The organism is Gordonia amicalis NBRC 100051 = JCM 11271 (assembly GCF_000332995.1).
GTDB lineage: Bacteria > Actinomycetota > Actinomycetes > Mycobacteriales > Mycobacteriaceae > Gordonia > Gordonia amicalis.
Window position 1 is genome coordinate 171,847 of the sequence record NZ_BANS01000007.1, and the last position, 57,298, is coordinate 229,144.

General features: G+C 67.1%; 53 protein-coding genes, 1 tRNA gene and 1 pseudogene (1 of these 55 cut by a window edge). 37 read left to right on the forward strand and 18 right to left on the reverse strand.

What is annotated here, in order from left to right; genetic code table 11:
- Positions 1 to 209 precede the first annotated feature (209 nt).
- Positions 210 to 1,469: a tRNA guanosine(34) transglycosylase Tgt gene (gene tgt, locus GOAMI_RS04345; RefSeq protein ID WP_006435177.1), complete on the reverse strand. Its 1,260-nt coding sequence runs from the start codon at positions 1,467 to 1,469 to the stop codon at positions 210 to 212.
- Positions 1,470 to 1,586: 117 nt separating this feature from the next.
- On the opposite strand from tgt, the gene GOAMI_RS04350 reads away from it, so the two are divergent.
- Entirely contained in the window at positions 1,587 to 2,096 is a 510-nt protein-coding gene (locus GOAMI_RS04350; RefSeq protein WP_006435178.1) for a hypothetical protein, read from the forward strand.
- 60 nt (positions 2,097 to 2,156) lie between these two features.
- Complete coding sequence (locus GOAMI_RS04355) at positions 2,157 to 2,954, forward strand: MerR family transcriptional regulator (RefSeq protein ID WP_006435179.1); 798 nt, start codon at positions 2,157 to 2,159, stop codon at positions 2,952 to 2,954.
- 25 nt (positions 2,955 to 2,979) lie between these two features.
- On the opposite strand, the gene GOAMI_RS04360 is transcribed toward GOAMI_RS04355, so the two are convergent.
- Positions 2,980 to 3,795 carry a tyrosine-protein phosphatase gene (locus GOAMI_RS04360; RefSeq protein WP_006435180.1) on the reverse strand — a complete coding sequence of 272 codons (816 nt, stop codon included), beginning with the start codon at positions 3,793 to 3,795 and terminating at the stop codon, positions 2,980 to 2,982.
- A gap of 366 nt (positions 3,796 to 4,161) precedes the next feature.
- On the opposite strand from GOAMI_RS04360, the gene GOAMI_RS22990 reads away from it, so the two are divergent.
- The 6 genes from GOAMI_RS22990 to GOAMI_RS04385 all read left to right on the forward strand — a co-directional run bounded on the left by GOAMI_RS22990 (position 4,162) and on the right by GOAMI_RS04385 (position 10,583).
- On the forward strand, positions 4,162 to 4,368 hold the full coding sequence (locus tag GOAMI_RS22990; RefSeq protein WP_006435181.1) for a hypothetical protein: 207 nt from the start codon (positions 4,162 to 4,164) through the stop codon (positions 4,366 to 4,368).
- 108 nt (positions 4,369 to 4,476) lie between these two features.
- A complete protein-coding gene (locus GOAMI_RS04365) occupies positions 4,477 to 5,208 on the forward strand; it encodes an ATP-binding cassette domain-containing protein (RefSeq protein ID WP_006435182.1) in 732 nt (243 codons plus the stop codon).
- A 5-nt stretch (positions 5,209 to 5,213) separates the two neighbouring features.
- Positions 5,214 to 7,178, forward strand: coding sequence for a YhgE/Pip domain-containing protein (locus GOAMI_RS04370; protein WP_006435183.1), 1,965 nt, complete (start codon positions 5,214 to 5,216; stop codon positions 7,176 to 7,178).
- Positions 7,179 to 7,289: 111 nt separating this feature from the next.
- Entirely contained in the window at positions 7,290 to 8,699 is a 1,410-nt protein-coding gene (gene gad / locus GOAMI_RS04375; protein WP_006435184.1) for a glutamate decarboxylase, read from the forward strand.
- A 95-nt stretch (positions 8,700 to 8,794) separates the two neighbouring features.
- On the forward strand, positions 8,795 to 9,469 hold the full coding sequence (locus GOAMI_RS04380; protein ID WP_006435185.1) for a hypothetical protein: 675 nt from the start codon (positions 8,795 to 8,797) through the stop codon (positions 9,467 to 9,469).
- Between the two features lie 67 nt (positions 9,470 to 9,536).
- A complete protein-coding gene (locus GOAMI_RS04385; protein WP_006435186.1) occupies positions 9,537 to 10,583 on the forward strand; it encodes a helix-turn-helix domain-containing protein in 1,047 nt (348 codons plus the stop codon).
- Positions 10,584 to 10,602: 19 nt separating this feature from the next.
- On the opposite strand, the gene GOAMI_RS04390 is transcribed toward GOAMI_RS04385, so the two are convergent.
- A complete protein-coding gene (locus GOAMI_RS04390) occupies positions 10,603 to 11,916 on the reverse strand; it encodes a UDP-N-acetylmuramoyl-tripeptide--D-alanyl-D-alanine ligase (protein ID WP_040004554.1) in 1,314 nt (437 codons plus the stop codon).
- A 251-nt stretch (positions 11,917 to 12,167) separates the two neighbouring features.
- Here GOAMI_RS04390 and GOAMI_RS04395 point away from each other — a divergent pair, with 251 nt between their 5' ends.
- The 18 genes from GOAMI_RS04395 (at position 12,168) to GOAMI_RS04480 (ending at position 33,665) form a co-directional block, all read left to right on the forward strand.
- The gene (locus GOAMI_RS04395; protein ID WP_006435188.1) at positions 12,168 to 13,244 is read left to right on the forward strand and encodes a D-alanine--D-alanine ligase family protein; all 1,077 of its coding nucleotides are present in this window, start codon (positions 12,168 to 12,170) and stop codon (positions 13,242 to 13,244) included.
- Between the two features lie 104 nt (positions 13,245 to 13,348).
- Positions 13,349 to 13,759, forward strand: coding sequence for a hypothetical protein (locus GOAMI_RS04400; RefSeq protein ID WP_006435189.1), 411 nt, complete (start codon positions 13,349 to 13,351; stop codon positions 13,757 to 13,759).
- Between the two features lie 159 nt (positions 13,760 to 13,918).
- Positions 13,919 to 14,326: an NADH-quinone oxidoreductase subunit A gene (locus tag GOAMI_RS04405; protein ID WP_006435190.1), complete on the forward strand. Its 408-nt coding sequence runs from the start codon at positions 13,919 to 13,921 to the stop codon at positions 14,324 to 14,326.
- Positions 14,327 to 14,366: 40 nt separating this feature from the next.
- Positions 14,367 to 14,921, forward strand: coding sequence for a NuoB/complex I 20 kDa subunit family protein (locus GOAMI_RS04410; RefSeq protein ID WP_006358935.1), 555 nt, complete (start codon positions 14,367 to 14,369; stop codon positions 14,919 to 14,921).
- Positions 14,918 to 15,622, forward strand: coding sequence for an NADH-quinone oxidoreductase subunit C (locus tag GOAMI_RS04415; protein WP_006435191.1), 705 nt, complete (start codon positions 14,918 to 14,920; stop codon positions 15,620 to 15,622). Before GOAMI_RS04410 ends, GOAMI_RS04415 begins: the two co-directional genes overlap by 4 nt.
- The gene (gene nuoD / locus GOAMI_RS04420) at positions 15,622 to 16,983 is read left to right on the forward strand and encodes an NADH dehydrogenase (quinone) subunit D (RefSeq protein WP_006435192.1); all 1,362 of its coding nucleotides are present in this window, start codon (positions 15,622 to 15,624) and stop codon (positions 16,981 to 16,983) included. Before GOAMI_RS04415 ends, nuoD begins: the two co-directional genes overlap by 1 nt.
- Positions 16,980 to 19,100: an NADH-quinone oxidoreductase subunit NuoF gene (gene nuoF, locus GOAMI_RS22480; protein WP_006435193.1), complete on the forward strand. Its 2,121-nt coding sequence runs from the start codon at positions 16,980 to 16,982 to the stop codon at positions 19,098 to 19,100. The genes nuoD and nuoF overlap by 4 nt, the downstream gene beginning before the upstream one ends.
- On the forward strand, positions 19,097 to 21,529 hold the full coding sequence (locus GOAMI_RS04430; RefSeq protein WP_006435194.1) for an NADH-quinone oxidoreductase subunit G: 2,433 nt from the start codon (positions 19,097 to 19,099) through the stop codon (positions 21,527 to 21,529). Before nuoF ends, GOAMI_RS04430 begins: the two co-directional genes overlap by 4 nt.
- Complete coding sequence (nuoH, locus tag GOAMI_RS04435; protein ID WP_006435195.1) at positions 21,526 to 22,866, forward strand: NADH-quinone oxidoreductase subunit NuoH; 1,341 nt, start codon at positions 21,526 to 21,528, stop codon at positions 22,864 to 22,866. Before GOAMI_RS04430 ends, nuoH begins: the two co-directional genes overlap by 4 nt.
- Positions 22,859 to 23,428 (forward strand): NADH-quinone oxidoreductase subunit NuoI, encoded by a 570-nt coding sequence (nuoI, locus tag GOAMI_RS04440; RefSeq protein WP_006435196.1) that lies wholly within the window; start codon positions 22,859 to 22,861, stop codon positions 23,426 to 23,428. Before nuoH ends, nuoI begins: the two co-directional genes overlap by 8 nt.
- A complete protein-coding gene (locus tag GOAMI_RS04445) occupies positions 23,425 to 24,240 on the forward strand; it encodes an NADH-quinone oxidoreductase subunit J (RefSeq protein ID WP_006435197.1) in 816 nt (271 codons plus the stop codon). Before nuoI ends, GOAMI_RS04445 begins: the two co-directional genes overlap by 4 nt.
- Entirely contained in the window at positions 24,237 to 24,536 is a 300-nt protein-coding gene (gene nuoK, locus GOAMI_RS04450) for an NADH-quinone oxidoreductase subunit NuoK (RefSeq protein ID WP_005200546.1), read from the forward strand. The genes GOAMI_RS04445 and nuoK overlap by 4 nt, the downstream gene beginning before the upstream one ends.
- Before the next feature lie 10 nt (positions 24,537 to 24,546).
- Complete coding sequence (gene nuoL / locus GOAMI_RS04455) at positions 24,547 to 26,460, forward strand: NADH-quinone oxidoreductase subunit L (RefSeq protein WP_006435198.1); 1,914 nt, start codon at positions 24,547 to 24,549, stop codon at positions 26,458 to 26,460.
- Entirely contained in the window at positions 26,457 to 28,106 is a 1,650-nt protein-coding gene (locus GOAMI_RS04460) for an NADH-quinone oxidoreductase subunit M (protein ID WP_006435199.1), read from the forward strand. Before nuoL ends, GOAMI_RS04460 begins: the two co-directional genes overlap by 4 nt.
- The gene (gene nuoN, locus GOAMI_RS04465) at positions 28,103 to 29,875 is read left to right on the forward strand and encodes an NADH-quinone oxidoreductase subunit NuoN (protein ID WP_006435200.1); all 1,773 of its coding nucleotides are present in this window, start codon (positions 28,103 to 28,105) and stop codon (positions 29,873 to 29,875) included. Before GOAMI_RS04460 ends, nuoN begins: the two co-directional genes overlap by 4 nt.
- Before the next feature lie 111 nt (positions 29,876 to 29,986).
- Complete coding sequence (locus tag GOAMI_RS04470; RefSeq protein WP_006435201.1) at positions 29,987 to 30,868, forward strand: LysR family transcriptional regulator; 882 nt, start codon at positions 29,987 to 29,989, stop codon at positions 30,866 to 30,868.
- Complete coding sequence (locus tag GOAMI_RS04475) at positions 30,865 to 31,794, forward strand: serine hydrolase (protein ID WP_006435202.1); 930 nt, start codon at positions 30,865 to 30,867, stop codon at positions 31,792 to 31,794. The genes GOAMI_RS04470 and GOAMI_RS04475 overlap by 4 nt, the downstream gene beginning before the upstream one ends.
- Positions 31,795 to 31,883: 89 nt before the next feature.
- Positions 31,884 to 33,665: a penicillin-binding transpeptidase domain-containing protein gene (locus tag GOAMI_RS04480; RefSeq protein WP_006435203.1), complete on the forward strand. Its 1,782-nt coding sequence runs from the start codon at positions 31,884 to 31,886 to the stop codon at positions 33,663 to 33,665.
- Here GOAMI_RS04480 and GOAMI_RS04485 read toward each other — a convergent pair.
- Together GOAMI_RS04485 and GOAMI_RS04490 are read right to left on the reverse strand one after the other, a co-directional pair.
- Positions 33,651 to 35,285 carry an alpha/beta hydrolase gene (locus GOAMI_RS04485; RefSeq protein WP_006435204.1) on the reverse strand — a complete coding sequence of 545 codons (1,635 nt, stop codon included), beginning with the start codon at positions 35,283 to 35,285 and terminating at the stop codon, positions 33,651 to 33,653. The two genes, GOAMI_RS04480 and GOAMI_RS04485, sit on opposite strands and share 15 nt — an antisense overlap.
- A gap of 52 nt (positions 35,286 to 35,337) precedes the next feature.
- Positions 35,338 to 35,889 carry an LppA family lipoprotein gene (locus GOAMI_RS04490; protein WP_232513049.1) on the reverse strand — a complete coding sequence of 184 codons (552 nt, stop codon included), beginning with the start codon at positions 35,887 to 35,889 and terminating at the stop codon, positions 35,338 to 35,340.
- 140 nt (positions 35,890 to 36,029) lie between these two features.
- Between GOAMI_RS04490 and GOAMI_RS04495 the strand changes: the two genes are divergently transcribed.
- The 4 genes from GOAMI_RS04495 (at position 36,030) to GOAMI_RS04510 (ending at position 39,390) form a co-directional block, all read left to right on the forward strand.
- Positions 36,030 to 36,356, forward strand: a complete 327-nt coding sequence (locus tag GOAMI_RS04495; protein ID WP_006435206.1) for a WXG100 family type VII secretion target — start codon at positions 36,030 to 36,032, stop codon at positions 36,354 to 36,356.
- Positions 36,357 to 36,395: 39 nt separating this feature from the next.
- On the forward strand, positions 36,396 to 36,620 hold the full coding sequence (locus GOAMI_RS04500; RefSeq protein WP_006435207.1) for an amphi-Trp domain-containing protein: 225 nt from the start codon (positions 36,396 to 36,398) through the stop codon (positions 36,618 to 36,620).
- A 347-nt stretch (positions 36,621 to 36,967) separates the two neighbouring features.
- Positions 36,968 to 38,572: an MFS transporter gene (locus GOAMI_RS04505; RefSeq protein WP_006435208.1), complete on the forward strand. Its 1,605-nt coding sequence runs from the start codon at positions 36,968 to 36,970 to the stop codon at positions 38,570 to 38,572.
- Entirely contained in the window at positions 38,569 to 39,390 is an 822-nt protein-coding gene (locus GOAMI_RS04510) for a universal stress protein (RefSeq protein ID WP_006435209.1), read from the forward strand. Before GOAMI_RS04505 ends, GOAMI_RS04510 begins: the two co-directional genes overlap by 4 nt.
- Before the next feature lie 92 nt (positions 39,391 to 39,482).
- On the opposite strand, the gene GOAMI_RS04515 is transcribed toward GOAMI_RS04510, so the two are convergent.
- Positions 39,483 to 40,190, reverse strand: a complete 708-nt coding sequence (locus GOAMI_RS04515) for a YoaK family protein (RefSeq protein WP_006435210.1) — start codon at positions 40,188 to 40,190, stop codon at positions 39,483 to 39,485.
- 213 nt (positions 40,191 to 40,403) lie between these two features.
- Here GOAMI_RS04515 and GOAMI_RS04520 point away from each other — a divergent pair, with 213 nt between their 5' ends.
- Entirely contained in the window at positions 40,404 to 41,102 is a 699-nt protein-coding gene (locus tag GOAMI_RS04520; protein ID WP_006435211.1) for a GNAT family N-acetyltransferase, read from the forward strand.
- Positions 41,103 to 41,149: 47 nt separating this feature from the next.
- On the opposite strand, the gene GOAMI_RS04525 is transcribed toward GOAMI_RS04520, so the two are convergent.
- Positions 41,150 to 42,109 carry a hypothetical protein gene (locus GOAMI_RS04525; protein WP_040004556.1) on the reverse strand — a complete coding sequence of 320 codons (960 nt, stop codon included), beginning with the start codon at positions 42,107 to 42,109 and terminating at the stop codon, positions 41,150 to 41,152.
- A gap of 137 nt (positions 42,110 to 42,246) precedes the next feature.
- Here GOAMI_RS04525 and GOAMI_RS04530 point away from each other — a divergent pair, with 137 nt between their 5' ends.
- Entirely contained in the window at positions 42,247 to 43,992 is a 1,746-nt protein-coding gene (locus GOAMI_RS04530) for a DUF3556 domain-containing protein (protein WP_006435213.1), read from the forward strand.
- Between the two features lie 33 nt (positions 43,993 to 44,025).
- Here the strand turns inward: GOAMI_RS04530 and GOAMI_RS04535 are convergent, their stop codons facing one another.
- A complete protein-coding gene (locus GOAMI_RS04535) occupies positions 44,026 to 45,168 on the reverse strand; it encodes an acyl-CoA dehydrogenase family protein (protein WP_006435214.1) in 1,143 nt (380 codons plus the stop codon).
- Positions 45,169 to 45,530: 362 nt separating this feature from the next.
- Between GOAMI_RS04535 and GOAMI_RS04540 the strand changes: the two genes are divergently transcribed.
- Positions 45,531 to 46,001, forward strand: a complete 471-nt coding sequence (locus tag GOAMI_RS04540) for a hypothetical protein (protein WP_006435215.1) — start codon at positions 45,531 to 45,533, stop codon at positions 45,999 to 46,001.
- Between the two features lie 19 nt (positions 46,002 to 46,020).
- Here the strand turns inward: GOAMI_RS04540 and GOAMI_RS04545 are convergent, their stop codons facing one another.
- On the reverse strand, positions 46,021 to 46,923 hold the full coding sequence (locus GOAMI_RS04545) for a helix-turn-helix transcriptional regulator (protein WP_006435216.1): 903 nt from the start codon (positions 46,921 to 46,923) through the stop codon (positions 46,021 to 46,023).
- Positions 46,924 to 47,099: 176 nt separating this feature from the next.
- Between GOAMI_RS04545 and GOAMI_RS04550 the strand changes: the two genes are divergently transcribed.
- Entirely contained in the window at positions 47,100 to 47,921 is an 822-nt protein-coding gene (locus tag GOAMI_RS04550) for an SDR family oxidoreductase (RefSeq protein WP_006435217.1), read from the forward strand.
- Between the two features lie 78 nt (positions 47,922 to 47,999).
- Here the strand turns inward: GOAMI_RS04550 and GOAMI_RS04555 are convergent.
- Positions 48,000 to 49,416 (reverse strand): annotated as a pseudogene (locus GOAMI_RS04555) (phytoene desaturase family protein).
- On the reverse strand, positions 49,413 to 50,585 hold the full coding sequence (locus GOAMI_RS04560; RefSeq protein WP_247603040.1) for an alpha/beta fold hydrolase: 1,173 nt from the start codon (positions 50,583 to 50,585) through the stop codon (positions 49,413 to 49,415). Before GOAMI_RS04560 ends, GOAMI_RS04555 begins: the two are co-directional and overlap by 4 nt.
- Between GOAMI_RS04560 and GOAMI_RS04565 the strand changes: the two genes are divergently transcribed.
- Complete coding sequence (locus GOAMI_RS04565; RefSeq protein ID WP_247603039.1) at positions 50,569 to 50,949, forward strand: MarR family winged helix-turn-helix transcriptional regulator; 381 nt, start codon at positions 50,569 to 50,571, stop codon at positions 50,947 to 50,949. The two genes, GOAMI_RS04560 and GOAMI_RS04565, sit on opposite strands and share 17 nt — an antisense overlap.
- A 55-nt stretch (positions 50,950 to 51,004) precedes the next feature.
- On the opposite strand, the gene GOAMI_RS04570 is transcribed toward GOAMI_RS04565, so the two are convergent.
- The 5 genes from GOAMI_RS04570 to GOAMI_RS04590 all read right to left on the reverse strand — a co-directional run bounded on the left by GOAMI_RS04570 (position 51,005) and on the right by GOAMI_RS04590 (position 52,972).
- A tRNA-Ser gene (locus tag GOAMI_RS04570) sits at positions 51,005 to 51,095 on the reverse strand.
- Between the two features lie 77 nt (positions 51,096 to 51,172).
- Positions 51,173 to 51,382 (reverse strand): CsbD family protein, encoded by a 210-nt coding sequence (locus GOAMI_RS04575; protein WP_006435223.1) that lies wholly within the window; start codon positions 51,380 to 51,382, stop codon positions 51,173 to 51,175.
- A gap of 172 nt (positions 51,383 to 51,554) precedes the next feature.
- Positions 51,555 to 51,824, reverse strand: coding sequence for a hypothetical protein (locus tag GOAMI_RS04580; protein ID WP_006435224.1), 270 nt, complete (start codon positions 51,822 to 51,824; stop codon positions 51,555 to 51,557).
- Positions 51,825 to 51,948: 124 nt separating this feature from the next.
- Positions 51,949 to 52,413 carry a nucleoside deaminase gene (locus GOAMI_RS04585; RefSeq protein WP_006435225.1) on the reverse strand — a complete coding sequence of 155 codons (465 nt, stop codon included), beginning with the start codon at positions 52,411 to 52,413 and terminating at the stop codon, positions 51,949 to 51,951.
- A gap of 16 nt (positions 52,414 to 52,429) precedes the next feature.
- On the reverse strand, positions 52,430 to 52,972 hold the full coding sequence (locus tag GOAMI_RS04590) for a tRNA adenosine deaminase-associated protein (RefSeq protein ID WP_006435226.1): 543 nt from the start codon (positions 52,970 to 52,972) through the stop codon (positions 52,430 to 52,432).
- Positions 52,973 to 53,051: 79 nt separating this feature from the next.
- Here GOAMI_RS04590 and GOAMI_RS04595 point away from each other — a divergent pair, with 79 nt between their 5' ends.
- Positions 53,052 to 54,026, forward strand: coding sequence for a prephenate dehydrogenase (locus GOAMI_RS04595; RefSeq protein WP_006435227.1), 975 nt, complete (start codon positions 53,052 to 53,054; stop codon positions 54,024 to 54,026).
- Between the two features lie 23 nt (positions 54,027 to 54,049).
- On the opposite strand, the gene GOAMI_RS04600 is transcribed toward GOAMI_RS04595, so the two are convergent.
- Together GOAMI_RS04600 and GOAMI_RS04605 are read right to left on the reverse strand one after the other, a co-directional pair.
- A complete protein-coding gene (locus tag GOAMI_RS04600) occupies positions 54,050 to 54,703 on the reverse strand; it encodes a putative glycolipid-binding domain-containing protein (RefSeq protein WP_006435228.1) in 654 nt (217 codons plus the stop codon).
- Positions 54,704 to 54,763: 60 nt separating this feature from the next.
- A complete protein-coding gene (locus GOAMI_RS04605) occupies positions 54,764 to 55,504 on the reverse strand; it encodes a hypothetical protein (RefSeq protein ID WP_006435229.1) in 741 nt (246 codons plus the stop codon).
- Positions 55,505 to 55,933: 429 nt separating this feature from the next.
- Between GOAMI_RS04605 and helR the strand changes: the two genes are divergently transcribed.
- Positions 55,934 to 57,298 carry the 5' portion of an RNA polymerase recycling motor ATPase HelR gene (helR, locus tag GOAMI_RS04610; protein WP_006435230.1) on the forward strand. Its footprint extends 807 nt past the window's final position, so the window shows 1,365 of its 2,172 coding nt (coding positions 1–1,365); the start codon lies at positions 55,934 to 55,936; its stop codon lies beyond the right edge, outside the window.

Below are 57,298 nucleotides of genomic sequence, written 5' to 3' on the forward strand. Positions count from 1 at the left end.
TTCCGAACTCGGTTCGGAACTGGGTGCGGACGGGTGTCGTCGGCGTTTTCGGCGCTTTGCGCGTCTCATCGTCTCTCTCGCTGGTACTCGAATACCCCTACAGGGTGCCGAGTCTTCGGGGTGGCTCGCAACTGCTTGCGATGGGAACACAACGAACGACTGTCACGCACGGTTCCCCGACGTGACCCACCGCGCTCCCGCGGACAGGGTCAATCTCGCATCGACCCGTAGTAGCGACGCAGGAATTCGTCCCGGTACTCGACGTAGGTGCCGTTCTCGATCGCCTGACGTGCACGGTCGACGAGTGTGACGATGAACGACACGTTGTGCAGGGTCGCGAGCGTCGGACCGAGCCCCTCCTTCGCCTTGAACAGGTGGTGGAGGTAGGCCCGGCTGTACTGCGAGGTGTAGTTGTCGATCTCGGGGTCGAGCTGCCGGAAGTCATTGCGATACTTGGCATTCGTCACGTTGTACCGGCCGTCGAGCGAGTAGATCGCGCCGTTTCGGGCGACGCGCGTGGGCGACACGCAGTCGAAGGTGTCGACGCCGTTCTCTATCGCGGTGAAGATGTCGTCGGGCTCGCTGATGCCCAGCAGATGCTTCGGCGCATCCTCCGGCAGTTCGTCGTTGACCCAGCCGACGATCGTGCCGAGGTTGTGCTTCTCGAGCGCGCCGCCGATGCCGTAGCCGCCGAATCCCTTTCCGCCCGCGTCACGATCGGCCTCACTCAGGGCGACGAGATCGCGTGAAGCCTTGCGCCGCAGGTCCTCGTACTGGGCTCCCTGGATCACGCCCCACAACGACTGCTGGGGACGGTGCGCGCGTTCGACGCTCAGGCGGTTGTGCTCGACCAGGCAGCGGAGGGCCCAGAGTCGGGTGCGCTCGAGCGAGCTCTCCTGGTACGCACGGGTGTTCATCAGGGTGGTGAGCTCATCGAAGGCGAAGATGATGTCTGCACCGAGCTGGTGCTGGATCTGCATCGACACCTCGGGAGTGAAGCGATGGGCCGAGCCGTCGAGGTGCGACTTGAACGTCACGCCGTCGTCATCGACGCGCGAGAGCCGTTCCTTGCCGTTGGCGGTGAGCTCGTCGTCGGGGTTGCTGACCTCCATGGCGATGACCTTCTTGAAGCCGGCGCCGAGCGACATGACCTGGAATCCGCCGCTGTCGGTGTAGGTCGGACCCCGCCAGTTCATGAAGGCACCGAGCCCGCCGGCCTGATCGATGATCTCGGGACCCGGCTGCAGGTAGAGGTGGTAGGCATTCGCGAGGACCGCCTGCGCGCCCAGCGCGGAGACCGACTCGGGCAGGACGGTCTTCACGGTCGCCTTGGTACCCACCGGGATGAAGGCGGGGGTCTGGATCTCGCCGTGCGCGGTGGCGATCACCCCGGTACGGCCCCGGGTGCCGGGGAGGGTGGTTCCGACGGTGTAGGCGGGGTCGGTGACTTCGGTTCCGGTACTGCTCACCGGTGCATCCTCCCAGGTCGGCGCCCTCCACCCAAACCGGCGGCGCGATCGTCGGGCCCGTCGGACGCCGCGAGGACGCCGCGGTTCGATGTTCCGCCGATTCGATACGGTGGGGCCATGTCGTGCAGAACGCGCCGCGCCATCTCCTCCGGGACCAGGCTCGCCACCACCGCTCTCGGCCTGTCATTGGCCCTGTTCACGCTGTCCGCGTGCGGCGAGGAGCAGGACGTCACCGACACGTCTGCGACCGCCGGGAACAGCGCGGCGCCCGCGGCGGAGCAACCAGCCGACGCTCCGTCGACCTCGGCCCCCGTGGTCGCCGGCCGCAAGCCCGCGTCGACCCGTGCCGAATCCGTCACACCGCGCGCCGACGCGGACGATTCCGCCCGGAGCGGCCCCGGCGCCACCTGCGGCACCATCCCCGGGCCGGACGGCGCACTACGTGTTCTGATCCTCGCCGGCGACGTCGATTGCGACCAGGCGAAGACGATCGGCGGCGAGTACGGCCCCAAGATCGTCAGCGGCACTCAGCAGTCGGTCTCCGGCTGGACATGCGGACCGTCGCAGTTGCAGGGCGTGCTCGCCGCCTGTCAGAAGGACACCACCGTCATCGGTTTCGCGCCCTGACCCGACCCGCTCGCCGGACGGCTTGACCCTCACGCGACGTCAGACCCCAAGGTTGCCCATGTGAGTGAAGAGAAGCGTCACCCGCAGCGCGATCATCCACCGGGCCTGACCGTGGGCGCCGTCGCGGGGATGGTCGGGGTCAGCGTGCGCACGCTGCACCACTACGACCAGATCGGGCTGGTGACACCGTCGCGCCGCACGACGGCCGGATACCGCGTCTACGACGACACCGACGTCGAACGGCTCTACCGTGTCCTGACCTACCGCGAACTGGGCTTCTCACTCGAGCGGATAGCGACCCTGCTCGACGATCCCGATGCGGACGAACTGCATCAGCTCCGGACGCAGCACGCGCTGCTCACCGACCGGATCGATCGCTTGCACCGGATGGTCGTAGCGGTGGAGGAGATGATGACCACGAAGAAACGCGGAATCCAACTGTCCGCGGCCGAGCAGCGAGAGATCTTCGGCGACGACTGGCGCGGCGAAGAGTACAGCGCGGAGGCCGAACAACGGTGGGGCGAGACCGATGCGTGGCAGGAGAGCCGGAAACGCGTCGCCCGGTTCTCGAAGGAGGACTGGCGCAACATCAAGGCCGAGACCGATGACCTCGAACGGCGCCTTGCCGACGCGATGCTCCAGGGACTGACACCCGGATCTGCCGAAGCCGACGCGCTCGCCGAGGAACACCGTGCCCAGATCGGGCGGTTCTACGACTGCTCGCACGAGATGCACGTCGGACTCGCCGACATGTACGTCGCCGACCCGCGCTTCACCGCGCACTACGACGAACAGGCACCCGGGCTGGCCGTCTATCTGCGTGAGGTCATCCGGACCAACGCCGCGAAACACATCTGATCGCGGCGCCGGCCCGGCATCGGTGTCACTGGTCCAGATAACGCGTCCGAAGTGTCTCCGGGACAGCGGGATCCAGGCCCAGCCCGTCGCGGAAGTAGCCCTCGACGTCGCCGTACTCGGCGGTCATCTCGTCGAACGCATCCTCGAGGTACTGCCGCCGGACGCCGAGAATCGCCGACAGGATGTCCGGATCACCGCCGGCCTTCTCGAATGACGCGAAGACCGGATGCAGTGCCGGGATCAGTTCGTCGTTGGTGAGCAGGTAGTCCTCGAACACCTCGTCGCGACCGACGCCGAGCACCGTGAGGAACGTCGCGGCGCCCCAGCCGGTGCGGTCCTTGCCGGTCGTGCAGTGGAACAGTGCCGCCCCGGGTCCGGCCGGCTCGGCCAGGGCCTCGAAGAACTTCCGGTAGGACGTACGGGCACTCGGTAGGTTCACGATCTGCCGATAGGTACCCGCCATCATCGCTTCGGCCTGCCCACCGCCGAGGGCTTTGTTGGCCTGGGCGACCATCGCCGGGTCGGCGAACACTTCGTTGAGACGGGCCGGCATGGCGGTCGACGAGTCGGCCAGGACGTCGAAGTGGGTGTCGGTGACGCCCGGCAGGTCCGGGTCGGGTGCAGCGTCCCGCTCTGCAGCGGTACGGAAGTCGTAGACGGCTGTGATCCCCAACTCGTCGAACTTCGCCAGGTCATCCCCGGCCAGACGGTGCAGCTCGGTGGACCGGAACACCAGGCCGGCGCGCACCCGGCGTCCGTCGGCAGCCGACCAACCACCGAGGTCCCGGAGATTCGGCACAGTGGCGAGCGCCACGGCATGCCCATGGGTGAGATCTGTCATGAAAAGAGATTCTGACAGCCCAATCCGATCGGCCTTCGGCGACGAATCTCCCGAGTGCTCAATATGTGCCATAAATATCCGTCCGATGATCCCATGAGGCACTCTGATGACGTTGAGTCGACGAGAAGTTGGCCGCCGGTTACCGATACCCGCGAGTAACATTAATATCGTGCCGTCTTGGGAGATGACTCACAGATGGCCTTTCTCTTCCCGGGGAAAGTGAGCAACAAAAGCGCAACCCATACGATTCCGGTCACATCATGAGGATTGCCCCCGATCACCCCAAACGTGCTGTTCGCAGGAGGTGGCGGGGCAGTGATATCCGAACCTCGGCGGCGTTACAGGGCGCCAGGTGAATTTCGTGCCATGATCCTCCACGACAGCCTGCGCAGTCGCATTGAAAATGCCGGATATCCCTGGGCTAAGTTCCCTTTCATGTCCAGCAAAGTGGCGGTTCACGGTCGCACAATCATCCGAAATGTGCGGGTATTCGACCGGCCGTCCGAAGGACTGATCAACGGCACGGACCCACTGACCGAGGGCGACGCCGAGCGGATCTTCAAGAACCTCTGATTCAACCCCTGCCTGTCGTACTGCCTTCCGGCGGTACGGCAGGCAAGTCGGTTGTACCGACCCCCAAGAGAAAGTTGGACGATGTGGTCTTCGGATCGGGCGGCAGCGATGCGTGACGCCCCGGAGCCTGGCGGCACCCCCTCGGACGCAACCCTGATCGAAGCCCGCGAACTCTCCGTGGATGCTTCCTGGGGCCACATCTGCGGTCCGGTCGACCTCCGGGTCCGCACCGGCGGAGTCACCGTCCTCGCCGGGCCGGAGGGCCGCGGCCGAACCGCACTGTTGCTCACGCTGGCGGGTCGCATGCGCCCGACGAAAGGCGAGTTGGTCGCCTTCGACCGCTCGAACGACGCCCACCATCTGTTCAAGAACGCTGCCGTGGCATGGATCGACGAGGTCGACGACATCGAACAGACCATTCGCGTCAGCGACGTCATCACCGAGCAGATCCGGTGGTCGGCACCTTGGTACAAGTGGGTCACGCCCGCGCTCGAGGAAGACCTCGAGCGCATCTGCCGACCCGTCTTCGGCCCGTACCCCCTGCCGGCGATGGAGTCGTTCGTCGAAGAACTCCCCGAACTGACCGCTGCCCTCTTCCGTATCGCGGTGGGCAACCTGCGACGTCCGCCGCTGCTGGTCGTCGGCGGGGTGGACAACCTGACGCGAAGCCAGAACCAGCTTCACCTGATGGACCGTCTCGTGGACCTGGGCCGCACCCAGACCGTGATCACCGCCGACATCAACGCCGTGTCCCCGGCCGGCGGTGTCCGTGACGTCATCGGTGTCCACAACCTCACAGATGGCCAGTTCGTCGGCCTCGAGCACGAAGATCGGACGTAGAGAACATGTTTGCCGCATTCTCGCCGGGCAGCGACATCAAGCGCTACTACCGGGGACGGATGCCCCGGCTGGCGCTCGTGGTCATCATGCTCATGCCGCTCCTGTACGGCGCGATGTACCTGTGGGCGTTCTGGAATCCGTTCGCCGCCGCCGACAAGATCCCGGTCGCCCTCGTGAACGAGGACACCGGCGCGGTCGTCGAGGGACAGAAGCTCGACGCCGGCGCCCAGGTCGCCGCGGGGCTGATCGAGTCCAAGCAGCTCGATCTGCACGAGGTGTCCGCTGCCGAGGCGGCCGACGGTGTCGCGCACGGCAAGTACTACTTCTCGATCACCCTGCCCGCCGACTTCAGTTCGGCGATCGCGTCACCCACGAGCGACAAGCCGCGCTCGGCGCCGCTGGTGTTCACCTACAACGACGCCAACAACTACCTGGCGACGATCATCGGCCAGGACGCCGCGCAGCAGGTCGTCAACAAGGTCAGTGCACAGGTCGGGGCCCAGACCTTCGACATCGTCCTCAACGACGTGGGAACCGTCGCGGGCAAGCTGACCACCGCGGCGGACGGCGCGAACGAACTGGCCGCCGGCCTGAAGACCGCCAACACGGGTGCTCAGGAGATCGCCACCAACCTGGTGACCGCGAAGAACGGCGCCGCCGAACTCGCCGGCGGTCTCGGCGAACTCGACTCCGCACTGCTCCGCGCGACCGACCCGCTGCTCGCGGCGATCGGCAACGGAGATCAGACCGGCCTCACCGCCGCGGAGGTGAACGCGGCCGCAGATCGCCTGGCCCGCAACGCCGGAGCCGCGTCGAACGAACTCACCACCGCGGCGAATCAGCAATCGCAGGCCAGCAAGGGACTGGAGTCGGTCATCGCTCGGCTCGGCGCCTCCTCGGACCCTGCGATGCGTGGGCTCGCCGAAGCCCTCAACCCGGCGCGGCAGTTCCTGCGCACCAACGGTCTCGGACCGGATGCGAACAACCAGCTCACCCAGCTGAACAGCGATGCCACTCTGCTCTCTCAGCAGCTCGGCAACCCGAACAGCCCCCTCCGACTCGGTCTCACCCTGGTCGAGGACGGCGGCTTGCGCAACGACATCATCGCCGCACGCGGCGCCGCCGACGAATTGAAGAGCGGTTCCGCCGAACTCAGCACCGGTCTCGGTGAGCTGAGCGCGGGCGCCGACCAACTCGCCGCCGGCACCGAGCAGTTGGCCGCGGGCTCGGCCGAACTGGCATCGGGTCTGGACGAGGGCGTCAAGGCCATCCCGTCCTGGAGCAGCGAGCAGAAGAAGGAGATCGCCTCGACGCTGGCGCAGCCCGTCGAGTTGCAGGAGGACTACACACACGAGGCACCGACCTTCGGAACGGGTTTCGCCCCCTTCTTCATGTCCCTGGCATTGTTCGTCGGCGGCATCATCACGTGGATGTTGTTGACGCCCTTGCAGTCCCGCCCGATCGTGCAGGGCTTCTCGTCTCTGCGCGTCGTATTGGCCTCGTACGCACCCGCGTTCGCCATCGGCTTCATCCAGGCGACCATCCTGTACTCGGTGGTCACCTTCGCCGTCGGACTGCGAGCCGAGTACCCGATATCCACATTCTTGTACCTGTTGCTCGTCGTCGCCACCTTCATGGCGATGATCCAGATGTTCAACGCCGTGTTCGACGTGGCAGTCGGACGTGTTGTGACACTGGCATTCCTGATGATCCAGCTGGTCTCCGCGGGCGGTATCTACCCTGTGCCGACCACGGCCACACCGTTCCAGTACATCCACTACGTGGACCCGATGACCTACACCGTGGAGGGCCTCCGACAACTCACGGTCGGCGGCATCGACTACCGATTGTGGCTCGCCATCGGCGTCCTCAGCGGTATCACGGTGGCCTGCCTGCTCATCTCGTCGTGGGCCGCCCGCCGAAACCGCCAGTACACGATGGACCGTCTGTATCCGCCGGTGGAAGTCTAGGGAGGTCGTGACAGGCAAGCCCCCGTGACTGTCGTCTACCTCGAGTAGATCGCTTCAACCGCCCCATTTCCGGTATTGAGCGCCTTAGCATCTGAACACCAGGAGGAATACATGACACGCAAATCGACTTCACATGCCCGCACGAACACGAACATCGGCGACAACCTCAATCTGCGTACCGTCTTCACCCGCCCGGGTGAGGCCACCGATCTGCCGAAGTTCTCACTGGCCGACGACATGCTGCTGCCGGAGACCGCCTACCAGATCGTCCACGACGAGGCGATGCTCGACGGCAACGCCCGCCTGAACCTCGCGACCTTCGTCTCGACCTGGATGGACGGCGAGGCGAAGAAGCTGTACTCCGAGACCGTCGACAAGAACATGATCGACAAGGACGAGTACCCGCAGACGGCGGCCATCGAGGACCGCTGCTGGAAGATCCTCGCCGACCTGTGGCACAACCCGGACGTCGACCAGGCCATCGGCACCTCGACCATCGGTTCGTCGGAGGCCTGCATGCTCGGCGGCCTGGCTCTCAAGCGCCACTGGCAGGCCCGCCGCAAGGCCGAGGGCAAGTCGATCGAGAAGCCGAACCTGGTGCTCTCCACCGCTGTCCAGGTGTGCTGGGAGAAGTTCTGCAACTACTTCGAGGTCGAGCCGCGCTGGGTGCCGATCAGCCCGGAGCACATGGTCCTCGACGGCCACGAGCTCGAGAAGTACGTCGACGAGAACACCATCGGTGTCGTCGCGATCATGGGTCAGACCTACACCGGCATGTACGAGCCGGTGAAGCAGATCGCCGCCAAGCTCGACCAGATCCAGGCCGACACCGGCCTGGACGTGAAGATCCACGTCGACGGCGCGTCGGGGGCGATGATCGCACCGTTCTGCCAGCCCGACCTCGAGTGGGACTTCCGCGTCGAGCGCGTCGTCTCGATCAACACCTCCGGCCACAAGTTCGGTCTCGTCTATCCCGGCGTCGGCTGGATCGTGTGGCGCGACACCGAGGCACTGCCGGAGAGCATGGTCTTCCACTGCAGCTACCTCGGTGGCGACATGCCCACCCTGGCGCTGAACTTCTCTCGTCCCGGCGCCCAGGTGCTGCTGCAGTACTACCAGTTCCTGCGTCTCGGCCGTGAGGGCTACCGCCAGGTGCAGCAGGGTTCGCTCGACGTCGCGCAGTGGCTGTCGTCGCAGATCGCCGAGATCGACGCCTTCGAACTCGTCAGCAAAGGTGACACCATCCCGGTGTTCGCGTGGCGCCTGAAGTCCGGTCACACCGACAACTGGAACCTGTACGACCTGTCGGATCGCCTGCGCATGAAGGGTTGGCTGGTCCCCGCCTACCCGATGGCCGACGATCTCGCCGACCTGACCGTCCAGCGCATCGTGGTCCGTGCCGGCCTCAGCCACGACCTCGCCCGCGCCCTGATCGCGGACATCCAGACCGAGGTCGAGTTCCTCGATCGTCTCGAGGGCCCGATGCCTGTCGAGGGCGATCGGTCGCACTTCCACCACTGATCGCCGAGCCCCTCGGCGATTCGGATCTCCTGTCCCCGGCCTGGCATCCCCTTCCAGGCCGGGGACGCATCGTCGCATACACAGACAGGTAGAAAATGAGCATTGCCGCGTCATCCCCCAGGCGCAGCGAGATCTTCATCCCGACACTGAACAAACAGTGCTGGGGCTTCATGATCGGTTCGGCGTTGTTCGCGCTGGGCTCCGCACCCGGTTTCGGCTCCTGGGCAGGGGCGGCGACCGTCAACGTCTGCTACTTCGTCGGTGCCTGGTTCTTCACCGCCGCAGGCCTCATGCAGCTCTTGCTGAGCGGCCCCGTGACCACGCGCGTCGACTACGGAAACGGCGTCATGGTGCGGGCCGACTGGCTCTCGGCGGCAACCCAATCGCTCGGCACGGTACTGTTCAACGTGAGCACCACCGCCGCCTTGACCGCACACGCCGTTGTGTCACAACGCGATCTGGTCTGGGCGCCCGATGCGGGCGGGTCCATCGCCTTCCTCCTCAGCGGCTTCCTCGCGGTCCGCGGATACCGGCATGCACACCGCTTCTTCGATCCCGGAGCTCGTTCCTGGTGGTCGGTCCAGATCAATCTCCTGGGCTGCATCGCGTTCAGGGTAGCGGCCGTCGGCTCCTACATCTCCGAGGCCGGCGTGACCGTCGACGCAATCCTGGCGAATGTCGGGACGTTCATCGGTGCGATCTGCTTCTTCCTGACGTCCTTGCTGGTCCTGCCGGCGTGGGACCGCAGCACTTCGGGTGGGTCGGTATGACCCGGACGCACACACACCGGCGATCGCCCCGTCCCGGCCAGGGCGATCCCGCACCGGGGAGCCGGCGATGACCGAGTTGTTCCGCGACAACGGCTCGCCTGCTCCACTGCCGCCGCAGATGATCGAAACGTGGGAGCGCCGAGTCGGCATCCACCGCAGCATCATCCAACCCGAACCGATCCGGCTCAGCGGCCCCGAGGGTATGCGCCACTACGGGCAGCACGTCGAGGTGCACACCGACGACCCCGACTCCTTCGACTCGCTGATGTACGTTCGTCAGCTGTCGATGATCGGCACATTCTGCAGCCTCCACACCCCGCTGCAGGTTTCTCGGAACCCGCGCCTCATCGACGAGCAGCCCTCCGAGGACCTCGTGATCGGGGTGCACACCCTGGAGGGCCGGCACATCATCCGGCAGGGGTCGCGCGACTTCGCGTACGGGCCTGGTCAACTGGCCTTCGTCAGCAACGCGTCGCCGTATCTCGAGCGGACCTTCGAGATCAATGACCCGGCCGGGCTGGTGATCCCGCTCGAACTCCTGGGGAACCAGCGCCGTATCGCCGAACGGGCACGCCGGCCGGTGGCCTCTCACACACTGTTGGCACGCGCCACCGCGTCGTTCATCCTGCAGTTCGCGTCGGACACCGCGGTCGGCGTCTCCGAGCCGGATCCGGACACCGAGATGGCCGCCATCGAACTGGTACGCGCTGCGCTCGGACAGCTCGACTACGACAATCGGCAGATCACCGACAACGCGCTCTTCGTGCGGGAAGCGGTCTCCGACCTCATCGAGCGTCATCACCGCGACCCGTCGTTCACGCCGAACACGATCGCCCGCTACCTGCACATCAGCCGTCGTCAGCTGTACCGGCACTACGAGGACACCGAGGACTCGCTGGCCGCGCGCATCGCCGACCGTAGGCTGAAGACCGCCTGCGAGCTCCTCCGAACACGTCCCGACTTGGCGGTTTCCGAGGTGGCGCGGATCTCCGGCTTCCCGTCGAGTCCCACTATGCGCAACCGCTTCCGAGCCGAACTCGGGCTCGGCCCGAGCGAGTATCGCGCCCGTGCCGCCGCCGAGAACGAGGCGTCGGGATCCTGGGACCACGTGTGAGCGACGGCTGAGGCGGCTCTCAGCGCAGCAGTGCTTGGGCCACCCGCTCCAGAGCGGCGACGCGACTCCCCTTGACCAGCACCGCATCTCCCCCGGCGAGGTCGCCGAGCGCGGCAACCGCCTCGTCGACGCCGGAGGTGTGGCGCGCGGTGTCGCCGTAGTTCGGTTCGTCGACCGCGATGACCTCGATGCCGAGCTCGCGTGCCTCCAGCGCGATCGCGAGGTGCTGCCCGGGCGAATCCGCACCGAGTTCGGCCATCGTGCCGAGGACCGCGACGCGTCGTCCCGCCGGTAGCGCGGCGAGCGACTTCAGCGCCGCCGACATCGACGTCGGGTTCGCGTTGTAGGCGTCGTTCAGCACCGTCGCGCCGTCCGAGGTCCTGGCGAGTTCCATTCGCAGACCGGACAATCCAGCTGCCGACAGACCACTCGCGATGTCCTCGATCGCCACTCCGAGGCCGCCCCCGGCGGTGGCCGCCGCGAGCGCATTGGGAACCTGGTGCTCACCCCGCGCCCCCAGTCGCACGTCGGTGGAACCCCACGGCGTGTGCAGACGGAAGGATGCCCGCAGCTCCTCGTCGACGACGATGTCCGAGGCGTATACGTCGGCATCGGACGACAGGCCGTACCGCAACACCCGGGCCGAGGTGCGGTCCGCCATCGCCGCCACATAACGGTGGTCGGCGTTCAGAACGGCGATCCCGTCGGCCGGAAGGGACTCGACCAGCTCGCCCTTCGCGCGGGCCACCGACTCGATGTCCCCGAAGAGTTCCAGATGCACGCCTTCCACGCGGGTGATGACGCCGACGGTCGGCCTCGCGATGGAGCACAGCAGGTCGATGTGGCCGATCCCGCGGGCACCCATCTCGAGGACGACGGCCTCGACGTCGTCGGCGGCGCCGACGAGCGTCAGCGGGAGTCCCAGCTCGTTGTTGAAGGATCTCTCACTCGCCGCGGTCCGATAGGTGGTCTGCAGCACGCCGGCGAGGAGGTCCTTGGTCGAGGTCTTGCCGACCGACCCGGTGATCCCGACGACGCGGTCGGGAATGCGGCGGCGGACCGCGCGACCGAGGTCGGCGAGCGCGAGCGCGGTGTCCGGGACCCTGATGGCGGTGCCGCGGGTGGCCTCGTCCTGCGAGGTGAAGTAGGCCGCCGCGCCGCTTTCGAGGGCCGCCGGGATGAAGTCGTGGCCGTCGCGTTCGGCGACGATCGGCACGAACAGCTGCCCCGGCCGGACGCTGCGCGAGTCGATGCTCGCCCCGTCGATCTGCACGTCGGCACCGATCAACTCGCCACCGACCGAAGCCGCGATCTCACTCGCCAAGAAATGCACGACCTCACGCTAGCCGACGGGCGGTGTCCGATTCCCCGAGCCGCCTCGGTGCTGACCTCGACACGCGGCGTCCTCGCTGCGCTCGGTCGTCGCGGCTCGGCCGGCAGAGGGGTTGAGCCGGCGACGAGCGGAGCAGGCGCGTACCTCCGCCGGTTGAGCCGGCACCGAGCGGAGCGAGGAGCCGTGTCGAAATCCACAACCGGCCACTCCACCCCGAGAACTCGGTGGCCCGGGGCCGTATCGTGACATGCATGTCTTCGCGGCTCCTGCGTCTGGTCGTCCTCTACGGCGGGGTCTCCGCCGAACACGATGTGTCACGGGTCACGGCCGCGCACGTGCTCGCCGCCGCCGACCGGGCGAAATACGACCTGGTCCCCATCGGCATCGCCAAGGACGGCACCTGGCTGCGGAACGACAAGGCGATCGCCGCGATCGCCGACGGCACCGAGCTCCCCGACGTCCTGGAGGTGGCGGGCACCGTCGTCGAGCCGCTGGCCGAACTCCGCGGCCACGCCGACGAGGCGATCACCGTCGTGCTGCCGCTGCTGCATGGTCCGCACGGCGAGGACGGCACCATCCAGGGGATGCTCGAGCTGTTCAAGCTGCCGTACGTCGGCGCCGGGGTGCTCTCGTCTGCGCTGTGCATGGACAAGGCGATGGCGAAGATCGTCGCTGCGCAGGCCGGCATCCCGCAGTGCCGCTGGGTCGAGTTCCGCGACGGCGTCGACGACCCGGACACCATCGTCTCGCGGGCCGTCGACGAGCTCGGACTCCCGGTGTTCGTGAAGCCTGCGAACCTCGGGTCGTCGGTCGGCATCACCAAGGCGCACGACGAGCGCGAGTTGGACTCCGCCATCAACCTGGCCCTTCGCTACGACGACGTGGTGATCATCGAGGAGAACATCACCGGTCGCGAGATCGAGGTCGCCGTCCTCGGCGACACGGCCCCCGAGACCTCGGTGCCCGGTGAGATCGAACCCGGCAGCGAGTTCTACGACTACGAGGACAAGTACGTCACCGGCGCCGCCCGGCTCGTCATCCCCGCGGTACTGCCGGACGACGCGATCGCCGAGGTCAGGGAGCTCGCCGCCCGGACGTTCACGGCGATGCGATGCACCGGCATGGCGCGGGTGGACTTCTTCTACGAGGCAGCCGGGCGAGGGTGGCTGCTCAACGAGGTCAACACCATCCCGGGGTTCACGCCCGGCTCGATGTACCCGAAGCTGTGGGAGGCCACCGGAGTGTCCTACCCCGACCTCATCGACCAGCTCGTCACCTTCGCGCTCGAGGTCCACCGGCGGCGCGTCGGGTTCTCGACCGAACACTGAGCTGCCCCTCCGGCCGTTCCGGACCCCCGCCCGCACGGCACCGACGGCCGACGCGCGGGCCAAGTCACCCGAACCCGGCGTCGAACGGCGGTAGCATCGCACGCGTGACCCCCACCCAGGCTGCCCGGTCGCTGCGCGTGCTGGTCTATTCCGACGATTGCGAGACCCGGGCCCAGGTCATCGGTGCACTCGGCACCCGGCCGTCCCAGAGCATCCCCGAACTCAGCTTCATCGAAGTCGCCACGGCTCCAATGGTGTTCGCCCAGCTCGACGCCGGCGTGGTCGACGCGGTGATCGCCGACGGCGAGGCTTCCCCGGCAGGCGGGATGGGGATCGCCAAGCAGATGAAGGACGAACTCGACCCGAGCCCTCCCGTCCTGGTGCTGCTCGGCCGCGCCGACGACCGCTGGCTCGCCGAATGGTCGCGGGCCGATGCCGTCGCGCCACTTCCGGTCGACCCTCTGGGGCTTCCACAGGCCTTCGTCCAGATGGTCGAGAAACGCCGAAACGTCTGAAACAGGTGACTCCCGCGGGACGAACACCTAGGCTTGTGGTGTAGCTCACAACCGCGTCCGGAGGTTCCGACCGAACCCCTGACACGGGCAGGACAATCGCCGAGCCGGAGCCGCCCACCAGGTGTTTCCGGCCGACCGGAGCGAGGAGGAGTCCACGCTTTGAACGCCTACGTCCCGATCATGATCCTCGGGGCAATCGGCGTGGCGTTTGCCGTTTTCAGCGTCTTCATCGGCGTCGCGATCGGTCCGAAACGGTACAACCGCGCCAAACTCGAGGCGTACGAGTGCGGCATCGAACCGGTGGGACAGAGTCTCTTGACTCCCGCCTCCCGTCGCGGAGGCGCCGGCCCCACCTTCACCGGCCCGATCCAGCGAGTGCCGGTCAAGTACTACCTCACCGCGATGCTGTTCATCATCTTCGACATCGAGATCGTCTTCCTCTACCCCTGGGCCGTCGCCTTCGACTCCTTCGGCTGGTTCGGCCTCGCGGCCATGCTCTTGTTCATCGTCAACGTCTCGGTCGCCTACGCCTATGAATGGCGCCGCGGCGGACTGAGCTGGGACTGAGGACTTTTCACCCGGTCAAGCGTCTGCAAGGAGGTCAGTCATGGGACTCGAGGAACGACTCCCCAGCGGTTTCCTGCTGAGCACCGTCGAGGATCTCGCCGGCTTCATGCGCAAGGGGTCGCTGTGGCCGGCCACCTTCGGGCTCGCCTGCTGCGCAATCGAGATGATGTCCACCACGTCGGGCCGGTACGACCTCGCACGGTTCGGCATGGAGGCCTTCCGCGCATCGCCGCGGCAGGCGGACCTGATGATCGTCGCCGGTCGCGTGAGTCAGAAGATGGCGCCGGTCCTCCGGCAGATCTACGACCAGATGGTCGAACCGAAATGGGTTCTGGCGATGGGGGTCTGTGCATCGTCCGGCGGGATGTTCAACAACTACGCGATCGTCCAGGGTGTCGACCACGTCGTACCCGTGGACATCTACCTCCCCGGTTGTCCGCCCCGTCCCGAGATGCTGCTGAACGCAATCCTCAAGCTGCACGAGAAGATCCAGGAGATGCCGCTCGGGGTGAACCGCGAGGAGGCCATCTGGGCCGCGGAACGTGCTGCGTTGCAGTCGACTCCGACCATCGAGATGAAGGGGTTGCTGCGATGACCGAACTCGGCATGCCCGACCCCCATCCCCGAGACCTCAAGCCACCCGACCCCGAGGTCATCGGCGTCCGCCATGGACTGTTCGGCGCACCCGGCACGGGCGACACCTCCGGATACGGAGGACTGATCGATCCGATCACCCTGCCGCCCAGTTCGACTCGCCCCTACGGCAGCTACTTCGACGAGATCGCCGACGTCCTGGCAGCCGAACTCGGCGACACCTACGACGCCGCCGTCGAGAAGGTGGTCGTCTTCCGCGACGAGATGACCGTCCACGTCGCGCGGGAACATCTGCCCTCGGTCGCACTCACCCTCCGCAACGCACCCGGGCTGCGGTTCGAGCTGTGCCTGGGGGTCAACGGAGTCCACTACCCCGGTGACACCGACCGTGAACTGCACGCCGTCTATCCCCTGGCCTCGCTGACCCACAACCGCCGCGTGCGTCTCGAGGTGTCGGCGCCCGACGCCGATCCACACATCCCGAGCCTCTGCGACATCTACCCCACCAACGACTGGCACGAACGCGAGACCTACGACTTCTTCGGCATCGTCTTCGACGGCCACCGATCGCTGACGCGCATCGAGATGCCCGATGACTGGGAGGGACATCCACAGCGCAAGGACTACCCGCTCGGCGGAGTACCCATCGAGTACAAGGGAACCCGCGTCGACCCACCAGACCGGAGGAGGTCGTACAGCTGATGCCCGACACAGCCACCGGATCGTCGAAACCCCGATCCTCCTCCGCACGCGGGGAGACACCGCCGCGCACCTACACCGTCTCGGGGCAGGACTGGGATTCCATCGTCTCCGACGTCCGCACCCGCGCCGAACAGCAACCCGGCGACGAACGCATCGTCGTCAACATGGGACCCCAGCACCCGTCGACGCACGGCGTCCTGCGCCTCATCCTGGAGATCGAGGGCGAGACGGTCACCGAGGCACGCTGCGGAATCGGGTACCTGCACACCGGGATCGAGAAGAATCTCGAGTACCGGAACTGGATGCAGGGCGTCACGTTCGTCACCCGGATGGACTACTTGTCGCCGTTCTTCAACGAGACCGCATACTGCCTCGGCGTCGAGAAGCTCCTCGGGATCACCGACGACATCCCGGAGCGTGCCACCGTCATCCGCGTCATGCTGATGGAATTGAACCGAATCAGCAGCCACCTCGTGGCACTGGCGACCGGGGGTATGGAACTCGGCGCCGTCACCGCCATGTTCCTCGGGTTCCGGGAGCGCGAACTGATCCTAGACCTCTTCGAACTCATCACCGGTCTGCGCATGAACCATGCCTACATCCGCCCCGGCGGGGTGGCCCAGGACCTGCCGCATGATGGACCCGAACAGGTCGCCAAGGTCCTCGCAGAACTTCCGGGACGCCTGGACGAGCTCGGAGATCTGCTGAACGACAACTACATCTGGAAGGCACGGACGCAGAACGTCGGATACCTGGATCTGACCGGCTGCATGGCGCTCGGCATCACCGGACCGGTCTTGCGGTCGACCGGCTATCCACACGATCTGCGAAGGTCGCAGCCGTACTGCGGCTACGAGACCTACGACTTCGACGTCATCACCGCCGACACGTGTGACTCGTACGGACGCTATCTCATCCGCGTCAAGGAGATGCGCGAGTCGATCCGCATCGTCGAGCAGTGTCTCGAGCGGCTCCGTCCCGGCCCGGTGATGGTCGCCGACCGGAAGTTGGCCTGGCCGGCGGATCTCGCGCTCGGCCCCGACGGTCTCGGCAACTCACCCGAGCACATCGCCCGGATCATGGGTACCTCGATGGAGGCGCTGATCCATCACTTCAAGTTGGTCACCGAGGGTATGCGGGTGCCGGCCGGGCAGTGCTACATCGCGGTCGAGTCCCCCCGCGGTGAACTCGGTGTCCACCTGGTCAGCGATGGCGGCACCCGACCCTATCGCGTCCACTTCCGCGATCCGTCGTTCACGAATCTGCAAGCGGTGGCGGCGATGTGCGAAGGCGGCATGGTCGCCGACGTGATCACCGCGGTGGCCAGTATCGACCCGGTGATGGGAGGCGTGGACCGATGACCGATCCCGTATTCGTGGACCTGTCCACCTCCCCGCCGACCGAGGACGCCGCGCCCGCACAGTGCACCCCGGCGACGACCATCACCTTCGGTGGCCCGTCGGCATACCCGACCGAGGTCGCCGAACGCCTCGCCGAGCAGGCGGCGCCGATCATCGCGCGCTACCCGCAGGCGAGGTCAGCGCTTCTCCCCCTGCTCCACCTGGTGCAGTCCGAGGACGGTCACATCACCCGGGCGGGCATCGAATTCTGTGCGGGTCAGCTCGATCTGACTGCGGCACAAGTCGCCTCGGTCGCGACCTTCTACTCGATGTACCGCCGTTCGCCGACCGGCGAATACCTCGTCGGCGTGTGCACCAACACGTTGTGCGCCACCCTCGGCGGCGACGAGATCCTCCGCGCGGTCTGCGACCACCTCGGTGTCCAGCCCGGGGACACCACCTCGGACGCCCGCATCACGGTCGAACACGTCGAATGCAACGCCGCCTGCGACTTCGCGCCCGTGGTGATGGTGAACTGGGAGTTCTTCGACAACCAGACACCGGAGTCGACGATCGAACTCGTCGAGGACCTCCGTGCCGGTGTCGGCGTCGAACCCGCCCGCGGCACCGGGAGGGTGCGCTCGTTCCGCCAGACCGAACTCGAGCTCGCCGGCGCCGGGCCCGCAACGCCACCCCCGCCGGTTGAGCCGGCACCGAGCGCAACGAAGCCACCCCCGCCGGTTGAGCCGGCACCGAGCGCAGCGAGGAGCCGCGTCGAAACCCCCGAACCACCCGAACCCGATCCGCCGGAAACCCCGGTCCTGTCCCGCCACTGGGACGAGCCCGAGTCCTGGTCCCTGGCGAATCATCTGCGCCACAACGGCTACCGCGGCCTGCGTACCGCGCTCGACACCCCGCCCGCCGACGTCATCGAGATGGTCAAGGCCTCCGGCCTCCGGGGACGCGGGGGTGCCGGATTCCCGGTCGGGATGAAGTGGTCGTTCATCCCCCAAGAAGAATCTCCCGACGCCGAACCGTCGATTCCGCACTACCTCGTGGTCAACGCCGACGAATCCGAACCCGGCACCTGCAAGGACATGCCGCTCATGCTCGCGACGCCGCACACCCTGATCGAGGGGGTGATCATCGCGGCGTATGCCATCCGCGCGCATCATGCGTTCATCTACGTCCGCGGGGAGGTCGCCTCGGTTCTGCGGCGGCTTCGCACCGCGGTCGACGAGGCATACGCCGCCGGCTATCTCGGCACCGACATCCTGGGATCGGGCTTCGACCTGGAGCTCGTCGTGCACGCCGGCGCCGGCGCCTACATCTGCGGTGAGGAGACGGCTCTCCTCGACTCGCTCGAAGGCCGTCGCGGCCAACCACGCCTGCGCCCGCCGTTCCCGGCGGTCGCCGGTCTGTACGCCAGTCCGACCGTGGTCAACAACGTGGAATCCATTGCGAGCGTGCCGTCCATCATGCGTAACGGCGTCGACTGGTTCCGCTCGATGGGTACCGAGAAGTCCCCCGGTTTCACCCTGTACTCGCTGTCCGGCCATGTCACGCATCCGGGCCAGTACGAGGCACCGCTCGGTATCACCCTGCGGCAGCTCCTCGAACGCGCCGGCGGCGTACGCGCCGGACACGAACTCAAGTTCTGGACCCCGGGCGGGTCGTCGACGCCGCTCCTCACGCCGGAGCACCTCGACGTCCCCCTCGACTACGAGGGAGTCGGTGCCGCGGGCTCCATGCTGGGCACCAAGGCTCTTCAGATCTTCGACGAGACGACATGTGTCGTCGGCGCGGTCCTGCGCTGGACCGAGTTCTACGCGCACGAGTCGTGCGGAAAGTGCACACCGTGCCGCGAGGGCACGTACTGGCTGGTGCAACTACTTCACCGGCTCGAGCACGAGGGCGGCACCACCGCCGATCTCGACACCCTCGCCGACGTCACCAACAGCGTCGTCGGAAAGTCGTTCTGCGCGCTCGGCGACGGCGCGGGCAGCCCGATCGTGTCCTCGCTGAAGTACTTCCGTGAGGAGTACCTCGCTCATCTCGACCACGGTTGTCCATTCGACCACTCGCTGTCGACCGTCTTCGACTCGCCGGGTGGCAACCCGACGGGAGGTGTCCGATGACCCTCACACACGGTAGCGATCCGACGACCGGGGCAGACCTCGTCGGGATCACCATCGACGGGCACGAGGTCCGGGTTCCGAAGGGCACCTTGCTGATCCGCGCCGCCGAACAGATCGGCATCACCATCCCCCGCTTCTGCGACCACCCGCTGCTCGACCCGGTCGGCGCCTGCCGCCAGTGCCTCGTCGAGGTCGAGGGTCAGCGAAAGCCGCTGGCGTCGTGCACGACAACGGCCACCGACGGGATGGTCGTCCGGACGCAGCTCAGTTCCCAGATCGCCGCCGATGCCCAGCGGGGCGTGATGGAACTGCTGCTGATCAACCATCCGCTCGACTGCCCGGTGTGCGACAAGGGCGGCGAGTGCCCACTGCAGAACCAGGCCATGTCGGCCGGCCGCAGCGAGTCCCGGTTCGACGGCGTCAAGCGCACGTTCACCAAGCCGGTCCCGCTGTCGTCCGAGGTCCTGCTCGACCGCGAACGATGTGTGCTGTGCGCCCGGTGCACGCGGTTCTCGACACAGATCGCGGGCGACCCGCTCATCGAGCTGTCGGATCGCGGTGCGCTGCAACAGGTCAGCATCTACGAGGACCAACCGTTCGACTCGTACTTCTCCGGCAACACCGTGCAGATCTGCCCGGTCGGCGCGCTGACCGGTGCGCAGTACCGGTTCCGTGCAAGGCCTTTCGACCTGGTCTCGACACCGAGCGTCTGCGAGCACTGTGCGAGCGGATGCGCCCAGCGCACCGATCACCGGCGCGGCCAGGTGCTCCGCCGCCTCGCCGGCGACGACCCCGAGGTCAATTCCGAGTGGAACTGCGACAAGGGGCGATGGGCGTTCGCGTATGCGACCGCGGCCGACCGTCTGACCTCTCCCCTGATCCGCGACCGGCACGGCGAACTTCGGGAGGCGTCGTGGGCCGACGCGATCCGTGTTGCTGCGGAGGGGCTCTCGGCGACCATCGGAAACGTGGGTGTCCTGACCGGCGGACGTCTCACCGTCGAGGACGCCTACGCCTACTCACGTTTCGCCCGCACGGTCCTGAAGTCCGACGACATCGACTTCCGTGCACGCGTCCACAGCACCGAGGAGGCGTCCTTCCTCGCGAGCCAGGTCGCGGGGCGCGGGCTCGAGACCACCTACGACGACCTGTCCGCCGCCCCGGCGGTACTCCTCGTCGGTGTCGAACCCGAGGAGGAATCCCCGATCGTCTTCCTCCGGCTGCGCCGGGCGGTGCGGACCGACCGGCTGCGGGTGGCCACCGTGGCGCCGTACGCGAGCCGCGGAGCACAGAAGCTCGACGCGCGACTGTTCGCTACGAAGCCCGGTGCCGAGGCGGAGATCCTCACCTCGGCCGAGGTCGCCGACCATCTCCGCGAGCCCGGATCGGTGATCGTCGCCGGTGAGCGGCTCGCCGCCGCTCCGGGTGGGTTGCGGGCGGCTGCCGATCTCGCGGACCGCACCGGCGCCCGCATCGCCTGGATTCCCCGACGGGCCGGCGAACGCGGTGCACTCGAGGTCGGCGCCATGGCCGGGCTGCTGCCGGGCGGTCGACCGATCACGGACCGCAGTGCACGCGAATCGGTGTCGGCTGTCTGGGGGCCCGGCATCCCGACGCGACCCGGTCGGGACACCACCGGCATCCTCGACGCGGCCCGGTATCACGGACTGTCACTGGTCGTGGCCGGTGTCGACCTCGAGGATCTCCCCGACCCGGCGGCCGCGAACGAAGCCCTCACCGCCGCACCGTTCGTCGTGAGTCTCGAACAGCGACTTTCGACGGTGACGCCGCACGCCGATGTGGTGTTCCCGGTCGCGGCGGTGGCCGAGAAGGAAGGTACCTTCGTCGACTGGGAAGACAGGCCGCGCAGCTTCACCGCCGCGCTCACCGAGTCGGGGCACATCCCCGACCACCGGGTCCTGGACGCCCTGGCCCGGCGTCTCGGCGTCGAACTGCGCTGCGACGGGCCTCAGACCATCCACCTGGACCTGCGCCGGATCGGGGCGTGGTCGGGTGACCGCTCGCCCGTCGTCGCTCATGAACGTCCGCTGCGCGCACCCGAATCCGGTCAGGCCGTGCTGGCGACCTGGCACATGCTGCTCGATCTCGGTCGTCTGCAGGACGGTGAACCGCACCTCGCCGGGACCGCGCGTCGACCGGTCGCGCGCATGTCGGCGAGGACCGCCGCCGAAGCCGGTGTCGCGGTCGGCGGGCGGGTCCGGGTCAGCACCGCCGACGGGGAGATCGCGCTGCCCGTCGAATACGCCGACATGCCCGACCGGGTGGTCTGGGTCCCGCTCAACTCGCCCGGATCGCGTGTCCATGCGGACCTGCGGGCACAGGCGGGCGATCTCGTCGCCTTGTCGCCTGCCTCGGCGGCCGACGTCGCCGGAGGCGTCCCGATGAACACAGCCGGAGGCGTCCGATGAACACGCTCACGCTCGCCATCGACTACCCCGACCTCACCGATTTCGGCCACGACCCCATCTGGCTCATCGTCGTCAAGGCCGTCGCCGTGTTCGCCTTCCTGGTCGTCAACCCGCTGGTCGCGATCCTGCTCGAACGCAAGATCATGGCGCGCATGCAAACCCGGATCGGACCCAACCGCGTCGGACCCCGCGGGATTCTCCAGAGCCTGGCCGACGGCGTGAAACTCGCGCTGAAGGAGGGCATCATCCCGACCGGCGTGGACAAGGTGATCTACCTCCTCGCACCGATCATCGCGGTCGTACCGGCGGTCATGGCGTTCGCGGTGATCCCGTTCGGACCGATGGTCTCGGTGTTCGGCCACGAAACCCCCTTGCAGCTCACCGATCTGCCCGTCGGGGTGCTCTATGTCCTCGCCGTCACATCGGTCGGCGTCTACGGCATCGTGCTAGCCGGCTGGTCGTCGGGCTCCACCTATCCACTGCTCGGCGGGCTGCGGTCCACCGCCCAGGTGATCTCCTACGAGATCGCGATGGGACTCACGTTCGCGGCGGTGTTCCTCGACGCCGGGACGATGTCGACGTCCGGGATCGTCGCGGCGCAGGAACACCACTGGTACTTCCTGCTGCTGCTCCCGTCCTTCGTGATCTACGCGATCTCGATGGTCGGCGAGACCAACCGCGCCCCGTTCGACCTGCCCGAGGCCGAGGGCGAGCTGGTGGGCGGCTTCCACACCGAGTACTCGTCGCTGAAGTTCGCCATGTTCATGCTTGCCGAGTACATCAACATGGTGACGGTCTCGGCCCTCGCCACCACGATGTTCCTGGGCGGCTGGCAGGCCCCGTGGCCGCTGAGTGCCTTCGACTGGGCGAACTCCGGATGGTGGCCCGTCCTCTGGTTCACCATCAAGGTCTGGGCGTTCCTGTTCGTGTTCATCTGGCTCCGAACCAGCCTGCCGCGGTTGCGGTACGACCAGTTCATGAACCTGGGCTGGAAGGTGCTCATCCCGATCTCGCTCGCCTGGGTGATGGTCGTGGCGATCATCCGCGCCTTCGTCGGCGGCGACAACGCCGAACTCATCCGGGCCCTCATCTCGGCGGGCGCCGGTCTCGTGGTGACCGGCCTCATCGCCTATGCGATCTGGCGGATGATGCGGGTACCGGAGGTGCCGGAGACGGCCGCCGAACCCGAACGTCCGGCAGCATTCGACGCCATGGCCGGCGGGTTCCCGATCCCGCCGATGCCCGCACCGGACTCGAGATCGCAGCCGGTCCGCACCGATCCCGATCTGCCCCTTCCCGCCGATCAGACGCCGAGCAGGGAGACCACCGATGCCTGATTTCCTCAAGCCCGTCAGTGGATTACGCGTCACCTTCGGTGGCATGTTCCAGCCGAGCATCACCGAACAGTATCCCGAGGAGAAACGACCGACCGCACCTCGCTATCACGGTCGGCACCAACTCAATCGGCACCCCGACGGACTGGAGAAGTGCATCGGGTGTGAGTTGTGCGCCTGGGCGTGTCCGGCCGACGCCATCTATGTCGAGGGGGCCGACAACACACCAGACGAGCGGTATTCGCCCGGTGAGCGATACGGGCGGGTCTACCAGATCAACTATCTGCGGTGTATCGGCTGCGGACTCTGCATCGAGGCGTGTCCGACGCGTGCGCTCACGATGACCAACGACTACGAACTCGCCGACGACAACCGCGCCGACCTCATCTACGAGAAGGACCGGCTGCTGGCGCCGCTGCAACCGGGCGTCGAACCGCCGCCGCACGCCATGGCACCGGGATCGACCGAGGAGAACTACTACCGGGGTGAGATCACCTCCGACGGCCGGCTGACCCCGTTGCCGACTCCGACTGTGCGCGAGGGTGCACGGGAGCCGCGGCCATGACGCCCGGATCGATGACGACGCTTCTCGCCGACGAACTGGTCCGCACCTCGACCGCGGAGGCCGTGCAGTTCTGGGTACTCGGCGTCGTCGCGGTGGTCGGCGCACTGGGTGTCGTGTTCGCCACCAAGGCCGTGTATTCGGCGATCTTCCTGGCCACCACGATGATCGTTCTCGCGGTCTTCTACGTGGCCCAGGGCGCACTGTTGCTCGGGGTCGTGCAGGTGGTCGTCTACACCGGCGCGGTGATGATGCTGTTCCTGTTCGTGCTCATGCTCATCGGCGTCGATTCATCGGACTCACTCAAAGAGACCCTGCGAGGGCAGCGCGTGGCCGCGTCCCTCGTCGGACTCGGCTTCGGTGTGCTCCTGATCGCGGGGATCGGCAACGCAACCATCGCGGTCACCACCGGCGCGACCGCGCCCGGCGCACTTGATACTGACAGCAACTACGGCATCGAGGCGATCGCCGAACTGATCTTCGTCCGTTATCTGTGGGCCTTCGAACTGACCGGCGCCCTGCTCATCGCCGCCACCCTCGGCGCGATGGTCTTGGCCCACCGGGAGCGGTTCGGTCCGCGCCTGACCCAGAAAGAGCTGTCGCAGGCCCGGTTCCGTAGCGGCGTCAACCTCACGCCCCTGCCGAGTCCCGGTGTCTACGCCCGCCACAACGCGGTCGACGTCCCGGCGCGACTCCCCGACGGGAGTCCCTCCGACCTCTCGGTGAACGCCATCCTGGCCGCACGCACGTTGCGGCAGAAGAACTCGAAGGGTCCGAAGAATCCCGAGGGCCAGAATCCCCGGGGGCGCGCATGAACCCGGAGAACTACCTCTACCTCTCGGCACTGCTGTTCACCATCGGCGCTGCCGGGGTCCTGCTGCGACGCAACGCGATCGTCGTGTTCATGTGCATCGAGCTGATGCTCAACGCCGCCAATCTCGCCTTCGTCACGTTCGCTCGGATGAACCAGTCCTTCGACGGGCAGGTGATCGCCTTCTTCACGATGGTGGTCGCCGCAGCCGAGGTGGTCGTCGGGCTCGCCATCATCATGACCATCTTCCGATCGCGCCGCTCGGCGTCGGTCGACGACGCGGATCTGCTCAAGCGGTAGAGGAGGATTGGTGAACGCCGAACTGACCGCGTCACTGCTCTGGTTGGTCCCCGCGCTCCCGCTCGCCGGTGCGGTGATCCTTCTCCTCGGCGGTCGTGCCACCGATCGCTGGGGTCATCTGCTCGGTACCGCCGCGGCGATCGCGTCGTTCGTGGTCGGACTGGTGATGTTCGCCGGGATGGTGTCCCGCCCGGCCGACGACCGCGGGGTGACCGACACACTGTTCCGCTGGGTGCCGGTCGGAGACTTACAGGTGGACTTCGGTTTCCGCCTCGATCAGCTGTCCATGTGCTTCGTCCTCCTGATCACCGGTGTCGGGTCGCTGATCCACGTCTACTCGATCGGCTACATGTCCGACGACCCCGACCGCCGACGATTCTTCGGCTACCTCAACCTGTTTCTCGCGGCGATGCTCGTCCTCGTCCTCGCCGACAACTATCTCGGCCTGTATCTCGGCTGGGAGGGTGTGGGCCTGGCGTCGTATCTGCTGATCGGCTTCTGGCAGTACAAGCCGACCGCGGCGACCGCGGCGAAGAAGGCCTTCGTGGTCAACCGCGTCGGCGACATCGGACTCGCCGTCGCACTGATGATCATGTTCGCCACCTTCGGATCGGTCGCGTTCACCGCGGTCTTCGACGGCGCTCCCCAGGCCGGCGAAGGAACCCTCACCGCACTGGGTTTCGTGCTCCTGCTCGCGGCGTGCGGCAAGTCTGCTCAGGTACCGCTGCAGTCGTGGCTCGGCGACGCGATGGAAGGTCCGACCCCGGTGTCCGCGCTGATCCACGCGGCGACGATGGTGACCGCCGGCGTGTATCTGATCGTGCGCTCGGGTCCGATCTTCGACCTGGCACCCGTCGCACAGGTCGGTGTCGTGGTGGTCGGATCGGTGACGCTGTTGTTCGGTGCGATCATCGGCTGCGCCAAGGACGACATCAAGAAGGCGCTCGCGGCGTCGACGATGAGCCAGATCGGGTACATGGTCCTGGCCGCCGGACTCGGTCCGGCCGGCTATGCGTTCGCCATCCTGCACCTTCTCACGCACGGCTTCTTCAAGGCCGGCCTGTTCCTCGGTGCCGGATCGGTGATGCACGGGATGAACGACGAGACCGACATGCGACGCTACGGCGGACTCCGCAAGCTCATGCCGATCACCTTCGTCACCTTCGGCGTCGGCTATCTCGCGATCATCGGAGTCCCGCCGTTCGCGGGCTTCTACTCCAAGGACCACATCATCGAGGCCGCGTTCGGGGAAGGCGGCGCGAAGGGGCTGATCCTCGGTGGTGCAGCGCTTCTCGGGGCGGGTATCACCGCGTTCTACATGACCCGCGTGATGCTCCTGACGTTCTTCGGGGAGAAGCGGTGGCACGACGGCACGGATGCCGCTGTCCCGCATCCGCACGAGTCGCCCAGGGTGATGACCGGACCGATGGTTCTGATCGCACTGGGTTCGGTGGCCTCCGGCGGGCTGCTCGCGATCGGCGGGTCGCTCGAGCACTGGCTGGAACCGGTCGTCGGCGAACACACGGCCCATCATCTGATCCCGGTGTGGGCGATGACCGCGATCATCCTCGTCGTCGTCGCGGTCGGCGTCGCGATCGCCTACCGGCAGTACGCCACCCGGCCGGTGCTCGTCCTCGCACCCGAGGACGTGTCGGTGCTGACGGTCGCGGCACGGCATGATCTGTACGGCGACACGATCAACGAAGAGCTGCTGATGCGTCCCGGACAGCGCGTCACCGCCGGCCTGGTCGCCGTGGAGTCCGACGGCGTCGACGGTCTGACGAGTGGCGTCGGCGTTGCCGTGACCCGCACGTCGCGTCGAATACGCAGGTGGCAGAACGGTTATGTGCGGTCCTACGCGCTGTCGATGTTCGCCGGGACGACCCTGATCGTCGCGCTCGTGATGGCGGTGAACGTGCTGTGAACATCCCCTGGCTGACGATCCTCTGGTTCGCACCCGCGGTGGGCGCGGCCCTCGTTCTCGCGATACCCGCTAGCCGTCCCGCGGCGGCTCGATGGTTCGCCTTCGCCATCACGCTCGGAGTCCTCGTCGTGGCCGTCGGCCTCGCGATCGGATTCGATCCGGCCGGTGAGCGATACCAGTTCACCGAAGACGTGAGCTGGATTCCGGCGCTGGGAACCCGATACGCGTTGGGGCTCGACGGGATCGGCCTGGTCCTGATCCTGTTGACGGCCGCACTCCTGCCCCTGCTCCTGCTCGCCGGCTGGCACGACGCCGAATCCGCCGGGTCGCTGGACCATTCGGGCGGACGCGCCCAGAAGGGTCCGCACATCTACCTCGCACTGTTCCTCGCCACCGAGGCGATGGTGCTGATGAGCTTTGTCGCGCTGGACATCCTGCTCTTCTACATCTTCTTCGAGGCCATGCTCATCCCGATGTACTTCCTCATCGGCGGCTTCGGCACCGGACCCAACCGCTCCGACGCGGCGGTGAAGTTCCTGTTGTACAACCTGTTCGGCGGTCTGCTCCTGCTCGCCGCCGTGATCGGCGTGTACGTCGTCTCCGCACAGAACAGCGTCGGGGCTGATGGCGGCGGGACTTTCGCGCTCGGCGACATCGTGGCCGCGGTGTCGAGCGGCCAGATCGACGACACCACCGGCCTCGCGAAGTTGCTGTTCCTCGGTTTCATGTTCGCGTTCGCGGTGAAGGCCCCGCTGTGGCCTCTGCATTCGTGGCTTCCCGATGCTGCGGTCGCGGCCACCCCGACGTCGGCGGTGCTCATGATGGCCGTCATCGACAAGGTCGGGACCTTCGCGATGCTGCGGTTCTGCCTGCAACTGTTCCCGGATGCGAGCCGGTACTTCGCGCCGCTGATCTGCGGACTCGCGGTCGTCAGCATCGTCTACGGTGCGATCCTGGCCATCGGCCAGACCGACGTCATGCGCCTGATCGCCTACACCTCCATCTCGCACTTCGGTTTCATCATCCTGGGCATCTTCGTGATGACCGATCAGGGACAGACCGGTTCGGCGCTGTACATGGTCAACCACGGACTCTCCACCGCCGCCCTGTTCCTCATCGCCGGGTTCCTGGTGTCGCGCCGCGGCAGTCGGCTGATCGCCGACTACGGCGGGGTCCAGAAGGTCGCCCCCGTCCTCGCCGGCACCTTCCTCGTCGCGGGCCTGGCAACCCTGTCGCTACCCGGCCTCGCCCCGTTCATCAGCGAGTTCCTGGTCCTCATCGGCACATTCACGCGCTACCCGGTGGCGGCGGTCCTCGCATCATCCGCGCTGGTGCTCTCCGCGATCTACATCCTGTGGACCTATCAGCGCATGATGGGCGGCCCCCCGAAGCCCGACGACGTGCGGGTGTCGTCGATACGCGACCTCGCCGGCCGCGAGCTGGCCGTCGTCGTACCGCTCCTCGCGCTGCTCATCGCCCTGGGGGTCTATCCCAAGCCGATGATCGACCTGATCGATCCCGCGGTGCAGAGCACGCTCACCACGGTCGGGGTCACCGATCCCGCACCCGCGGTGGCGGACCCGGTCCCGATCCCGGCCCACGACCGGCCTGAGGGCCCCACCACCGATGCGGAGGCCCACCGATGAGTCCGTCCGTCGTTGCGCTGAGTTCGACGCCGCTGGCCGCGATCGAGACCCCGAGCGTCGAGTACGCGGCCCTGTCGCCCATGTTGATCGTGTTCGGCGCAGGTGTCATCGGGGTCCTGGTAGAGGCCTTCGCTCCGCGCAGGCTGAGGTACCCACTGCAACTCGGGCTTTCGCTGGGCGGACTCGTCGTCGCGCTCGCTGCGCTCGCCACCGTGACGGCCGCACAGACAGCGGACGGCTCGAACGGACAGTTCGCGATGTCGGGGGCCGTCGTTCTGGACCGCCCGACCCTGTATCTGCAGGGACTCCTGCTGATCATCGCGATCATCGCGGTCGGGTTCATCGCCGAACGTCGGCTCGAGCGGGTCGTCGCGCCGGTCACCATGCGTACCCTGGCCGGCGCCGCGGTCACCGACGATCAGTCCGGCAGAGCAGGATTCAACGGCGGGGGCGTCGACGCGGACATGTTCACCCCGTCCGGCGCCTCGGTCCCGAACACCGACGCCGAGTTCGAGGCGACTCGTGCCGGGGCGGTGACGACCGAGGTGTTCCCGCTGGCACTGCTGGCGGTCGGCGGCATGATGCTGTTCCCGGCGTGCGGTGATCTGCTCACCATGTTCATCGCGCTGGAGGTCTTCTCGCTGCCGCTCTACCTGTTGTGCGGGCTGGCTCGGCGTCGTCGGCTGATCTCGCAGGAAGCATCTCTGAAGTACTTCCTGCTGGGCGCCTTCTCGTCGGCCTTCTTCCTGTTCGGTGCAGCATTCGTCTACGGGGCGACCGGCTCGTTGAACCTGTCGACGATCGGTGCGTCGATCACCGACGTCGCCGGTACCGGTGGCGACACGACGCTGGCGCTGATCGGTCTGGCGATGCTCGCGGTCGGGTTGTTGTTCAAAGTCGGTGCGGTGCCGTTCCATTCGTGGATTCCAGATGTGTATCAGGGAGCCCCGACCCCGGTCACCGCATTCATGGCATCGGCCACCAAGGTCGCCGCGTTCGGTGCGCTCCTCCGTGTCTTCTACGTCGGTTTCGGGGCGCTACGCGATCAGTGGGAGCCCGCACTGTGGGCGGTGGCGATCGCGTCGATGGTCATCGCCTCGGTGATGGCCGTGACCCAGAACGACATCAAGCGGATGCTCGCCTACTCGTCGATCGCACACACCGGGTTCATCTTGCTCGGCCTGATCGCCTTCGACGATGCCGGGCTCGGCGCGACGCTCTTCTATCTGGCCGCCTACGCCTTCACGACCCTCGGCGCCTTCGCGACCGTGGCGGTGATCCGCGAACCCGACGCGGACACGAGCACGTCGGCGCGCACGGCCGCGGTCCACGGCACCGCCGCGACCGTCCGCAATCCTCATCTGTCCGGGCGTGAGGCGACCGATCTCACCCAGTGGTCGGGTCTGGGCCGACGGTATCCCTTGGTCGGCGCCATGTTCGCGGTCTACCTGCTGTCCTTCGCCGGCATCCCGCTGACGAGCGGCTTCATCGCCAAGTTCGACGTCTTCGCCGCGGCCGCCGGCAGCGGTAGCGGCGTTCTGGTGGTGATCGGTGTGATCAGCAGCGCGATCGCCGCCTACGTCTACATCCGCATCATCGTCGCCATGTTCTTCGACGACGTCCCCGCCGGCGAGGCACCGCACGTCGTGAAGCCCAGCATCCTCACCACCACAGGCATCGCGGTCTGCACGCTGGCCACCGTCGTGCTCGGCATCTTCCCGCAACCGCTGCTCGACCTCGCCGACACGGCCGCGACGTTCCTGCGCTGACCCGCAAACCCACCCCTTTTCAGCATTTCCACCCCCCTGCGAGGGGGTGGAAATCTCCATCCGTGGTGGGTTTGTGGAGCAGGTCGACGATGCCGTGCCATCCTGGAAGCCGTGGATCTCGTCAGGCACCTGCGGTTCTTCGTCGCCGTCGCCGAGGAGGGCCACTTCGGGGACGCGGCCGCCCGGTTGGAGATGACGCAGCCACCGGTGTCGCAGGGGCTGCGCCGCCTGGAGAGGGAACTCGGGGTTCAGCTCATCCGGCGCACCTCCCGCGGTGCGGAACTCACCGACGCCGGTCGCGACCTGTTACCCCGGGCACGACTCCTCATCGACGACGCGGCGCGGTTCCTGGGCGAAGCCCGACGCCTTCACGAGGGTTCTGAGGTACTGCGTTGGGGTGCAGTACCTCTCGCGGGGAGCGCGGCCGTCGCCGCTGTCGCACAACGCCTCGGCGACGTGTCGTCCGGTCAGGAGATGGTGAGTGCCGCGGCGGTGAGTCTGATCGAGCAGGTGTCGGCGGGCACGCTCGACCTGGCCATCGTCGACGCGCCCTGCGTCACCGGCACTCTCACCACCGGCCCGGTCGTCGTGTTCCGACGCCACGTCGTCGTGCCGGCCCGTCATCCGGTCACCACCGCAGCACGTCCCCGGTTGCGCCACCTTGCGGGCCTGGACTTCTGCCACCCGCCGCGCGCCGCGAATCCGCCGGCTCATGACCAGCTGATCGACCGCCTCCGCGAGTCCGGACTCGATCCAAGAATCCTGGCCGTCTCGTCCTCCGAGCACCTGGTGGCCGCGGTCGCCGGTGGCGGAGCCGTCGGCCTGACCGTTGACCCGGAACGTCTCGCGTCGCTCGACGGCGTTCGGTGTCTCCCCATCGGGCGCGACGCCACGGCGCTGCGACTCCGGGTCGTCTACCGGGAATCCGCACTCGCCGAGGTCGCGGACGTGTCAACGGCGGCACTGTGGAAGATCAGCAAGGCCGCCGGGTGAACCCAGAACCAGCTGAGCTGCCCCTACACGTGCGGAAGCGGGTCGACCGCGACGTCACGGAGACCCTCGCCGACGCCGGCTGTTCCGGCTGGATACATGCGACGACGATCGGCTCCCCACGGATCGGATACTCCTTCGACGCCGACGCTCCGGTCGTCCTGGCCTCGGTGTACAAGCTCGCTCTACTGATCTCGTTGTGCCGCAGCGCAGATCGCGGTGACATCGACCTGACCTCGTCGGTGACGGTCGACCCGACACAATGGGCACAGGGTCCGACCGGACTGGCCGCGTTGCGCGATCCGATCACACTGAGCCGGCGAGACCTCGCCACCTCGATGATGACCGTCTCCGACAACGTCGCCGCCGACGTCATCCTCGACGAGATCGGACTCGACCGCGTACGCGAGGACCTTGCAACGCTCGGTGTCGCGAACACCCGGATCGTCGGCGGAGTCGCAGAGCTACACCAGCGTCTCCAGCGGGAAACCGGGACAAGCACGGTGGCAGAGGCTTTCGCCGCGCTCGCAGACCCGGATGACGACACGTCGGTCAGCGCCTACGACGCCGCGTACTCCAGTTCGTCCACGCCTCGGGACTGCACGACGCTGCTGTCCGCGGTCTGGACCGACCACGCGGCGTCGAACGAGATGTGTGCGTTCATCAGGGACACCATGCGTCGTCAAGTGTTCACCTCGCGCCTCGCGTCTGGATTTCCGTTCCGACGGGTCACCGTTGCGGGCAAGACGGGCACCCTGGTCGCGATCCGCAACGAGATCGGCGTCGTCGAGTTCCCCGGTGAGTTGCCGGTCGCCGTCGCGGTCTTCACGTCGAGTGCACGGTCTGAGCCCGCACTGCCGCACGTGGACCGGGCCATCGGTGAGGTCGCCCGGACGGTCGTCACGGAGCTCCGCACTCCCGCTGAGTAGCGCGGCAACCTGCCCCGATAGCGTTTCGCTATGGCGTCATCGCGCGTCGTGACCTTGCGTGGGGAGGCTCGGGTCGGTTGTCTGGCCACATGCGTCGGTTGTTGGTGATCCTGAGTGTTCTCGCGGTGCTGGTCGGCACGTTGTCGGGGTGTTTCCTGTCGAAGGACTCGCCGGAGGACACGTTGCAGTCGTTCGCGGACGCACTGCAGCGAGGAGATGTCGACGCGGCCGCCGGGCTCACCGACGACCCGACGACGGCTCGCACGACGATCCGGTCGATCTTCGACGGTATGGGCTCCACCCCGAAACTGTCGGTCGCCGCCGACCTCGTCGACGACAAGAAGGTCACCGGAACGCTCGACCATCAGTGGCAGATCCGAAACACCAATACGGCCTACCAGACGTCGGTCGTTCTCGCCGAGACGGATTCGGGCTGGCGCGTCCGGTGGCAACCATCGGTCATGCACCGGCAACTCCGCGCGGGACAGTCCTTCTCGTACAGCGACGACCGCGCCTACCGCACACCGGTTCTCGATACCAATGCGCGCCCGCTGATGACGTGGCAGCCGGTGACGTTGATCAGTCTCGAACGGGCACAACTCGCTTCGGCCGAGACGTTGGCCCGTGCGCTGCGACCGGTCGAACCGTCGATGACGGCGGCCGGGATCCGCAAGCTCTTCGACGGCAACAACGCCCCGCGTCAGACCGTGATCAGGCTGCGTGAAGCAGATCTCGAACGTGTCCGGCGCAGCGTCGAGTCGACCGCCGGCGTGACGAACACCGAGCAGGGTGCGCTCCTCAGTGCCACCAGGGACCTCCATTCGCCCGCGATGTCGGGACTCGAGGACATCTGGCGTGGCGCGATCGACGCCACGGCCGGCTGGTCGATCCAGATCGTCGACAACGACGGCACTCCAACGCATCTCGTGGACTCCGCGCAACCGGGCACCACGCCGCCGATACGCACCTCCATCGACCGAGACATCCAGACCCGGGCACAACGCGCCGTCGACGGTGAACGACGTCCCGCGATGATCGTCGCCATCTCCCCGTCGACCGGCGGGATCGTCGCCGTCGCCCAGAACGACGCCGCCGACAGGTCCGGCGCGGTCTCCCTCACCGGCTTGTACCCGCCGGGATCGACCTTCAAGACCATCACCACCGCAGCGGCATTGGCCGCCGGGGTGGTGCAGCCGACGTCGCAGGTTCCCTGTCCCGGGCGCACGACGATCGAGGGACGAACCATCCCCAACGAGGACGACTTCGACCTCGGAACCGTCGCGCTGCCAACAGCTTTCTCCCGCTCGTGCAACACGACCATGGGAGCTCTCGCGAACAGACTCCCCGCCGACGGGTTGACCACGATGGCCCGCCGATTCGGCATCGGCGCCGACTACACGGTCCCGGGCCTGACCACCGTCACCGGACGAGTGCCCGTGGCCGACACCCCTGCCCTGCGCGTGGAGAACGGAATCGGTCAGGGCACGGTGACCGTCAGCCCGTTCGGTCTGGCGCTGGCCGAAGCGAGTCTCGCGCGGGGTGAGACCGTCACGCCCACGCTGGTCGAGGGACAGCGCACCACCGGCGACACCGAACCCGAACAGATTCCCGACGACGTGGTCCGTGCACTGCGAAGCATGATGCGCGACACCGTGACCCGCGGTACCGCCACCGCGTTGCAGGACATCCCCGACCTGGGCGGCAAGACCGGCACCGCCGAGTACGGTGACAACAAGAACCCACACGGGTGGTTCGCCGGTATCGTCGGCGACCTCGCCTTCGCGACGCTCGTCGTCGGCGGCGGGTCGTCGGCGCCCGCCGTGCAGGTCAGCGGCGAGTTCCTGCGTCCGCTGCGGTCATTCGGCGGATAGGCCGGCCAGTATCCGGGCCATCAGATAGCCGGACACGCGTAGCTCACCGTTGTTCCCGTCGCGGGGATAGTCGGCATGCCCGAACGCGCCTTGCCGCTCCACACCGTCGGCGGTGGTTCGATCGTCGACTTCGAGTTGCACGAGGTCGGTCGAGGTTGGCCGCGGACCGTTGGGGCCGACGGGCCCGAGGGACTGACCGTACGAGATGCTGTCGCTCTCGCCCTGCATGACGAACCCGTGACCGTCCTCGAGCCCCAGCTCGGGTTCGTCGTTCGCCTCGAATCCCGGAGAGCCGTAGAAAACGGCATCGTCGACCGGATGTCCGCCGGGGGTCTGCAGCGCCAGTCCTTGCGTCAGCGACCTGTAGGAGTGCCCGAGTGCGACGATGTGCGGGTCCGCCTTGTTCGACGTCGCATCGATCGCACGGTAGAAGTTCGCCAGTTCCGGCGCACCGTCGCTCGCCCGATCCTGTTGCGCCACTTCCAGCCACGACCATCCGGACGGACGGCTGCCGTCGGAGTCCGGCGGTTCGAAATCGAGCCACGAGACGGTGGCGACCCTCTCGTGTCCGCGTCCGGCGCGCTGGAGCTCGTCGAGCGTTTCGTCGCGCAGAGCTGCCGACTCACCCAGCATGGATCCGAAGCTGTTCCGGATGTTCGTGTTCAGTCCCGGCGTCGTGACCGAGACATGGTCGGCATCATCGGGATTGCCGATGGAGATCGCCGCCTTGCCCTGCTCCCCGGAGAACATGTCCATCACCAGCAGCATCCGACCATTCAGATTCGACGGGCTCCACTCGTTGTCGGCCATCAACTCCTGCAGCGTCTGCACATCCCGGATCTTCTTCCCGACCTGTTCGAGTTCGGCGTCCTCGTTGGTGAAGAGGCCGCCGAACCTGATCTGCCTCGTGAGCTGATCCCGACGATCCTCGAGCTGTCTCAGCACGTCGTCGAGCCGGGCGACGTTCGCAGCATGTCTGATCGGCGACGGGATGCCGTCGACGTTGCCCAGCAGATCCGGTCGGTCGCGTAACAGCTCCTGCTGTTGCTCGGGAGCCAGCGCGTCCCAGTAGGCATTCACCTCGTCGGGCGACTTGCCCGCCGGCGGTTCGAGAGGGGTGAGCCCGCCCTGTCCAGCCCCCGCCTTCGTCGCCTCTTCCATGCTCCCGGCATCGTTCGCGGTGATCTTGCCGTCGCGGATGGCGTCGAACACCCGCGCGGCATCGGCGTCGACATCGGTTGCCTGGGTGATGAGTGCCTTCACCGCGGTCTCCAGTGCCTTCCGCAGGTCCTCCCGCGCTTCGTCGTCCTCCGGGTCGGGTGTCGGTGCGGCGGTCACGGACCCGTCGTCGTGGATGGTCATCGACGCATCCGCGGCCTGCACCCGTAGACCGGCGAGTCGGCCTTGGAGGTGTTTGACCGCCGAGGAGGTCTCGACGGCGAGCTGCCGGGCCGCACCGAGGACTGCGGCTTCGTCGCGGAGGTCATCGACCGTGACCGCGTACAGCTGTCGGGCGGCGTCGGCCGCATCGCCGAACCAGCCCGGCAGCTCGCCGGCTGTCCGTAGCGCACCCTCGATCTCGCCGACGGTCGTCACGCGTTTCGCGAGGGAGTCGGCCATCGTGTCGAGCGCGCCGGTGTCCCAGGCGTCGATTCGGGCAAGATCCGTGGAGTCAGCCCGGCGACGAGGCGTTCGATCCGTCCGCGGCCGGCGGAGTCACCGCTTCCGCGGGGCCGGCGGGGAGCCTGCACGGCGTCCGGATCGACAGTAGCGCTGCCTCGAAGGTGCCGAACTTGACGGAACCGTTCTCGTCGTCGGAGAACCGGACCTCTCGGTCACCCGGCTGATTTCGTGTCCACGTCTCGTTCGTCAACCCCGCCGCGGCAGCGGCAGAACGCACGATCTCCACGGCTCGGGGCCACTGCTCTTCGCTGATCGGCACCGGGGATGTCCGACGGTCGAGCTGGACGGTCCTGCCGTCGGTCTCCAGCCACTCGCCCGAGCAGGGGTTCCGGTAGTCCGGGAACAGGTTGTCCGGCGGATTGGTCGATTCGAACCTCACGCCGGGCGCGATCACCTCGACCTGCTCGACGATCGCCTCCCGCATGGCGCGGAAATCATCCAGGGTCGCTTCCAGGCTCGGTAGCCCGCGAAGCTGCCCGTTCAACTCCGCCACTCTCGCCGCGGACACGTCGTCCGACGGTCCGAACGTCGCTTCGTCCACCGCGGAGCACCCCCCTCCACACAGAACGGCCGCGAGTACCACCGCAACCCATCCCGCACGCATCACGTAACCCCCGACCGGCTCTGCGGGTAGCCTGCTACCTGCACCAGAAACATACTTCAACGCACGGGGGTGCCGGTATGTCTGCTCACGAGTCAGAGGTCGATCCCGAAGTTCTGTGGCACTCCGCCCGAACCATCACGACGACCGCCGACCTTGCGGAGACCCATCTCAAGAGCAGCGATGCGGCGGTGGCCTCGTGCGGTCGCGGCTGGTCGACCATGGCGTCCGCGGGCTTCGACGAGTTCGTGGACCGCTCGGACCGATTCACCAGAGACCTGTTGCAGAAGCTCGCGGACCTCGAGCAGAGCACCCGGGCTGCAGCCGCACAGTACGAACGCACCGACGCCGCCAGTGGTCGGGAGATCGCCGCGACCGCTGGAGATTCCCGTCTTTTGAACCTCTGAACCTTGACCGCCGGCGTGTCATCGGCTCAGATGAAACGCATGGGCGACGAACTGTTCGAGCACAAGACCAAGACCACGCTGACCCGCGAAGAAGCGGCCCAGCGGCTTCGCGACCTCGCCGATGCGATCGCCCGGCACAATGAGGTGTCGTTCGTCGCCAACAACAAGACCGTGCGAATCGACGTCCCCCCGCAGGTCAAGCTCAAGGTCGAGTTCGAGCGCGGCGAGAAGGAATCCGAGATCGAGATCGAGATCTCCTGGTAGCCCCGCTCCCGACCGCCGATGCCCGGTCGGATTCGGTCCAGTCCTCGGTGATGCCTCTCGCCGATCGGCTCGACGACGCCAGTACCCACACCGCGCCGCCCAACGCGTAATCGTCGACCTGCGCGCTCGCGTCGAGGAGCGTCGAACCGACCCGCTCGGAGTCGGCGATCCTCGTCGTCAGAACAAATGCCCCGCGACTGAGGCGTCGAACACAGCAGGAACAATCCCGCTTAGTTGCGTGTTACAACCTTCACGTCTGCCTTTAGTTGCAGCTTTCAACAATTTGCCGTCCACGTGCGCGAACATCGCCGGCAGCACGCGGACGCGTACCGCGGAGGTATCAGAGTATGAGCGCACCCGCCGCCGGGCCGGTGGAGGTCGAGGACATCCCGATGACCCATCGCCAGCGAATCGAGGCACTGGTCGGCCTCCTGCTGGGGATGTTCGTCGCCTTCCTGTCCTCGACCATCGTCTCCAATGCACTGCCGACGATCATCACCGATCTGCACGGCACACAGAACCAGTACACCTGGGTGGTCGTCGCGACCCTCCTGGCGTCGACCGCCACCACCCCGATCTGGGGCAAGTTCGCGGATCTGGTGAGCAAGAAGCTGCTGGTGCAGATGTCACTGGCCCTGTTCACCATCGGATCCGTCCTCGCCGGGACCTCGCAGTCCGTCGACATGCTCATCGGGTTCCGTGTGATCCAGGGTCTGGGTCTGGGCGGTTTGCAGGCGTTGGTCGTCATCGTGGTGGCAACCATGTTCAGCCCGCGTGAGCGCGGTCGCTACCAGGGTCCGATGGCCGCGGTGATGTCGGTCGCCACGGTTGCAGGTCCGCTGATCGGCGGGCTGATAGTCGACACCAGTTGGCTCGGCTGGCGCTGGACCTTCTACGTCTGCGTGCCGCTCGCCGTCGCGGCACTGCTGGTCATCCAGCGCACGCTGAACCTCCCCGTGATCCGCAAGAAGGTCAGCATCGACTACGGCGGCGCTGTCCTCATCGCCGCGGGTGTCAGCATTCTGCTGATCTGGGTGACCCTCGCCGGGAAGAGCTTCGACTGGGCGTCGGCGGCGTCCTACGCACTCGTCGCGCTGGGGCTGGTGCTGCTGGCGGCCGCGGTGTTCGTCGAGTCGCGGGTGAGCAGCCCCATCATCCCGTTGCATCTGTTCCGCGATCGCACGACGACGCTGGCCACGCTGGCAAGCGTCGCCGTCGGTGTCGCCCTCTTCGGTGGTGCGGTGTTCCTGGGTCAGTACTTCCAGGTCGCCCGCGGCTACTCGCCGACCGCGGCGGGCCTGCTCACACTCCCGATGATCATCGGCTCGATGGTCTCGGCGACCATCTCCGGACAGATGATCACCCGCTTCGGACGCTGGAAGGTCTACCTCGTCGCCGGTGCGGCGCTGATGACGGTCGGCTTCGGACTGCTGGCCACGATCGACGCGCACACCGACATGAGGATTCTGGGTGTGTACCTGTTCGTCCTCGGTATCGGTATGGGTATGACGATGCAGAACCTGGTGCTGGCGGTCCAGAACAACGTCAGCCCCGCGAACCTGGGTGCGGCCACCTCGACCGTCACGTTCTTCCGTTCGCTCGGCGGCGCGTCGGGTGTGTCGGTGCTGGGTGCGGTCCTGTCCAGCCATGTCTCCGACCTCATCGCGCAGGGGCTGAGTGCAGTCGGCATCAACGCCGGGCAGACCGGCGGCTCGCAGGCCGGCTTGTCGAACCTGAACGAGTTGCCCGGCCCGATCGCCGATATCGTCCGCGGCGCGTACGGTGATGGCACGGCCCGCATCTTCCTGGTCGCCGGAATCATGGCGGCGCTCAGCCTCGTCGCCATCTGTTTCATCAAGGAGGTCGCCCTCAAGACGATGAGCAGCGATGAGGAGCGCCGGGCCGAGGCCGCCGCGGCCGCACTGACCACAGAGGACACCAGTCCGCGATGAAGACGATCGCGGTCGGGCTCGACCACAGCCAGGAGTCGGAAGCCGCCGCACGATGGGGTGCGGCGGCTGCCGTCCGTCGCGGCGGGCGGCTGCTGCTCGTCCACGGATACGCTCCTGCGGGCGCCGCACAGGGCCTGGCCGAGTTCGACATCGAGAACATTCGCGATGCCGCGCTCGCCCGGGCGGACGCGGTCGCGAATTCCCTTCGCGCCGACCATTTGCAGCTACGGGTGGACACGCTCGTCAGGCCAGAGCTCCCGGTCCCGTTGCTGCTGCAGGTGTCGGAGCACGTGGACCTGCTGGTCCTGGGGCACCACCGCGCGAACTGGCTGGAACGACTCACCTCCGGAAGCGTCAGTGCGATTCTCACCGCACGGTCGAAATGCCCCGTCGTCACCGTGCCTTTCGGCAATGTGTGCTTCGACGGCCCGGTCGTCGTGGCGGTCGACGTCGACGCGCCGTCGGATCAGGCCATCAAGACCGCCTTCGAGCGGGCACGCGACATCGGCCAGCGGGTGACCATCATCTGCGCGATACCCGACGACGCTGCGCCAGAACAGATCTCCGATGCGTACGCGCGCGCCGACACCCTCCTGGACCCGTGGCGGCGGCAGTACCCGGACTGCCCCGTCAACGTTCAGCTCGTCAACGGCGATCCCCATCGCTCGCTCGCCGAAGCCGTGCCGCAGGCGTCACTTTTGGTGATCACCCGACCGCGCGCCGGTACCGCCTTCCCGGTCTGGACCACCTCGGTGACCCGCGCCGCCCATCACGCGGCGCGACACCCGATCGCGGTGGTCGATCACTCCGCGTCCTGACTTCCGAGAGTTCGGATCAGCCCACCTGCGGAGGCACTCCGCCGGGATCAGGTTGCGTTTATGCCCGCGACCCGGGACAGAACGCAACCTGATCAGACGCCCGCCTGCTCACCAGCACCTGCCGACGCAAGCACGTATCCGCACACCACGACGACCGCGCTGATGACCGCGGCGACCGCGAACACCGACCACAGCGCGACCTTGACCAGCAGCGCTCCGACCAAGGCGCCCAACAGGATTGACACGATGGCCGCGGATCGACGGTTCACGATCGTCGCGCGACCGGGCCGTGCGAACATGTCGATCGCCCATGCGGTGATCGTCGACGTCACGACGACGGTCGTCACGTCGGCGACACCGATGTTGCGCGCCGCCGCAGCCTGCATGCCCATCGCGCACGCGGTCATCCCGACGGCGAACATCGCTGCCACATGCTCCGTCGACTGTGCCCAGATGATGACCGCGGTACCGGCGACCAGCGACGCCGACACCGCAAGCACAGCGGTCAACCGCGGACTCCACCCACGCCGATCCGACCGTAGGAACAGGCTCGCCAACCCGGCGCCGAGGATGAACGCGACGAGGGCGAGCGCCACGGAGAACACCGGCAGTCCGTCGGCGCCGGCAGCACCCATCCCGAGGATCAGGACGTTCCCGGTCATGTTCCCCAGGAACACGGTGTCGAGACCGAGGAAACCGCCGGCGTCGACGACGCCGGTCGCGAACGTCAGCACGAGCATCAACGCGAGGTCTCGGGCCGCTTCCCGGTCAGCGCCGGGGGAACTGTCACTCGTGGTCAAGCGCGGCTCCTTCGGCCCTGGATCTCGCCGTCGACGCACGGCAGATCGTCGTGACCAGCACTGTTCGGTCGCTCCGATCGTAAGGCGGCGAGCAGCCGGATGTCCGGCGAGTCCGGTTCCCGCGTGTGCGTTTACATCCCGAGCGCTCGCGGTCATCGTGGTCGGCGCACGGCCGGGTATCGTCGTCGTGTGGTCGGAAGCGTCGACGAATCCATGAGCGGTACAGAGCGTTCCGGCCACCGGCAGCTCGGCAACCCGGCACGTGCTGCCCTCACCGGCCCCCATGCGCGGTTCGCCGAACGTGTCGGCACCGCGCTGCGGTACCACCCCGATGTCTGCCCGATGGCGGCCCTGCCGGACGACCCGACCCCCGGCGACTGGGCCGACGCCGCCCGACTGGTCGGCCCCGGCGGTTCTCTCTTCATCCCCGTCGTCGCCGACGCCCCACCGGCGGAATGGCAGACGACCATGCGTCGACCCGGGGTGCAGATGATCGACGCAGGCGTGTCCGCGGAACCCGACGCCGAGGCGGTCCCCCTGGCCGCGGGCGACGTACCGGAGATGATCGACCTCGTCCGGCGCACACGTCCCGGACCGTTCCGTCCGCGCACCATTGAGATGGGCACCTACCTCGGCATCCGGCGCGGTGGGCGGCTCGTCGCGATGGGTGGCGAACGACTCGCCCTACCGGGTTACACCGAGATCAGCGCGGTCTGCACCGATCCCGCGCACCGCGGCGAAGGACTTGCGTCACGACTGGTTCTCGCCCTCGCCCACGGCATTCGACAGCGTGGCGCCACCCCGATACTTCACGCGGACGCGACCAACGTGAACGCCATCCGCCTGTACGAGCAACTGGGTTTCGAGATCCGCGCGGAAGTGCTGTTCCAGGTGATGCTGGCCCCTTCGTGACGTGCGCTCCGCAAGCTCCGGGCACTCCTCAGGGAGCAGGTGACGCGCTACGCGGCATCACTTTGTTTCAGCGACTTCGCCAGCGGCGCGATCTCGTCCAGGTAGATCGCGGCCAGAACACCGGACTCGTCGGCGAGGTTGCGCACGCGGTCACTCTCCGCGCGGTCCCGTTCCGCGTCGACCACGTGCTCGAATTCGTCTATGGCACTGACCCGCTCGAGCCAGGACTGCTTGTCCTGACGCTGTTGGATGCGGGCGACGATCTGCTCGTACTCGGCGAATGCCTCGACCCGCGCGACGAGGCCGTCAAGCCGACCGGACAGCAGCCTCGACTTCTCCGCGAACGTCGCGATCACCTCGTCGTCGACGCCGAGATGTCCCGCGGGCGCGTCACCGAGGATGGCCAGCTGGTCGCGCAGCCCGGCCGCTGCGGTCGTGATCGCGGTGGCCTCTCCGACCAGGTCGACGCGCACGGAATGCCGGTCGAAGAAGTCCAGCTTCCACGCCGGATAACGGCTGACGCTGTCGGCGACGAGCGCCGTGGTCCAGACGATCTTCCCGATGCGATCCTTGTTGAGTTGTGCGAGTTCGGTCCAGTCCCCGAGCCGGTCGCGAGGTTCCGCCTGGCCCGCCTCGTCCGGATCGGAGTTGCCCGGACTCCGGTTGTGCCAGAGATCGAGAGCAAGGACGAGGTAGTCGTTCGCGCCACCCGCCGGGCTGCGGGTCCACTGCCCCTCGATTCGGCGCTGTACCGACTGACACGACGCCCACCGCGCGGCCTGGGCCAACCGCAGCTCGTCGGCGAGTTCGCCCAGTGCATCGGTCGACGGTCGAACAGCGACGTGCGACGCCTCGACCGGGGAGTCGTTCCGCTCGGCTCGACGCCGCGCGCGGTCGTCTCTCATCCCGGTGAACATCGCCGAGAACGCGCCGACGGCCAACGACATCAGCAGGTCGAGAGCCACCACGACCACCACCACGAAGACGGCCCCGGCGACGAACATCATGCTTCCAGTGAACCACTCGGCGACGCTTACGTGGCCTGTTCGCGACTGGCATCTACCACGCGAGGATGTCGGCCACAGCCAGGCCACACCACCGATCTCGCCCCAAGCAATCGCTTGGTTTGTTACGTTCGGCAACGATGGGATTCCTGAAACAGACCACTCCCGACATCGACTTCCCGACCTGGAGCCAGGGCACACGCGCGGAGAAGATCCGGCCCATGGCGCGACATTGGGCCGAGGTCGGGTTCGGGACCCCGGTGGCACTGCACCTGTTCTATGTCGGCAAGATCCTCGCCTTCATCCTGATCGGCTGGACGATCGTCATCACGACGCCGGGCATCGACGGCTTCCTCGACGTCACCGCCTGGTACAACGAGCCGATCGTCTTCCAGAAGGTCGTGCTCTACACGACGCTCTTCGAGGTGGTGGGTTTCGGCTGCGGGTTCGGCCCGCTGAACAACCGCTTCTTCCCGCCCTTCGGCTCGATCCTCTACTGGTTGCGCCCCGGGACGATCCGTCAGCCCCCGTGGCCCCGGATCCCACTGACCGCGGGTGACGCCAGGACCCCCGTCGACGTCCTGCTCTACGGCGCGCTGATCGTCGTCGTGCTGATCGCCCTGTTCAGCCCCGGTTCGGGCGCCGTCCCCGAACTCGACACCACCGTCGGCGTCCTTCCCGCGTGGCAGATCTGGACGATCCTCGGACTCCTCGCCGCGATCGGACTCCGGGACAAGACGGTCTTCCTGGCCGCACGCGGCGAGGTGTACGGCGCGCTGACGGTGACGTTCCTGTTCGGCGGCGTCGACATGATCATCGGCGCCCAACTCTTGTTCCTGTGCATCTGGCTCGGCGCGGCGACGTCGAAACTGAACAAGCATTTCCCCTTCGTCATCGCGACGATGATGTCCAACAACCCGATCTGGCGGTCGCCGAAGATCAAACGCAAGTTCTTCGAGGACTTCCCCGAAGACCTCCGACCCGGACGCCGGTCCCGTTGGATCGCCCACTTCTCCACGGCCGTCGAAGGACTCGTCCCGATCGTGCTGTTCTTCTCGCACGGCGGGTGGGTCGGCGGGATCGCCGCCGCGATCATGCTCGTCTTCCACTTCGGCATCCTGTCGTCGATCCCGATGGGAGTCCCGCTGGAGTGGAACGTCTTCATGATGTTCGGCATCCTCGCGATCTTCGTCGGCCACCCGGGCATCGGGCTCACCGACCTCGAATCCCCGTGCCCGCTACTACTGTTCGCGGTGTCGGCGACGACGGTGGTCGTCGGGAACCTGATGCCGCGCAAGGTGTCCTTCCTGCCCGGCATGCGGTACTACGCGGGCAACTGGGACACCGGACTGTGGTGCATCAAGCCGTCGGCGTCGGCGAAGATCGAAGCGGGCATCGTGGCCATCGCGTCGATGCCGGCGGCCCAACTCGAACGGTTCTACGGCAGTCCCGAAGCCGCCCAGATCCCCCTCTACATGGGATATGCGTTCCGCTCCTCCAACAGTCACGGCCGCGCACTCTTCACGCTCGCACATCGCGCCATGAGTGGAACCCCCGAGGAACAGTACGTACTCACCGACGGCGAACGGATCTGCAGCACCGCGATGGGCTGGAACTTCGGCGACGGCCACCTCTCCAACGAGCAGCTCATCGAATCACTCCAGCGCCGTTGCCGATTCGAGCCGGGCGAGGTGCGGATCGTCCTGCTCGACGCCCAGCCGATTCATCGTCAGACGCAGGAGTACCGCCTGATCGACCCGGCGATCGGCGTCTTCGAGAAGGGCTACGTCCGGGTCGCCGATCTCGTCACCCGCCAGCCGTGGGACGACGAGGTCCCGACGACAGTGACATGGCGCGCCGATGGTGGCCGCACTGATCCTGCCTGAGGCCGCCTGCCGTCGGCGCGACCGGTCCCGGACTCACAGGGTGCGGGCGATGATCTCCTTCATGATCTCGTTGGTTCCCGCGTAGATCTTCTGCACGCGGTTGTCCGCCCACAGGCGGGCGATCGGGTACTCGTTCATGTATCCGTAGCCGCCGAACAGCTGGAGGCATTCGTCGGCGACCGCCATCGCCCGGTCGCTCGTCCACCATTTCGCCATTGCGACCGTGGGGATGTCGAGCTTTCCGTCGATGTGCTTCACGATGCAGTCGTCGACGAAGACACGCGCTATCCGTGCCTCGGTGGCCGCTTCGGCGAGTTTGAACTTGGTGTTCTGGAAACTGAAGACAGGCCGGCCGAATGCCTCGCGCTCCTTGGTGTAGGCGATCGTCTCGGAGACGGCCTTCTCCATGCCGGCCACCGAGGCGACCGCGATGATCAGCCGCTCCTGTGGCAACTGCTGCATCAGCTGGATGAACCCCTGACCTTCCTGCTCACCGAGCAGGTTCGACGTCGGCACCCGGACGCCGTCGAAGAACAGCTCCGATGTGTCCTGTCCGCGCTGCCCGATCTTGTCGAGGACCCGTCCGCGACGGAACCCCTGCCGGCTGGATTCGACGAGGATCAGGGAGATGCCCTTGGCACCCTCGGACGAGTCCGTCTTGGCGACGACGATGATGAGGTCGGCCTGGCCGCCGTTGGTGATGAAGGTCTTCGAGCCGTCGATGACGTAGTCGTCACCGTCGCGGATCGCCCTGGTCTTGACGTTCTGTAGGTCGGAGCCGGTACCCGGTTCCGTCATGGCGATGGCGCCCACGACCTCCCCGCTGGCCATCTTGGGGAGCCACGTCGACTTCTGCTCCTCGGATCCGTACGCGAGGAGGTAATGCGCAACGATGCCGTTGTGGAGGCTGACGCCCCATGAGCTGTCGGCCACGCCGGCCTGCTCCTCGATGAGCACCGCCTCGTGCGCGAACGTGCCCCCGCCGCCGCCGTACTGCTCGGGGATGGACATACACAGAAGCCCCAGTTCACCGGCCTTGAGCCACAGGTCGCGATCGACATGGTGCTGCTCGATGAACTTCTCGGTGTTCGGCTTGATCTCTTTCTCGCAGAAGCTTCGCGCCAGTTCACGCAAAGCGCTGATGTCGTCGTCCTCCCAGGGGGAACGTTCAGTCACAGGGGTCAGCCTTTCGTCGCGGGACCGTCGACGCCGATCGTAACATTGAACGATGTAACGGTTGGCGCACCGCGCATCGCCGCGCCTCGTGTACGGGAGAACGCGGGCGATCAGGCCGCGGCGTGTCCGAGGTGCGCAACCGGGAGTCGTACGTCATGATCGGATGCACACGCCGAGATCAGCGGCCCCCGTGCCCGATCGTCGTGCGCGTCGAATCGACGCCGGGTCCCGCGCGCGCCTTCCCCCGCCTTCGGATGCTCAAATCGACTGCTGTCCAATATCTTTCCGACGCGTCGCGATGCAGAACGATCCGAAATCGGTCACACTGTGAGCACACCAGCCTTCGCCGAGAGGGGTCAGTTGTGACCAGGATCTTCGATGCAACCACTTGGGGAGCCGAGCTCTGTGCCGCCGGCGACGACGTCCTCGCCGGCGAGGTCTCACTGCGTGAGGAATCCCTGAGGCGCAAGGTCGCGTTCTACCTCGACGCCGAGGGACTCCCCTTGTGCCAGTCCTCGTGCGACCCGTCGCAGTGGCATCCGACGCTGGTGACCCGGATGACCTCGGTGGTCGTCTCCCATGGGCGCGCCGTCGTCTCCATCGATGCGGCTCTCCCGTTGCACTCGTCGATTCTCGACATCGCTTTCCCCGGAGCAGGTTCTGGTGGCTCGATGATGGACATCACCATCGTCGACCTGTCCCGGCACCGCCGTACCCTGCACGCCGAGGTCCCGTCACATCTGGTGGTGACCGGCACCATCGCCGTGGCACTCTCTCCCGTCGGGTCGGCGCTGCGCACCGCGCCATCGGGACGCACGATCGGGATCGGCTGACCTCGCCCCCGGCGCCCGCTCAGGCGTTCCCATCGGGGATCTGCGGGACCGTCGACTCCGACGCAGTCGCCGCCGACGGTTCGTCGGCGATCCGGGACAACAGCTGCAGCGCATGCCGGGACGCGGACTCCGGCTCGGTCCGGTAGACGAAGATCGTCTGCTCGGGATCGTCGCCCGGGCTCAGGGCTTGGTAGGAGACCGTCAGATCACCCACCACCGGATGGTGGTACCGCTTGGTGCCGACGCTCCGCTCATGCACGCGGTTGCGCGACCACAGCTTGACGAATTCCGGGCTGTGGATGGACAGTTCACCCACCAGAGCGCCGAGCCGCGGATCGTCGGGATGCTTGCCCGCATCCATGCGCAACATGGCAGCGGTGTCCGCGGCGACGCCGTCCCAGTCGACGTACAGGTCGCGCGCGTGGGGGTCGAGAAAGACGAATCGGGCCTGATTGCGTTCTGCCGCAGGCCGGTTCTCGAAATCGGCGACCAGGAGTCCGGCGAGTCGGTTGTGGCCCAGCACATCCAGGCGGCGCCCGAGTACGAACGCTGGTTGCAGTGCGGCGTCGAAGGTCTCGAGCAGTTCGAGCGTCGACGCGTGGAGACGCTGCGGCTTGTCGGCACGGCGTCGGCGAGTCGGTTCGCGACGGGCGATCGTGTGCAGGTGGTTGCGTTCACTGTCGTCGAGTTGCAGTGCGTCGGCGAGTGCGTCGAGGACCTCCAGCGACGCACTCTTGCTCCGCCCCTGTTCCAGCCGCGTGTAGTAGTCGACGCTCACTCCGGCGAGCATCGCCAGTTCCTCACGACGCAGGCCGTTGACCCTGCGACGTCCCACCTCGGCTATCCCGGCGGCGTCCGGTGACAGCCGACCGCGGGCCGCGCGAAGGAAATCGGCGAGTGACGGTTCGAGTTGATCGGCCATGTTCCCATCCTGCGGACTCGTCTGACCTGCGTCAAAGGGTGAGGGTGGCCCAGTTTGTCCCAGGAAGAACTCTCTCTTCACCGATGGCTGCCGGGTCGTGACGATGGATGTCATCGCCTCGACGGCGATTCACCACCACCCCAACAGGAAGTGAGTACACGAACATGTCTGTCTAGATGATCACCGGAGCGGGCCGCGGACTGGGCCTCGAGATCACACGAGCCGCCCTGCAGGCCGGCGACCACGTCGCGGTCTGCGCACGACGCACCGACTCCATCCCCGACGACGTCCGCAACCACCCCGATGTGTTGCCGGTACCTCTCGACGTCACCGACATCGGCCAGGTCGCGACCGCAGTCGCGTCCGTGATGGAGCGGTTCGGAACCGTCGACGTCCTCGTCAACAATGCCGGACGCGGCCTCCTCGGCGCCGTGGAGGAGATCACCGATGCCGAGGCGCGGTCGGTGTTCGACGTCAACGTCTTCGGGCTCCTCAACGTCACCCGTGCGGTCGTACCACTGATGCGCGCGGCCGGCCGGGGCAAGCTCGTCCACATCGGGTCGCGCGGCGGCTTCGAGGGCGAGCCCGGCGTCGCACTCTATTCGGCGACCAAGTTCGCGGTCGCGGGTATCAGCGAATCCCTCGCCGGTGAACTAGCGCCGTTCGGAATCCAGAGCACGGTCGTCGAACCCGGCGTGTTCCGCACCGATTTCCTCGATGCCAGCTCGCTACAGTTGCCGGCGAATCAGGTTGCCGCATACGACGGTACGCCCGCACACGCGACTCTCGAGTGGGCCGAGGAGACCAACCATTCCCAGCTCGGCGACCCGGTCAAGGGTGCCGCGTTCATCCACCGGATCGTGTCGTCGGACGATCCACTGCCCCTGCATCTTCCGGTGGGCCAGGACGCACTCGACCGACGGGTGGCGATCACCGAACGCATCGAGAAGGAGATCGCTCCGTTGCGTGCGGCATCCGCTGCCACCGCGTGTGACTGACCGGCACCCGGAATCGCCACCTCACGTCCAGAATCGCAGCTGCCCAGCGGGATTCCCACGGAGGTGGCGATTCGGCCGTCACCGGAGTGAGCGCAGCGCCGACTCGGCGGCGTGATACCCGCACAGCCCGTGGATACCGGCGCCCGGCGGGCTGGCCTGCGAGCAGATGTGCACGCCCGGAACACCGATCGCGTACGGGTCGATCGCGAGGCGAGGCCGCAGGACCATCTGCAGGCCGTCGTTGGCGCCACCGATGATGTCACCGGCCCCGAAGTTGGCGTTCTTCTGGTGCAGGGCTTCGGTCCCCGTACTCGCCGTGGCGACGATCCGATCACGAAAGCCCGGCGCGAATCTCTCGATCTGCGAGACGATCTGGTCGGTGGCGTCGCCGTCGAAACCGCCGGGGACGTGGGCGTAGGCATAGATCGGGTTGATTCCGCCCGCACTGCGGGTGGGATCGGCGACGTACTGCTGACCGAGCAGGACGAACGGCCGCGACGGCATGACCCCGGCGGCACGTTGCTTCTCCGTATACGCGATCTCGCCGAAGCCGCCGCCGAGGTGAACGGTTCCGGCCCGCACACACTCCGGATTGGTCCACGGGATGTCACCGTCGACGGCGAAGTCGACCTTGAATGCGGACGAGCCGACGCGGTATCTCCGGTAGGAGCGGCGAATCCGCGCAGGCATGGCGTCGCCGTATATCGAAAGCACCTGTGACGGTGACAGATCCAGGAGGACGAGGTCGGCGGGCGGGCGGGATGTCGGCGCGGGAGCTGACCCGGACTCCGGTCTCGATCTTGCCGCCGGCCTCGAGCAGCGCAGCCGACACCGCGGCGGTGATGGCGCCGGAACCGCCCTCTGCCACCGGCCATCCGTATCGGTGCCCGCTCGCGGCGATCATCAGGCCGAGCGATGCGGTCAGCGGCCGGTCGAGGCGGGAGAACAGGTGCGCGGCGATCCCCCCGTAGAGGGCCCGTGCGCGTTCGGTGCGAAACCAGCGGGCCAGCACGGTGGCCGGAAGTACGGCTCGAGGACCGAAGGCGGCCAACCGGATCGGGTGTCCGGGGATGCCGACGATCGGCCCGAGGAGATCTTCACCCAGGTCGTCGAAGTGTTCGGCCAGATCGCCGAACATCGACCGCCAGCGGGCCCCGTCGACGCCGAGACCAGCGGCGGTCTCGGTGATCGACTGGTACAGGAGTCCGGCTTCACCGGAGTCGAGCGGGTGGGCACAGTCGATCTCCGGCCACTTCCACACCAGCCCGTACTTCTCGAGTCCGACCTCGGCCCAGAACGGCGACCCCACCCCGAGAGGATGGAACGCCGAACAATGATCGTGGATGAGGCCGGGCACCGTCAGCTCCCCGGACCGTGCGCCACCCCCGACCGTGTCCGCGGCCTCCAGCACCTGAACCTGCACTCCGGACCGGGCGAGGTGAAGGGCGGCGGCGAGCCCGTTGGGACCACCGCCGACCACGACTGCAGTGGTCACCGACTCCCCTGACCTCTCTCCGGGACCGGCGACGCGCCACAGTCGTCGGGTCGCATCCGCCATTCACTCACCACCTCAGAATCGGTGACCCGATGACGGGCGTCAACGTCGAGACTCCGGTCGACGCCGTCCAGGAAGTCGACGATCGCTGCAGCGAGGCGATCCGGAGCCTCGAGCGCGACGTGACGTCCGACCGCCTCGAACTCGATCGTGGACAGAGGTCCGCCCGAAATCTGAGCGAGCGTCTGAGCGGTGAAAGCTCCGCCGGAGGTCCCGACAGCGAGCATCGGCATGGTCAACGGCACCGAGGCCCGGTCGCGGAACTCTTCTCCCTCGGCGAGCATGGACCGATACAGGCCCGCCGCCCCGCGCCAGCCCCCGTCTCGGGCGAAGACCCGCACGAACTCGGCGATGTCCGTTTCGTCAACCGCCCCCGGCACGGTTGTCATCGTCGGGAACGCCCACTGCTCCAGCACTTCCCGTTCGCGCCCGCCGAAGAGCAAGTCGGCGATGCCCGGCGCGGCCAACGTACCGATGTGCCACGAACCGCCTCGGGTCACGTCCCCGAGCCCCTCCAGGCCGAACCCGGCCAGACCCATCTCGACCGCGATCAGACTGCGCACGAGACCGGGATGTTCCGTTGCCAACCGGTAGACCGCTCCACCCGAAATATCCTGTCCCAGAACATGCATCGGGCCCACATCGAGGTGCCGGATGAGTTGGCGCAGATCATCCGACGCCGTCGCGCTGTCGTGGTCGTCATCCGCGACCGCGGAGTCGCCGAAGCCACGGAGATCGACGGCGAACACCCGGTGACGCCTCGCCAGCAACGGAATCAGTCGGTGGAACGTCCACCATGATTCCGGGAAGCCATGAACCAGGAGGATGGGCGAGCCACCGCTTCCCGCCGAAACATGGTGCAGCGTCGTTCCGTTCACGTGCGCTACGTGGTGTTCCACGCCGGGGATCGTGGCCCTGGCCACACTTCGGGTATTCACACTCATGACAAGCCGTTTTATTGGCAACCGGGTTGTCAATAACCTAGAACCTGACAACCGGGTTGTCAATAGGGTGGGTGAGCAGTAATCTCCCGACGTGGACGTTTCCCATGGTGCGCAGTTCGCGCGAATGCTGGTCGAGACCTTCGATGCGATGACGCGCGAGGTCATCGAGGAGCTGACCGCGGCCGGCCACGCCGGGCTCACGGTCTCGAATGAGCTCGCCATGGAGGCCATCGACGACGGGGCGGGCACCGCCGCCTCCCTGGCCCGTCGCCTCGGCGTCTCCCGTCAGGCCGCCGCCAAGACCATCACGACCCTCGAAGGCCTGGGTTACGTCGAACGTGCTGCCGACACAGACGACGCGCGCCGCAAGAGCCTGAGGATCACCACCCGGGGCCGGGAGGCGATCGCGATCGGGAGCTCGGCGTTCGAACGGATCCGGGTCCGGTGGGAATCCGCAGTCGGCGCCGACCGTGCCGCCGAGACCGAAGAGGCCCTCCGTACGCTGCGGGACGACATCGCCGGCAGCTGACGAAGCAGCATCCGAGAAGCAAGATGGCCCCCGTCTACACGACGGGGGCCATCTCTGGCGGTGGCGGAGGGATTTGAACCCTCGGTACGGGGTTACCGCACACAGCATTTCGAGTGCTGCACCTTCGGCCGCTCGGACACGCCACCGCGAAAGACTGTACCGCAGCGGGGCGGCGAGTCTTAAATCAGCTGGTCAGAGCGATCAAACCGGGTACAGCGGGCAATCAGTGGCCGGTCAGCTTGTCCTTGACGTCGTCGACCTTGCCCTTCACGGCGTCGGCGGCCTCGGTGATCTTCTGCTTCCCCTGGGCCTGGGCCTGATCGCCCTTGCCCTCGTTCTTCAGATCCTGATCGTCGGTGAGGCTGCCGGCGGCTTCCTTGCCGCGGCCCTTCAACTCTTCGGCTTTGTTCTTGGCGTCGTCAGTGGTTCCCATGAAGCCTCCTCGATGAGGTTCGGCACGGCCGGATGCCGGCCGAGGTGGAAGAACTCGGCGATCTACCCGCGCCGGTGGCTCGACGCGAGCGTCGCCATGCAGGAGCTGACTCCTGCGTTCCACGGTGCCACAGACCGGCGACTCCGTGCAGAACTCCAGGTCAGACGTCAGATCAACGACTGTTGAACTTCTGGGCCACCTCGGTGATCTTGTCCTTGGCGGTGGTGACGACCTCCTGGACCTTCTCGTTCTCGGCGAGCTCGCCCAGCTTGTCCTTCGCGGTGCCCAGCGCATCCTGGACCTGCTTGCTCTCGACCAGTTCGTCGATCTTGTCGCGGGCGGTGCCCAGTGCCTCCTGCACCTTGCCACTCTCGGCCAGTTCGTTGATCTTGGCCTTGGCGGTGTCGAATGCTGCGGTGACCTTGTCGGCCGGGTCGGACATGGCTACTCCTCGAGGATCGGGTCGGGACTCGATCTCCAATCTGCCAGAGCAGCGCGGTACCGACCACCGGTCGCGACCCTGCGATCTCACCGATCTTTTCGTCTCACATCCCTGAGAGTGGTGTTCAGCGCGCTCTCCGTGTCGCGAAGAAATCGACCATCAGCGCGCGGCACTCGGCCTCGAGGACGCCGCCTTTCACCTGGGGGCGGTGGGTGAGTCGCGGGTCTCGCACGACGTCCCACAGGGACCCGACGGCCCCGGTCTTGGGTTCCCACGCGCCGAACACCAGCGCGTCGACGCGGGACAGCGTGATGGCGCCGGCACACATCGTGCACGGTTCGACCGTCACCGCGATCGTGCAGCCGGGGAGTCGCCAACCGTCACCGAAGGCGCGGGCTGCGGCACGCAGGGCGAGCACCTCGGCGTGCGCCGTCGGATCGCCGTCTGCTTCCCGACGATTGGCCGCGCGCGCCAGTTCGACGCCCTCGGGGTCGAAGACCACGGCACCGATCGGGACGTCGTCGGTTCCCGACGACGAGGCGGCGTCGAGTGCCGCGCGCACCATGTTCTCCCAGGCGGGGGCACTCATCGTGCGCCGGCGCCGGTCAGTGGCCGAGTGAGTCGAGAACCTTGCCCAGTTCATCGGCGAAGCCGAGCCGGGCGGCGATCATGCCGAGCTGTTCATCCGCGTAGAGGTCGGTGTCGCCGACGATGACGCTCATGACCGCGTCGGGCAGGCCCAGGTCGGCCAGGACCGCCAGGTCGCCCTCTTCCCACGGTTCGACGGTGTCGAGCTCGTCCGGGTCGATGTCGGGCACGTCGAGGTTCAGGGCGTCGAGGACGTCGGCCGCGACGTCGTAGTCGACCGCCGCGGTCGCGTCGGAGAGCAGCAGCCGCGCACCCGACGGCGCGGGCCGGACGATGACGAAGAACTCGTCGTCGACGTCGAGCAGCCCGAACACGGCGCCGGCCGAACGGAGCTCGCGAAGTTGTCGCTCGGCGTCCTCGAGATCAGAGAGCGCCGACGGCTTGAGCGCAGTGACTTTCCATCCGCTCTCGTCGCGCACCACCGCAACAGCGAAACCGTCGATGTCCTCTTCCACGTCCTGCGTGTTCGAACCCGACTTCCCATATCCGGCACCGGCCATGCAGCAAACCGTAGCCTCTATCAGCTGCAGTCCCAAGTCCCGGAACGAGCGGAGATCGAGGTATGGGAACGTTGTCAGCGTGACTGCTGACTCGTCGTCCTCGCGTTCTGCGCCCTCGACGCCGGTGTGCGTGCTTGGCCTGGGTCTGATCGGCGGCTCGCTGTTGCGGGTTCTGCACGACGCCGGGCACGAGACGTTCGGTTACAACCGGTCGTCGGCGACCGTCGACGCAGCAACCTCCGACGGATACCAGGCGTCGACGGATCTCGTCGCCACCTTGCGCCGTGCGGCCGAGACGGAAGCCGTCATCGTCCTGGCGACCCCGGTGACGACCATCGAACCCATCGTGTCGGACATCGCCGAACACGCACCTGGCGCTCTGCTGACCGACGTGATCAGCGTCAAGCAGGAAGTGGAGAAGGTGATCGCGCGGGCACACCCCGGCGCGCGCTACGTCGGCGGGCATCCGATGGCGGGGACCAGTCGGTCCGGGTGGCCGGCAACCGATCCGACACTGTTCCGGGATGCGATGTGGGCGGTCACCACGACCGATCACACCGTCGCCGACGACTGGCTGGCCGTTGCGTCGATCGCACGGCTGGCGGGGTCGCTGGTGGTGCCCGTGGCTCCCGATGCGCACGACCGTGCCGTCGCCGCGATCTCCCACATGCCGCATCTGACGGCGGCCGCGACCGCCGCGGTGGGCGCCGGCGAGAGCGACCTCGCCCTACGCCTGGCCGCCGGCAGCTTCCGCGACGGCACCCGGGTCGCCGGAACGGCACCCGCGCTGCAGCGGGCGATGATCGAGGCCAACAGCATCGCCGTCCTCAACGTTCTCAGCGAGACCATCGACCGTCTGATCGCCGCGCGCGACGAGTTGCGTGATCACGGGACGGCCGAGGTCCTGGTCGACGACGGACATCGAGCACGCACCGCGTACGAACGACTGCACGACGGTAGCCCGGAGCCCATCAGTGGAGTGACGATCGGCGAGCCGGGTTGGCAGGAGGAACTCCGCCGCCAGGCGCATCAGGGCCGGGTGTGGGTGGGCTAGGCCTACCGCAAGGTCTGAGTGGGCTAGACCCGGCGGGCGAGTCCCGGGTAGTCGGCGACGAAGTCGTTGTCGTCGAGGGTGATGGTCGTGGTGGCCAGCGGCGACACCAGGTCGACGCCGTCCGCGGTGGCGGTGTAGGACATCGTGGCCGGCTTCACCTCACCGCTGGGCAGGTACATGTACATGACGGGTACCTCGACGGTGCCGTCGGCCGGCGTGATCCCCATGCGGCGCAACGGGAGCGCGTTGAACATGGGCGACAGCGCGAGGTCGACGTCCTCGGCACCCTCGAAGTCCGATTGGATGATCTCTCCGTCAGGGCGACGGATGAGCCAGGTGCCCTCGTTGTCGCGGGTGATTCCGAACTGGGTCTCCCCCGTGTCGCCGCAGATGAGGTGCACCGTGAGACGTCTGGTGATGCCGGTGTCGGTGGTCTGTAACTCGTACGACGCGGAGAACGGCTCGTGGTCGTCGGTCGCGGCGGCGATGATCCGGCCATAGGCCTTCACGCGTGCGCCGGAGACGACCAGGCGGACCTGTTCGAGTCGGTCGGTGTCCTCGCCACGCCACGTCAGCACGGTCTTGAACTCGTCCGTGGCGGCGGACGACTGCTCACCCTCGGGGGCTGTCTGCGGAGAACTCACACGACTACGGTAGCGAGCCGACCCGCCGATCACACATCGGACGTGCTGGTCACTCGACCAGATGGACGACGTGGCGGCGCGAATCTCCGCCGGTCACGCGATACACGAGGCGGTGCGTCGGGCCGACGACGCCGTCACCGTGTCCTCCACCACCACTTTGCCGTCGACCTTGATCGAACACTTGGCGCCGCTCCCGGTCCCGGCGATCACCAGGAGACGCAACGGATTGTCCCCACCGGTGAACTGGACACTCCAAGGATTGGATGGCGCGAACTCCGACCTCAGACCCATCGCGTCGACGTAGAGGATGGTGGCCTGACCGTCGATGGCGACGTCGTAGGTCACCGGTTTGTCCAGGGGATTGACGCGTTCGTCGGGTCCGCCGGGCACGGGCCGGCCGGGATCGTCGGGAGTCAGTTGCGGTGGTTCGAATGTGCGCGGAAGCGGAACGTCGATGGTGGTCGGCGGGTCGGCGAGGGGCAGTTCGGTGGGTTCGTTCCGAAAAATCCCGCTGAACCCGACTATCGCGACGGCCACCAGCACGACGAGTCCGAGACACACGATGAGCGTCGAGGTGGAGACCTTCGTGATGCGTGACTCGTCGTCCGATACGGCCGCGGATCGGGCGGCGGCACGCGCCTCTTCCCGCTCGGCCTGCTCGGCGATGCGCAGCTCGGTGTTGGTGGGCTGGCCGGGCCGGAACAGGGCGGTGCCGTCCGGGGCGTATCCGAGCGGCGGGTACAGCTGCGGCCCGGGTGTGTGCCCATACGGATCGCTGCCACGATCCCGCGGGTCGCGGGCGTCGCGGTTCGGTCCGCCGTACGGCTGTCCCATCGTCGGCCTCCGGTCGAAGTGTTGTCTGTCTTCGACCTTACGGCGGGTCTCTGTGCCGGTGAGCCCGCGCGGTCCGGAAATGCTGGTCGCGCGGTGGGCAACCCGTTGTGGAATCGATTGAACGAATGGGGTCCCGGTCCGGCCGTGCTGCCGCCCCTACCCCCAGTTCACGGGGGCGGCAGCCCCCTGACAGACCCCACCGAAATCGTTCACCAGGTGAACTGAAGACACTCTCACATATCTGACAACGGTGTGCAACAGATGGGAGGCGTGCAGCAGATGGGCATGTGACAGCCGGGCCTGGGCCGATCGTTCTGCCCTCTTCACCATAAGCGCTGGAGGGGGCCTTGCGGCAAGCCCCCTCACCGGGTGCAGAATCGCCTTCCCACCTGCCGAGAGTCTCACCCGCATCGCCCAATCGGAGCCGCTTTGTCCGTGTCGCCCGCCCCGCTCGTCCCCGAACCCAGCAGCGTCTTCGACCTCCCGAGGAGGCTGTCCGCCAAAGCCGACCCCGTACTCATCGCGGACGACGAGCGCCACCTGGCCATGCTCGCCGCGAGTCTCACCGAGAGCATCGACGACGCCACCGCCCGGATCGAGGCCCTCCGACGGTCCGAAGGCGGTGGTGGACGACGAGCACTGGATCGCGATCTGGAGATCCACCAGACGCTCTCCCGCGTACGCGCTCTGCAACGCTTCAGCCTCGAGGCATGCCTGGGTCGTATCGTCGGCACCGACGGCGAGGTCCTCTACATCGGTCGCCTCGGCCTGACGGGGTCCGACGGTGCGACGTTGCTCGTCGACTGGCGTACCCCGCTGGCAGCTCCGTTCTTCGCCGCCACGCTGCGTGAGCCCGCGGGCCTGGTGAGCCGACGCCGCTACCGATGGACCCGAGGCCGCATCACCGACTACTGGGATGAGGTGTTCGTCGACGACCCGGCGGTCCTCGACCGGCACGCCGCACTCGACGACCAGTCGGCGTTCATCGCCGATCTCGCGGCCGTCCGTTCGCCGCGGATGCGGGATGTGCTGGGTACGATCGCTGCCGATCAGGACGAGATCATCCGCGCCGGTTCCCATGGGGCCCTGGTCGTCGACGGTGGTCCCGGAACGGGCAAGACGGTGGTGGCGCTGCATCGGGCCGCGTATCTCGTGTACGCCGATCCCCGACTCGCCGGGAATCGCGGCGGACTCCTCGTCGTCGGTCCGCACCGCCCGTACCTCGCCTACGTCGCCGACGTGTTGCCGAGTCTCGGGGAGGGCAGCGTACAGACGTGCACGCTGTCCGATCTGGTCGTCGAAGGAGCTTCGGCGACAACGGAATCCGATGCTCACGTCGCACGGCTGAAGTCGTCGGCGGGCATGGTCGGGGCGATCGAGCCGGCCGTGGCGTTCTACGAACAACCACCGACGACGCCGCTCGTCGTCGAAACCCCCTGGGCTGAGGTCACTCTCACCGCAGCGGACTGGGCGGAGGCATTCGATGTGCCCGAGCCGGGGACGCCGCACAACGACGGTCGCGACGAGGTGTGGGAGGAACTCGTGTCGATCATCGCTGCCCGGCATGACGATGACGTCCCGTTCGGAGCACTGCGTTGTGCTCTCGCGTCCAACCCGGAGCTCACGTCCGCGTTCAACCGCGCATGGCCGGTTCTGCGGCCGGCGGAAATCGTCGGCGACCTCTGGTCGGTGCCGGCGTACCTGCGCCGGTGCGCGCCGTGGCTGACGCCCGAGCAGGTGAGTGCCCTGCAGCGCGATCGCCCGGACGCGTGCACCGACGCCGACCTCCCGCTG

Bases quoted from the DNA above. Each gene is read 5' to 3' on its own strand.
- GOAMI_RS04350 (WP_006435178.1), top strand. From the start codon at position 1,587: ATGTCGTGCAGAACGCGCCGCGCCATCTCCTCCGGGACCAGGCTCGCC.
- GOAMI_RS04360 (WP_006435180.1), bottom strand. From the start codon at position 3,795: ATGACAGATCTCACCCATGGGCATGCCGTGGCGCTCGCCACTGTGCCG.
- GOAMI_RS22990 (WP_006435181.1), top strand. From the start codon at position 4,162: ATGATCCTCCACGACAGCCTGCGCAGTCGCATTGAAAATGCCGGATAT.
- GOAMI_RS04365 (WP_006435182.1), top strand. From the start codon at position 4,477: ATGCGTGACGCCCCGGAGCCTGGCGGCACCCCCTCGGACGCAACCCTG.
- GOAMI_RS04370 (WP_006435183.1), top strand. From the start codon at position 5,214: ATGTTTGCCGCATTCTCGCCGGGCAGCGACATCAAGCGCTACTACCGG.
- gad (WP_006435184.1), top strand. From the start codon at position 7,290: ATGACACGCAAATCGACTTCACATGCCCGCACGAACACGAACATCGGC.
- GOAMI_RS04380 (WP_006435185.1), top strand. From the start codon at position 8,795: ATGAGCATTGCCGCGTCATCCCCCAGGCGCAGCGAGATCTTCATCCCG.
- GOAMI_RS04385 (WP_006435186.1), top strand. From the start codon at position 9,537: ATGACCGAGTTGTTCCGCGACAACGGCTCGCCTGCTCCACTGCCGCCG.
- GOAMI_RS04395 (WP_006435188.1), top strand. From the start codon at position 12,168: ATGTCTTCGCGGCTCCTGCGTCTGGTCGTCCTCTACGGCGGGGTCTCC.
- GOAMI_RS04410 (WP_006358935.1), top strand. From the start codon at position 14,367: ATGGGACTCGAGGAACGACTCCCCAGCGGTTTCCTGCTGAGCACCGTC.
- GOAMI_RS04415 (WP_006435191.1), top strand. From the start codon at position 14,918: ATGACCGAACTCGGCATGCCCGACCCCCATCCCCGAGACCTCAAGCCA.
- nuoD (WP_006435192.1), top strand. From the start codon at position 15,622: ATGCCCGACACAGCCACCGGATCGTCGAAACCCCGATCCTCCTCCGCA.
- nuoF (WP_006435193.1), top strand. From the start codon at position 16,980: ATGACCGATCCCGTATTCGTGGACCTGTCCACCTCCCCGCCGACCGAG.
- GOAMI_RS04430 (WP_006435194.1), top strand. From the start codon at position 19,097: ATGACCCTCACACACGGTAGCGATCCGACGACCGGGGCAGACCTCGTC.
- nuoH (WP_006435195.1), top strand. From the start codon at position 21,526: ATGAACACGCTCACGCTCGCCATCGACTACCCCGACCTCACCGATTTC.
- nuoI (WP_006435196.1), top strand. From the start codon at position 22,859: ATGCCTGATTTCCTCAAGCCCGTCAGTGGATTACGCGTCACCTTCGGT.
- GOAMI_RS04445 (WP_006435197.1), top strand. From the start codon at position 23,425: ATGACGCCCGGATCGATGACGACGCTTCTCGCCGACGAACTGGTCCGC.
- nuoK (WP_005200546.1), top strand. From the start codon at position 24,237: ATGAACCCGGAGAACTACCTCTACCTCTCGGCACTGCTGTTCACCATC.
- nuoN (WP_006435200.1), top strand. From the start codon at position 28,103: ATGAGTCCGTCCGTCGTTGCGCTGAGTTCGACGCCGCTGGCCGCGATC.
- GOAMI_RS04480 (WP_006435203.1), top strand. From the start codon at position 31,884: ATGCGTCGGTTGTTGGTGATCCTGAGTGTTCTCGCGGTGCTGGTCGGC.
- GOAMI_RS04485 (WP_006435204.1), bottom strand. From the start codon at position 35,285: ATGGCCGACTCCCTCGCGAAACGCGTGACGACCGTCGGCGAGATCGAG.
- GOAMI_RS04495 (WP_006435206.1), top strand. From the start codon at position 36,030: ATGTCTGCTCACGAGTCAGAGGTCGATCCCGAAGTTCTGTGGCACTCC.
- GOAMI_RS04500 (WP_006435207.1), top strand. From the start codon at position 36,396: ATGGGCGACGAACTGTTCGAGCACAAGACCAAGACCACGCTGACCCGC.
- GOAMI_RS04505 (WP_006435208.1), top strand. From the start codon at position 36,968: ATGAGCGCACCCGCCGCCGGGCCGGTGGAGGTCGAGGACATCCCGATG.
- GOAMI_RS04510 (WP_006435209.1), top strand. From the start codon at position 38,569: ATGAAGACGATCGCGGTCGGGCTCGACCACAGCCAGGAGTCGGAAGCC.
- GOAMI_RS04520 (WP_006435211.1), top strand. From the start codon at position 40,404: ATGAGCGGTACAGAGCGTTCCGGCCACCGGCAGCTCGGCAACCCGGCA.
- GOAMI_RS04525 (WP_040004556.1), bottom strand. From the start codon at position 42,109: ATGATGTTCGTCGCCGGGGCCGTCTTCGTGGTGGTGGTCGTGGTGGCT.
- GOAMI_RS04530 (WP_006435213.1), top strand. From the start codon at position 42,247: ATGGGATTCCTGAAACAGACCACTCCCGACATCGACTTCCCGACCTGG.
- GOAMI_RS04545 (WP_006435216.1), bottom strand. From the start codon at position 46,923: ATGGCCGATCAACTCGAACCGTCACTCGCCGATTTCCTTCGCGCGGCC.
- GOAMI_RS04550 (WP_006435217.1), top strand. From the start codon at position 47,100: ATGATCACCGGAGCGGGCCGCGGACTGGGCCTCGAGATCACACGAGCC.
- GOAMI_RS04565 (WP_247603039.1), top strand. From the start codon at position 50,569: ATGACGCGCGAGGTCATCGAGGAGCTGACCGCGGCCGGCCACGCCGGG.
- GOAMI_RS04560 (WP_247603040.1), bottom strand. From the start codon at position 50,585: ATGACCTCGCGCGTCATCGCATCGAAGGTCTCGACCAGCATTCGCGCG.
- GOAMI_RS04575 (WP_006435223.1), bottom strand. From the start codon at position 51,382: ATGGGAACCACTGACGACGCCAAGAACAAAGCCGAAGAGTTGAAGGGC.
- GOAMI_RS04580 (WP_006435224.1), bottom strand. From the start codon at position 51,824: ATGTCCGACCCGGCCGACAAGGTCACCGCAGCATTCGACACCGCCAAG.
- GOAMI_RS04585 (WP_006435225.1), bottom strand. From the start codon at position 52,413: ATGAGTGCCCCCGCCTGGGAGAACATGGTGCGCGCGGCACTCGACGCC.
- GOAMI_RS04590 (WP_006435226.1), bottom strand. From the start codon at position 52,972: ATGGCCGGTGCCGGATATGGGAAGTCGGGTTCGAACACGCAGGACGTG.
- GOAMI_RS04605 (WP_006435229.1), bottom strand. From the start codon at position 55,504: ATGGGACAGCCGTACGGCGGACCGAACCGCGACGCCCGCGACCCGCGG.